The organism is Micromonospora sp. NPDC049662 (assembly GCF_040675055.1).
Taxonomy (GTDB): Bacteria; Actinomycetota; Actinomycetes; order Mycobacteriales; family Micromonosporaceae; genus Micromonospora.
The window spans coordinates 66,131-123,039 of the sequence record NZ_JBFAOC010000004.1 but is presented as its reverse complement, the minus strand read 5'-3'; the positions used below and the strand labels follow the sequence as shown (position 1 = coordinate 123,039).

General features: G+C 71.7%; 49 protein-coding genes, 1 tRNA gene and 1 riboswitch (1 of these 51 cut by a window edge). Of the genes, 32 read left to right on the top strand and 18 right to left on the bottom strand.

The window, feature by feature from the left end; all coding sequences use genetic code 11:
- On the top strand, positions 1-185 hold the 3' portion of the coding sequence (locus tag AB0J36_RS04910) for a sulfurtransferase (protein WP_357129366.1). The gene continues 718 nt to the left of window position 1, outside the view; the window shows 185 of its 903 coding nt (coding positions 719-903); its start codon lies off the left edge, out of view; its stop codon occupies positions 183-185.
- 94 nt (positions 186-279) lie between these two features.
- Here the strand turns inward: AB0J36_RS04910 and AB0J36_RS04905 are convergent, their stop codons facing one another.
- The 3 genes from AB0J36_RS04905 to AB0J36_RS04895 are packed head-to-tail and all read right to left on the bottom strand — an operon-like array spanning position 280 to position 3,264.
- On the bottom strand, positions 280-1,458 hold the full coding sequence (locus AB0J36_RS04905) for a hypothetical protein (protein ID WP_357129369.1): 1,179 nt from the start codon (positions 1,456-1,458) through the stop codon (positions 280-282).
- Positions 1,455-1,991 (bottom strand): SigE family RNA polymerase sigma factor, encoded by a 537-nt coding sequence (locus AB0J36_RS04900; RefSeq protein ID WP_357129372.1) that lies wholly within the window; start codon positions 1,989-1,991, stop codon positions 1,455-1,457. The genes AB0J36_RS04905 and AB0J36_RS04900 overlap by 4 nt, the downstream gene beginning before the upstream one ends.
- A gap of 31 nt (positions 1,992-2,022) precedes the next feature.
- Positions 2,023-3,264 carry an MFS transporter gene (locus AB0J36_RS04895; protein WP_357392206.1) on the bottom strand — a complete coding sequence of 414 codons (1,242 nt, stop codon included), beginning with the start codon at positions 3,262-3,264 and terminating at the stop codon, positions 2,023-2,025.
- Positions 3,265-3,385: 121 nt separating this feature from the next.
- Between AB0J36_RS04895 and AB0J36_RS04890 the strand changes: the two genes are divergently transcribed.
- The 5 genes from AB0J36_RS04890 to AB0J36_RS04870 all read left to right on the top strand — a co-directional run bounded on the left by AB0J36_RS04890 (position 3,386) and on the right by AB0J36_RS04870 (position 11,661).
- Positions 3,386-5,179, top strand: coding sequence for an HSP90 family protein (locus tag AB0J36_RS04890; protein ID WP_363660132.1), 1,794 nt, complete (start codon positions 3,386-3,388; stop codon positions 5,177-5,179).
- Positions 5,176-8,043: a hypothetical protein gene (locus AB0J36_RS04885; protein WP_363660116.1), complete on the top strand. Its 2,868-nt coding sequence runs from the start codon at positions 5,176-5,178 to the stop codon at positions 8,041-8,043. Before AB0J36_RS04890 ends, AB0J36_RS04885 begins: the two co-directional genes overlap by 4 nt.
- Before the next feature lie 66 nt (positions 8,044-8,109).
- Positions 8,110-8,709, top strand: coding sequence for a TetR/AcrR family transcriptional regulator (locus AB0J36_RS04880; protein ID WP_355048539.1), 600 nt, complete (start codon positions 8,110-8,112; stop codon positions 8,707-8,709).
- 71 nt (positions 8,710-8,780) lie between these two features.
- Positions 8,781-10,118: a biotin carboxylase N-terminal domain-containing protein gene (locus AB0J36_RS04875; RefSeq protein WP_363660115.1), complete on the top strand. Its 1,338-nt coding sequence runs from the start codon at positions 8,781-8,783 to the stop codon at positions 10,116-10,118.
- A 622-nt stretch (positions 10,119-10,740) separates the two neighbouring features.
- Complete coding sequence (locus AB0J36_RS04870) at positions 10,741-11,661, top strand: hydroxymethylglutaryl-CoA lyase (protein WP_363660114.1); 921 nt, start codon at positions 10,741-10,743, stop codon at positions 11,659-11,661.
- Between the two features lie 54 nt (positions 11,662-11,715).
- Here AB0J36_RS04870 and AB0J36_RS04865 read toward each other — a convergent pair whose 3' ends face one another.
- Positions 11,716-12,276 (bottom strand): snapalysin family zinc-dependent metalloprotease, encoded by a 561-nt coding sequence (locus tag AB0J36_RS04865; protein WP_357129387.1) that lies wholly within the window; start codon positions 12,274-12,276, stop codon positions 11,716-11,718.
- 163 nt (positions 12,277-12,439) lie between these two features.
- On the opposite strand from AB0J36_RS04865, the gene AB0J36_RS04860 reads away from it, so the two are divergent.
- The 3 genes from AB0J36_RS04860 to AB0J36_RS04850 all read left to right on the top strand — a co-directional run bounded on the left by AB0J36_RS04860 (position 12,440) and on the right by AB0J36_RS04850 (position 18,049).
- The gene (locus AB0J36_RS04860) at positions 12,440-13,972 is read left to right on the top strand and encodes an acyl-CoA carboxylase subunit beta (protein WP_357129390.1); all 1,533 of its coding nucleotides are present in this window, start codon (positions 12,440-12,442) and stop codon (positions 13,970-13,972) included.
- Between the two features lie 114 nt (positions 13,973-14,086).
- Positions 14,087-15,235 carry an acyl-CoA dehydrogenase family protein gene (locus tag AB0J36_RS04855; RefSeq protein ID WP_363660113.1) on the top strand — a complete coding sequence of 383 codons (1,149 nt, stop codon included), beginning with the start codon at positions 14,087-14,089 and terminating at the stop codon, positions 15,233-15,235.
- A 141-nt stretch (positions 15,236-15,376) separates the two neighbouring features.
- Entirely contained in the window at positions 15,377-18,049 is a 2,673-nt protein-coding gene (locus AB0J36_RS04850) for a helix-turn-helix domain-containing protein (RefSeq protein WP_357129398.1), read from the top strand.
- A 241-nt stretch (positions 18,050-18,290) separates the two neighbouring features.
- Here the strand turns inward: AB0J36_RS04850 and AB0J36_RS04845 are convergent, their stop codons facing one another.
- Positions 18,291-18,791, bottom strand: coding sequence for a MarR family transcriptional regulator (locus tag AB0J36_RS04845; protein WP_355048531.1), 501 nt, complete (start codon positions 18,789-18,791; stop codon positions 18,291-18,293).
- Between the two features lie 100 nt (positions 18,792-18,891).
- Here AB0J36_RS04845 and AB0J36_RS04840 point away from each other — a divergent pair, with 100 nt between their 5' ends.
- A complete protein-coding gene (locus AB0J36_RS04840; RefSeq protein ID WP_357129402.1) occupies positions 18,892-19,473 on the top strand; it encodes a YceI family protein in 582 nt (193 codons plus the stop codon).
- A 282-nt stretch (positions 19,474-19,755) separates the two neighbouring features.
- Positions 19,756-21,234: a glutamate--cysteine ligase gene (locus AB0J36_RS04835; protein WP_357129405.1), complete on the top strand. Its 1,479-nt coding sequence runs from the start codon at positions 19,756-19,758 to the stop codon at positions 21,232-21,234.
- 102 nt (positions 21,235-21,336) lie between these two features.
- On the opposite strand, the gene AB0J36_RS04830 is transcribed toward AB0J36_RS04835, so the two are convergent.
- Positions 21,337-22,881: a hypothetical protein gene (locus AB0J36_RS04830; protein ID WP_363660112.1), complete on the bottom strand. Its 1,545-nt coding sequence runs from the start codon at positions 22,879-22,881 to the stop codon at positions 21,337-21,339.
- A 122-nt stretch (positions 22,882-23,003) separates the two neighbouring features.
- On the opposite strand from AB0J36_RS04830, the gene AB0J36_RS04825 reads away from it, so the two are divergent.
- Together AB0J36_RS04825 and AB0J36_RS04820 are read left to right on the top strand one after the other, a co-directional pair.
- Positions 23,004-23,705 (top strand): PASTA domain-containing protein, encoded by a 702-nt coding sequence (locus tag AB0J36_RS04825; RefSeq protein WP_357129411.1) that lies wholly within the window; start codon positions 23,004-23,006, stop codon positions 23,703-23,705.
- Positions 23,706-23,829: 124 nt separating this feature from the next.
- Positions 23,830-24,636 (top strand): PASTA domain-containing protein, encoded by an 807-nt coding sequence (locus AB0J36_RS04820; RefSeq protein ID WP_357171721.1) that lies wholly within the window; start codon positions 23,830-23,832, stop codon positions 24,634-24,636.
- A gap of 7 nt (positions 24,637-24,643) precedes the next feature.
- Here the strand turns inward: AB0J36_RS04820 and AB0J36_RS04815 are convergent, their stop codons facing one another.
- The gene (locus AB0J36_RS04815) at positions 24,644-25,087 is read right to left on the bottom strand and encodes a hypothetical protein (RefSeq protein ID WP_357171719.1); all 444 of its coding nucleotides are present in this window, start codon (positions 25,085-25,087) and stop codon (positions 24,644-24,646) included.
- 98 nt (positions 25,088-25,185) lie between these two features.
- The gene (locus AB0J36_RS04810) at positions 25,186-25,470 is read right to left on the bottom strand and encodes a hypothetical protein (RefSeq protein ID WP_355048524.1); all 285 of its coding nucleotides are present in this window, start codon (positions 25,468-25,470) and stop codon (positions 25,186-25,188) included.
- A 623-nt stretch (positions 25,471-26,093) separates the two neighbouring features.
- On the opposite strand from AB0J36_RS04810, the gene AB0J36_RS04805 reads away from it, so the two are divergent.
- The 3 genes from AB0J36_RS04805 (at position 26,094) to AB0J36_RS04795 (ending at position 27,758) form a co-directional block, all read left to right on the top strand.
- Entirely contained in the window at positions 26,094-26,969 is an 876-nt protein-coding gene (locus AB0J36_RS04805) for a helix-turn-helix transcriptional regulator (protein ID WP_234584497.1), read from the top strand.
- Complete coding sequence (locus AB0J36_RS04800) at positions 26,939-27,160, top strand: DUF397 domain-containing protein (RefSeq protein ID WP_355048523.1); 222 nt, start codon at positions 26,939-26,941, stop codon at positions 27,158-27,160. Before AB0J36_RS04805 ends, AB0J36_RS04800 begins: the two co-directional genes overlap by 31 nt.
- A 199-nt stretch (positions 27,161-27,359) precedes the next feature.
- Complete coding sequence (locus AB0J36_RS04795; protein WP_357129423.1) at positions 27,360-27,758, top strand: hypothetical protein; 399 nt, start codon at positions 27,360-27,362, stop codon at positions 27,756-27,758.
- Here AB0J36_RS04795 and AB0J36_RS04790 read toward each other — a convergent pair.
- Complete coding sequence (locus tag AB0J36_RS04790; RefSeq protein WP_357171717.1) at positions 27,726-28,331, bottom strand: hypothetical protein; 606 nt, start codon at positions 28,329-28,331, stop codon at positions 27,726-27,728. The two genes, AB0J36_RS04795 and AB0J36_RS04790, sit on opposite strands and share 33 nt — an antisense overlap.
- Positions 28,332-28,545: 214 nt before the next feature.
- Here AB0J36_RS04790 and AB0J36_RS04785 point away from each other — a divergent pair, with 214 nt between their 5' ends.
- Positions 28,546-30,102, top strand: coding sequence for a S8 family serine peptidase (locus tag AB0J36_RS04785; protein ID WP_357129429.1), 1,557 nt, complete (start codon positions 28,546-28,548; stop codon positions 30,100-30,102).
- A 57-nt stretch (positions 30,103-30,159) separates the two neighbouring features.
- Here the strand turns inward: AB0J36_RS04785 and AB0J36_RS04780 are convergent, their stop codons facing one another.
- The 3 genes from AB0J36_RS04780 to AB0J36_RS04770 form a co-directional block, all read right to left on the bottom strand.
- Positions 30,160-30,966, bottom strand: a complete 807-nt coding sequence (locus AB0J36_RS04780; protein WP_357171714.1) for a WecB/TagA/CpsF family glycosyltransferase — start codon at positions 30,964-30,966, stop codon at positions 30,160-30,162.
- Entirely contained in the window at positions 30,963-32,078 is a 1,116-nt protein-coding gene (locus AB0J36_RS04775) for an NAD-dependent epimerase/dehydratase family protein (protein WP_357129432.1), read from the bottom strand. The genes AB0J36_RS04780 and AB0J36_RS04775 overlap by 4 nt, the downstream gene beginning before the upstream one ends.
- 65 nt (positions 32,079-32,143) lie before the next feature.
- Positions 32,144-32,229, bottom strand: a tRNA-Leu gene (locus tag AB0J36_RS04770).
- Positions 32,230-32,436: 207 nt separating this feature from the next.
- On the opposite strand from AB0J36_RS04770, the gene AB0J36_RS04765 reads away from it, so the two are divergent.
- The 8 genes from AB0J36_RS04765 to AB0J36_RS04730 all read left to right on the top strand — a co-directional run bounded on the left by AB0J36_RS04765 (position 32,437) and on the right by AB0J36_RS04730 (position 42,147).
- Complete coding sequence (locus AB0J36_RS04765) at positions 32,437-33,225, top strand: DUF3662 and FHA domain-containing protein (RefSeq protein WP_007454122.1); 789 nt, start codon at positions 32,437-32,439, stop codon at positions 33,223-33,225.
- Between the two features lie 6 nt (positions 33,226-33,231).
- Positions 33,232-33,717: an FHA domain-containing protein gene (locus AB0J36_RS04760; RefSeq protein WP_355048517.1), complete on the top strand. Its 486-nt coding sequence runs from the start codon at positions 33,232-33,234 to the stop codon at positions 33,715-33,717.
- Positions 33,714-35,174, top strand: coding sequence for a PP2C family serine/threonine-protein phosphatase (locus AB0J36_RS04755; protein ID WP_357129436.1), 1,461 nt, complete (start codon positions 33,714-33,716; stop codon positions 35,172-35,174). The genes AB0J36_RS04760 and AB0J36_RS04755 overlap by 4 nt, the downstream gene beginning before the upstream one ends.
- Before the next feature lie 30 nt (positions 35,175-35,204).
- Positions 35,205-36,695, top strand: a complete 1,491-nt coding sequence (locus AB0J36_RS04750) for an FtsW/RodA/SpoVE family cell cycle protein (RefSeq protein WP_355048515.1) — start codon at positions 35,205-35,207, stop codon at positions 36,693-36,695.
- Positions 36,692-38,197, top strand: a complete 1,506-nt coding sequence (locus AB0J36_RS04745; protein ID WP_357392193.1) for a penicillin-binding transpeptidase domain-containing protein — start codon at positions 36,692-36,694, stop codon at positions 38,195-38,197. Before AB0J36_RS04750 ends, AB0J36_RS04745 begins: the two co-directional genes overlap by 4 nt.
- Position 38,198: 1 nt before the next feature.
- The gene (locus AB0J36_RS04740) at positions 38,199-39,605 is read left to right on the top strand and encodes a protein kinase (RefSeq protein ID WP_357129442.1); all 1,407 of its coding nucleotides are present in this window, start codon (positions 38,199-38,201) and stop codon (positions 39,603-39,605) included.
- Positions 39,602-41,425 (top strand): Stk1 family PASTA domain-containing Ser/Thr kinase, encoded by a 1,824-nt coding sequence (pknB, locus tag AB0J36_RS04735; RefSeq protein WP_363660111.1) that lies wholly within the window; start codon positions 39,602-39,604, stop codon positions 41,423-41,425. Before AB0J36_RS04740 ends, pknB begins: the two co-directional genes overlap by 4 nt.
- A gap of 86 nt (positions 41,426-41,511) precedes the next feature.
- On the top strand, positions 41,512-42,147 hold the full coding sequence (locus AB0J36_RS04730) for an ElyC/SanA/YdcF family protein (protein ID WP_363660110.1): 636 nt from the start codon (positions 41,512-41,514) through the stop codon (positions 42,145-42,147).
- 5 nt (positions 42,148-42,152) lie between these two features.
- Here the strand turns inward: AB0J36_RS04730 and AB0J36_RS04725 are convergent, their stop codons facing one another.
- From AB0J36_RS04725 to AB0J36_RS04710, 4 genes are read right to left on the bottom strand one after another with little or no spacing between them, the layout of a single operon-like run.
- Complete coding sequence (locus tag AB0J36_RS04725) at positions 42,153-42,803, bottom strand: aminodeoxychorismate/anthranilate synthase component II (RefSeq protein ID WP_357129451.1); 651 nt, start codon at positions 42,801-42,803, stop codon at positions 42,153-42,155.
- A gap of 2 nt (positions 42,804-42,805) precedes the next feature.
- Entirely contained in the window at positions 42,806-43,090 is a 285-nt protein-coding gene (locus AB0J36_RS04720; RefSeq protein ID WP_357129454.1) for a hypothetical protein, read from the bottom strand.
- Positions 43,091-43,094: 4 nt separating this feature from the next.
- The gene (locus AB0J36_RS04715) at positions 43,095-44,696 is read right to left on the bottom strand and encodes a class E sortase (protein ID WP_357392189.1); all 1,602 of its coding nucleotides are present in this window, start codon (positions 44,694-44,696) and stop codon (positions 43,095-43,097) included.
- Positions 44,693-45,496: a DUF881 domain-containing protein gene (locus tag AB0J36_RS04710; RefSeq protein ID WP_355048507.1), complete on the bottom strand. Its 804-nt coding sequence runs from the start codon at positions 45,494-45,496 to the stop codon at positions 44,693-44,695. The genes AB0J36_RS04715 and AB0J36_RS04710 overlap by 4 nt, the downstream gene beginning before the upstream one ends.
- 221 nt (positions 45,497-45,717) lie before the next feature.
- Between AB0J36_RS04710 and AB0J36_RS04705 the strand changes: the two genes are divergently transcribed.
- From AB0J36_RS04705 to AB0J36_RS04685, 5 genes are all read left to right on the top strand, one after another.
- Positions 45,718-45,981, top strand: a complete 264-nt coding sequence (locus tag AB0J36_RS04705; RefSeq protein ID WP_007454145.1) for a cell division protein CrgA — start codon at positions 45,718-45,720, stop codon at positions 45,979-45,981.
- Between the two features lie 309 nt (positions 45,982-46,290).
- On the top strand, positions 46,291-48,492 hold the full coding sequence (locus AB0J36_RS04700) for a (Fe-S)-binding protein (RefSeq protein ID WP_357129461.1): 2,202 nt from the start codon (positions 46,291-46,293) through the stop codon (positions 48,490-48,492).
- 104 nt (positions 48,493-48,596) lie between these two features.
- The gene (locus AB0J36_RS04695) at positions 48,597-49,919 is read left to right on the top strand and encodes a hemolysin family protein (protein ID WP_357129464.1); all 1,323 of its coding nucleotides are present in this window, start codon (positions 48,597-48,599) and stop codon (positions 49,917-49,919) included.
- Positions 49,912-50,913, top strand: coding sequence for a hemolysin family protein (locus AB0J36_RS04690; RefSeq protein WP_357129467.1), 1,002 nt, complete (start codon positions 49,912-49,914; stop codon positions 50,911-50,913). Before AB0J36_RS04695 ends, AB0J36_RS04690 begins: the two co-directional genes overlap by 8 nt.
- 167 nt (positions 50,914-51,080) lie before the next feature.
- A complete protein-coding gene (locus AB0J36_RS04685; RefSeq protein WP_355048503.1) occupies positions 51,081-52,094 on the top strand; it encodes an NlpC/P60 family protein in 1,014 nt (337 codons plus the stop codon).
- Positions 52,095-52,152: 58 nt separating this feature from the next.
- Here the strand turns inward: AB0J36_RS04685 and AB0J36_RS04680 are convergent, their stop codons facing one another.
- Positions 52,153-54,108, bottom strand: coding sequence for an N-acetylmuramoyl-L-alanine amidase (locus AB0J36_RS04680; RefSeq protein ID WP_357171711.1), 1,956 nt, complete (start codon positions 54,106-54,108; stop codon positions 52,153-52,155).
- Between the two features lie 235 nt (positions 54,109-54,343).
- A riboswitch (cyclic di-AMP (ydaO/yuaA leader) is annotated at positions 54,344-54,479 on the top strand.
- 12 nt (positions 54,480-54,491) lie between these two features.
- Between AB0J36_RS04680 and AB0J36_RS04675 the strand changes: the two genes are divergently transcribed.
- Complete coding sequence (locus AB0J36_RS04675) at positions 54,492-55,532, top strand: NlpC/P60 family protein (protein WP_357171710.1); 1,041 nt, start codon at positions 54,492-54,494, stop codon at positions 55,530-55,532.
- Positions 55,533-55,603: 71 nt separating this feature from the next.
- On the opposite strand, the gene dcd is transcribed toward AB0J36_RS04675, so the two are convergent.
- Positions 55,604-56,182 carry a dCTP deaminase gene (gene dcd / locus AB0J36_RS04670; RefSeq protein WP_266247661.1) on the bottom strand — a complete coding sequence of 193 codons (579 nt, stop codon included), beginning with the start codon at positions 56,180-56,182 and terminating at the stop codon, positions 55,604-55,606.
- Positions 56,183-56,259: 77 nt separating this feature from the next.
- Here dcd and AB0J36_RS04665 point away from each other — a divergent pair, with 77 nt between their 5' ends.
- Complete coding sequence (locus AB0J36_RS04665) at positions 56,260-56,808, top strand: pyridoxamine 5'-phosphate oxidase family protein (protein ID WP_357129478.1); 549 nt, start codon at positions 56,260-56,262, stop codon at positions 56,806-56,808.
- Positions 56,809-56,909 lie beyond the last annotated feature (101 nt).

The window sequence follows — 56,909 nt, the reverse complement described above, 5'->3', positions numbered from 1 at the left end:
GCCCGGACGACGACGTGATCGCGTACTGCCGGATCGGCGAGCGGTCCAGCCACACCTGGTTCGTGCTGCGGCACCTGCTCGGCTACCCGCAGGTGCGCAACTACGACGGCTCGTGGACGGAGTGGGGCAACCTGGTCCGGGCGCCGGTGGTGAAGGGCGACCAGCCCGGCGGCATCGCCGCCTGAGACGCAAGCTCGGCCGGCTGAGCACGCCACGCTGCTCAGCCGGCCAGTACCAGCACGCCCGCTCTTCCGCCGGCCAGCGCCAGCACTCCGCTGCTCAGCCGGCCAGCGCCAGCACGCCGCGCAGCTCGGCGATGATCCCGGTGATCTCGCCGGTCTCCGGGTCCCAGCGCGCCAGGGCGGCCGGTTCCAGGCGCAGCAGCACCGCGCCCTTGTTGTCCCAGCCCAACACAGGGCAGCAGCCCTTGGCGCGGTCCCGCCCGAGGTCGAGCAGGTGGGTCACCGAGCCGGTGCGCGAGTCCAGCACGGCCACCCCCTCCGCGCCGCTGATGTGGGCGTTGACGATCCACGCGGCGCTGGCCAACCGGCCCCCGTGCAGCCAACCCCGGCCGTAGAACTCGTTCACCTGATAGGGCGGCGGAAGCGAGTCCACGGTGATCGGCTGTTCGGAGCGGACCGGGCCGTCGAGGGCCGTCCGGCTCTGCAGCTTCAGGCCACCGCGCTCGCCGACCAGCTCGAGCAGAGCCGCCCCGCGACCGGCCTCCGGATCGGGCGTGACCACATGCCAGGCCGACAGGTCGGTGGTGCTGGCCGCCTCGGTGTCCCGCTGCACCACGTACGTCCGGTCGTCGCCGCCGACCAGCACCCGGTCGTGCGCCCACACCACCAACTCCAGGTAGCCCTCGAGGGGGATGCGACGTACGCCCGCCGTGGTGAGGTCGACCATGATCAGCTCGTTGGTCTGCGCGAAAGCTGCCCACCGACCGTCCGGCGACAGGACTCCCGGCTTGACCGCTGTCGCCTCGTTGCCGCTCTCATCCCAGGTGGGTGCCGGCGTCACCACGTCCAGACTGCGGACCACGCCGTCGTCGCCGAGGATCCGGATCACACCGTCCGGTTGACCCTCCTCGCTCAGCGGCTGGAACAGCGCCAGCGCCCGCTGGACCGGTCGGGCGGACAGCGCCACGGTCGGCGGGCCGCTGATCCGGCTCAGCGGATCGGGTGGGTACGTCAGCTTGGCGGGCGGGCGCTGCACGGGATCGGCGTGGGTGGGCGCGACGGTCGGCGCCACCGGATGGGCCAGGCGTGGATCGGGGGACGGTCGCAGGGCGACCGCCGCGCCGCCGGCCAACGCCACGGCCACGACGACCGCGCCGACGGCCCGTCGGGTACGTCGGGTACGTCGCGCCCGATCCCAGCCGTCCGACGCCGGTGCGCTGGGCAGCACGTCCTGCACGGTGACGGTGAACAGGTCGCGCAGGTCTTGCTCGTTCACTGGTTCACCTCCACACCGTTGGCGCCCCGACCCGGTCGGTCGTCCCCGGTGAGGGCGGGAGCAACCTCCCGGAGCCGCCGCAGCGCCAGGTGGCACTGGCTCTTCACGGTGCCGACGGTCACCCCGAGCGCCTCGGCCGTGGCGACCTCGGTCAGGTCCTCGTAGTAACGCAGCACCAGCACGGCCCGCTGCCGCGGCGGCAGCGTCCCCAGCGCGTCGTGCAGGGTCAGCCGCAGCGCGCCGTCCCGGTCCGGCGCGGCCCGCTCCGGCGGCGTGGCGCTGAGCCACTCCCGGCGACGACGTCGCCACCAGGACACCGCGTCGCGGTAGAGGATGGCCCGCACGTACGCGGCGGGATCGCCGTCGCGGACCGAGGTCCAGCGCAGCGCCAGCTTCAGCAGGGCGTCCTGGAGAAGGTCCTCGGCCTGGTGCCGGTTGCCACAGATCAGGAAGGCCGCGCGCAGGAGCCGGTGCTGGTTGCCTTCCACGAACGCGAGGTAGCCGTCGCGGCCGTCGTCCGCCGTCGATCCCATCCGCACCCCTTCCGGCCGCCCGCGGTGCGCGTCACCCGACAGACGCACGGGAGGGCGGAAAAGGTTGGACCGATTTTCCGGCCGGTCGCAGGATCCGCCACGCCACCACCGTCACCAGCGCGAAGACGCCCGCCGCCGCGCCCACCACCGGGACCGTCCCATGGGCGGCGGCGACCAGCCCGGCCAGCCCCGCGCCGACCGGCGCGGTGAGCAGACCGATCATCCGCTGGGCGGCGCCGACCCGACCGAGCAGCCTCGACGGCACCTCCCGCTGACCGTACGACGCCCACAGGCTGTTCCACACCACCGTCCCGGCGGCGAAGACGGCAAGCGCGAACCCGCCCGGCACCGGATGCCGGGCCAGCGCGAAACCGGTCAGCGCCACGGTCTGCGTGGCGAGAACCGCACCCAGCGCGGGTACGGTGCCGAGCCGGGCGGCGAGCCGGTCCGATGCCAGCGCCCCGGCGACCCCGCCGAGGATCACCGACGCGGCGAACAGCCCGTACCCGGCCGGCGGTATCCGCAACACGTCCAGCGCGTAGAGCACCAGCACCGCCATCAGGCCGGAGATCGCCAGGTTGCTCGCCGCGGCGAGCAGGGTGACCCGCCACATGGTCCGGTGCGCGCGCAGCCACCGCACTCCCTCGACGACGTCGCCCCACACCGACGCGCGCCCGGTCGCCGGCGTGGCGGGTACGGCGGCCGGAGCGGTGAGGGCGATCACGAGCAGGGCGGCCACCGCGAAGGTGACGGCGTCGAGAGCGAACGGGAGGGCGGGAGCGGCGGCGAACAGGACACCGGCGGCGGGAGCGCCGAGGAAACCCCCGGCCACCGCCGAGCCGGCCTGGAGGCGACCGTTCGCCCGGGGCAGCGCGGTCGGCGGCACCAGGGCCGGGAGCATCGCGAAGGAGGCGGCGTCGAAGAGCGTTCCCAGCGCGGCGAGCAGGAACGCCGCCACCAGCAGGAGCCCGATGCCGGCCCGGTCGACGGCCACCGCCACGGCCACCGCCGCCACCACTGCGGCGCGTGCCCCGTCGATGCCGGCCATCGTCCGGCGGCGGTCCCAGCGGTCCGCGTACACCCCGCCGAGCAGGCCGAAGAGCAGCGGCGGTATCTGCGCGGCCACGGTGACCGCGGCGATGACCCGGGGGTCGCGGGTCAGCGTGGCCGCCAGCAGCGCCAGCGCCGGCGTCCGCAGCGCGTCCCCGAAGCGGGACGCCACGGCGGCGGACCAGAGCAGCCGGAAGTCCCGGCCCAGAACGGAGGAGGTCATGCCGCCGACCGTGCCGGTTCGACCGGGTCGAGGGTCAAGCCGCCGGGCGAAAGGGGGACGCGGGCCGCCGGTGATCTTGGGTACGGTGAGCGCCGGCATCGGGACCGGGGAGAACACAGGCGTGGACCACACCTTCCAGGTCGACCTGCGTGGCGTGGTCGACCTGCTCAGCCATCACCTCTACGGCAGCCCTCGGGTCTACGTCCGAGAGCTGCTCCAGAACGCCGTGGACGCGATCACCGCCCGGCGTGCCACCGAGCCGGACGCGCCGGCGCTGGTCCGGATCGAACCCCCGGAGATCACCGGAGACGGCACCCTCCGGGTGCACGACACCGGCGTGGGCCTGACCGAGGCGCAGGTACACGAGCTGCTGGCGACCATCGGCCGCAGCTCCAAGCGTGACGAGTTGGGCTTCTCCCGGCACGAGTTCCTCGGCCAGTTCGGCATCGGCCTGCTCTCCTGCTTCCTGGTGGCCGACGAGATCCAGGTGCTCACCCGCCACGGCGACGATCCCACCGTCCGGTGGACCGGATACGCCGACGGCCGGTACGCGGTGACGGTCGCGCCGCCGGAGGAGGCCCGCGCCGACGTGGGCACCACCGTGACGCTGGTGCCCCGCCGTGATGCCGACCAGTGGTTCAGCACCCCGACCGTCGTCGACCTGGCGCGGCTCTTCGGCGCGTTGCTGCCGGTCACCGTCCGGGTCGGCGACGTGGTCACCACCGTCGGTGAACCGCCCTGGCCGACGACGCCGGGCACGCCGGTCGACCGGGCGGCGCTGATCGCGTACGCCCGCGACACGCTCGGGGTGGACCCGTTCGACGTGCTGCCGCTGAGCGTCCCCGAGGCCGGGCTGACCGGTGTCGCCGTCATCCTGCCGACCCCGGTGAACCCGGTGGCCCGTGCCGGGCACCGCGTCTACCTCAAGCGGATGCTGCTCACCGAGAACGCCGACGGCCTGCTGCCGGACTGGGCGTTCTTCGCGCACTGCGTCGTCGACGCGACCGAGTTGCGTCCGACGGCCAGCCGGGAGGCCCTGTACGAGGACACCCTGCTGACCGCGACCCGGGAGGCGCTCGGCGACCAGGTACGTGGCTGGCTGGTCCGGCTGTCGCGACACGACCCGCACCGGTTGGCCCAGTTCCTCCAGGTGCACCACCTCGGCGTGAAGGCGCTGGCCCTGCACGACGACGACATGCTCCGGCTGGTCGACAGGTGGTGGCCGATGGACACCAACGTCGGCACGCTCACCCTCGCCGAGTTCCGGGAACGCCACGGGGTGGTCCGCTACGCGGCCAGCCTCGACGAGTTCCGCCAGCTCGCCGCGGTGGCCGCCGCGCAGGACCTGGCCGTCGTCAACGCCGGTTACACGTACGACACCGAGCTGATCGAGCGGCTGCCGGCGGTGGACCGCTCGGTGCTGATCGAACGGCTCGAGCCGAGTGACCTCACCACCCGGTTCGAGGCCCTCGACCCGTCCGTGGAACTGGCGCTGCGGCCGTTCCTCACCGCCGCGCAGCGGGCCGTCGAGCGTTCCGGCTGCGAGGTGGTCATCCGGGCGTACGACCCGGTCTCGCTGCCCGCGCTCTACCTGGTGAGCCGGTCGGCGGCATTCAACGACCAGCTCGCCGCCAGCCGCGACCGGGCCGACGAGCTGTGGGGTGGGGTGCTCGACGCGCTCGCCGCCACCGCCCCACCGGACCGCCCGCAACTGGTGCTCAACCACCGCAACCCGCTGGTGCGACGGGTCACGATGCTGGGCGACCCGGAGCTGGTCGGGCTCGCCGTCGAGGCGCTGTACGGGCAGGCGCTGCTGCTCGGGCACCACCCGGTCCGCGCGGCCGACGCCGCGCTGCTGAACGACGCCTTCCTCGGCCTGCTCGGCCGGGCCGTACCGGGACGGGAGCAGGCATGAGCGACGAGGACCTGTGGCGGGTGCTGCGCGGCATCGCCGACATGCCGTACGGGGCGGGGCAGATCGCCGCGTTGGAGCAGTTGCTGCGCCGGGTGGACGCCACCGACGACCGGCACCTCGCCTATGTGACCCGGATGCAGGCGACGACCGGGTACGTCTACGGAGGCGAGCCGGCGAAGTCGTTCGTCACGTTCTCCTGGTGCCTGTCCGAGTTCGACCGAGACCCGCAGCCCTACCACCAGCAGCACCTGCACCAGATGCTGTGGCACTTCAAGTACATGGTGTCGGGTCTGCTGGAGTTCCCCGAGGTGCCACTGGACCGCACGTACGCCGTGCTCGACGACATGGAGCGGCACTACCGGGCCGGCGGGCACAGCCTGCAGACCGTCCACAAGCACCGGTTCCGGGTCGCCGACCACGTGGGTGACGCCGAGGCGGCCGCGCACTGGTACCGGCTGTGGCAGACGGCGCCCCGTGACGAACTGTCCGACTGTGCGGGTTGTGACCCGACGAGCCAGGTGGGCTACCTCGCCGCCACCGGTCGGGACGCCGAGGCGGTGGCCCTCGCCGAGCCGGTGCTCGCCGGTCGGCTCACGTGCACCGAGCAGCCGCAGGCGATCCTCACGGCGCTTCTGCTGCCGTACCTGCGCACCGGTCGGGGTGAGTCGGCGCGCGACGCGCACCGTGAGGCGTACCGCAAGCTGCGCGGCAGCCTCGCGGACCTGTGGGACATCGGCGACCACGTCGAGTTCTGCACGCTCACCGGCAACGAGGCGCGGGCGGTCGAGCTGGTCGAGCGGCACCTGGACTGGCTGGACCGACCGCCGTCGCCGGCCGCCGCCATGCACTTCGCGGCGACCGCCGCCGCCGCGCTGCGCCAGGCCGGTCTCGCCACCGTGTACCGTCGGGCCGCCGCGGGGCGGCCGGCGGCCGAGGTGCCGGCGTCGGCGCTGGCCGCCGAGCTGGCCGACAGGGCGACCGAGCTGGCCGCCCGCTTCGACGCCCGCAACGGCACCACCCACCAGTCGGAGTGGATCGCCCGTCGGCTCGCCGTACGACCCGGTGGTGAGCACCTGCCGCTGTCCGCGAGCGTTCGTCGCCGTTCGGCCCGAACCGGTGGGGACGCGCTGGCCGGCGGTGCGACGCCCGCGTCCGAACGGCCCGGCCGGGCACCCGTCGAGGTGTCCACCGTGGCTCTACCCGCCGACGCCGACGAGCTGCTGACCGTCGCCGAGAAGAGCTGGGGCCAGCACGACCGGGCCACCTTCCGGGCGGCGCTGGCCGCGTACGACGACCGGTTCGACGCCGCCGACCTGCCACCGCGTACGGTCGCGCACCGACTGGCGCTGCGGGCGGCCGAGCGGGGCGACGAGGACGACGTCGAGGGTGCGGTCGAGCTGAACCGGGCGGCGTTGGACCTGTACCGCTCGGCGGGTGAGGAGCTGCCCGCCCAGGTGGTCGCGGGGCGGCTGGGTGTGCTGCTGACCCGCGCCGACGAGCACGCCGAGGAGGGGCTGACGCTGGCCCGGGAGGCCGCCGAGGCGCTGGATCGACTCGGTGACCCCCGGCAGCGCGCCGCCGGTTACGACCGGCTGGCGTTGGCGCTGCTGCACCGGCAACGCTGGGCGGACGCCCTGGCGGCCCTTTCCCGGATACCTGCCGACGCCGGTGGCGATGAGCACCTGGCGGCCCGGATCGCGCTGCACCGGGCACATCTGCTGGAGGGGTCCGACCGCGTCGACGAGGCCCTTGCCGCCGCCGTCCAGGCCCGCCGGATGGCCCGTGAGCTGGGCGTCGACGAGCTGATCACGGCCGCCTGCCTGGCCTGCGCCCGGACCGTCGACGATCCGGCGGAGGCGGTGGCCGCCTGCGACGAGGCGCTGCGGGTGGCGCCGGGGGACGCGGAGCTGCCCGTCCGGGTCGCCCGCGCGCGGGCACTGCTCTCCGCCGGCCGGGCCGCCGACGCGGTGGACGACTTCGTCGAGGCGGTGACGCTCTGCGTGGAGCGTGACGCCGAGGGGGACGCGTTCCTGCGCTGGGAGCTGGCGAACGCGTACCGGGTGGTGGGTCGGCTCGCCGAGGCGGCCGAGGTCGCCGAGGAGGCCGTGCTCGGCCTGGACCGCCTGGGCGCCCAGGCGGAGGCCGACCGCTGCCGGCACCTGCTGGCCGGGGTGTACGGCGGGCTCGGCGAGATCGACCCCGCGTTGGCTCTGCTGGAGCAGTTGTCCGTCAACCTGGACGGCCCGGACAACCTGCCCATCCGGGCCCAGGTGCTGGAGGAGGCCGGCGGGATCCTGTACGACGCCGACCGGGACGCCGCGGCCGCCGAGCGGTTCACCGCCGCCGCCACGGCGTACCGGCTCGCCGATCTGCCGTTGGACGAGCTGCGCGCCCGTCGCCGGGAGGCGTACGCCTGGTTCTGGTCCGACAACCTGCCGGAGGCGGTCCGGGTCGTCGAACTGGCGGACGGGTTGGCGGCGGTGTTGGCCGGGCAGCCGGAGCCGCCGCCACCGGTGACGTACGAGCTGGCGATGATGGCCGAGACGGGCGCGCGGGTGCTGACCGGGGAGGGCCGGGCGGACGAGGCGCTGGCACGGCTCGCCGGGGTGCCCGACCGACTGCGGTCGATCGAGGCGTTCGGTGAGGCGGCCCAGGTGGAGGTCCTCGTGGGTGAGCTGCTGCTCCGACTGGACCGGCCGGTCGAGGCGGAGCCGCTGTTGCGGCGCGTACTCGGTGGGTTGCCGGCCGGATCGCGGCCGGTCCGCCAGACCGCGTGGTTGCTGGCCCGCGCGTTGGACCTGCTCGACCGGCCCGCCGAGGCGGCCGCCCTGCGACAGGAGCACGACCTCGACCCGGACGACTGACCGCTGCGGGCCGCCGACCGGTATCCGTCGCCCCACGGTGTCCGGCTCGCGGTCTACGCTTGCCCGGTGACGGTGGAGCAGCAGGCACGGGGGGCGGCGGGTACGGGCCGGCGCCGGTCCCGCAAGGACGAGATCCTGGAGATCGCGGTCGGTCTGTTCGCCGCCCGCGGCTACCACGGCGTGTCGATGGACGACATCGGCGCGGCAGCCGGGGTGACCGGTCCGGCGCTCTATCACCACTTCGCCGGCAAGGAGGCGATGCTGGCCGCGGCGCTGATTCCGGTCAGCGAGGGGCTGCTGGCCGGCGGGCGGGAACGCGCCGCCGGGCACCCGGACGACCCGCGCGGCGTGCTGGAGTCCCTGATCGACTTCCACGTCGAGTTCGCGCTGGCCAACCCGGCCGTGATCGCGCTGCACCTGCACGAGTTGGACCGCCTGCCGGAGGAGCCGCGGCGACGGATCCGCCGGCTGCAACGGATGTACGTCGAGGAGTGGGTGACGGTGCTCACGGCGCTGCACCCGGGCATGCCCGACGGCGAGGCTCGGGTGCTCGCGCACGCGGCGTTCGGCCTGATGAACTCGACTCCGTTCCTCGGCGGCGAGGTGGACCGCCGACGTCGGGCCGAGCTGTTGCGTGGAGCGACCCTGGCCGCGCTGCTCGCCTGAGCCGACTCGTCAGAAGTACGCCGGTCATGATTCCCTGACATCGTCCCAACATCCGGACGCCGGGAGGAAACATGATCGAGTCACTGCTGGTCGCCAATCGGGGCGAGATCGCCCGCCGGGTCATCCGGACCGCCAAGCGGCTCGGCATCCGCGCGATCGCGGTGTACTCGGAGGCGGACGCCGACCTGCCGTTCGTCACCGAGGCGGACGAGGCGGTCCTCATCGGCCCGCCGAATCCGGCGCAGAGCTACCGCAACGTCGAGGCGATCCTCGCCGCCGCCAAGTCGACCGGCGCGCAGGCCATCCACCCCGGCTACGGCTTCCTGTCGGAGAACGCGGAGTTCGCTCGTACCGTCGAGGCCAGCGGGCTGGTCTGGGTCGGACCCGGCGCGGACGCGATCAGCGCGATGGGCGACAAGATCAATGCGCGGAACCTGATGGCGGCGGCCGGCGTGCCGGTCGCGCCCGGCACCACCGATCCGGCCGCTGACCTGGACGCGGCCGTGACGGCCGCCGCCGAGATCGGCTACCCGGTGATGGTCAAGGCCGCCGCCGGTGGCGGCGGCATGGGCATGGGCGTGGCCGTCGACGAGGCCGCGTTGCGCACCGAGTACGACAAGGTGCGCGCCTTCGCCGAGCGGATGTTCGGTGACGGATCGGTGCTGATCGAGCGGTACTTCCCCCGGGTGCGGCACGTCGAGGTGCAGATCCTCGGCCTGGCCGACGGTCGGGTGGTGGCGCTCGGCGAGCGGGAGTGCTCGGTGCAGCGACGCAACCAGAAGCTCGTCGAGGAATCCCCGTCGCCGGCGGTCTCGCCGGAACTGCGAGCGCGCCTCCTGGCGGCGGCCGTCCGGGCCGGCGAGGCCGTGGGTTACCGCAACGCGGGCACGGTGGAATGCCTGTTGGACCCCACTTCCGGGGATTTTTTCTTCCTCGAGATGAACACGCGCCTTCAGGTGGAACACCCGGTGACCGAGTACGTCTACGGGATCGACCTGGTCGAGGAGCAGTTGCGGGTGGCGTCCGGGCTGGCGCCGACGTTCGACCCGGACGCGCTCGCGCCGAGCGGGCACGCCATCGAGATGCGGATCAACGCCGAGGACCCGAAGCGGTTCCTGCCCGGCCCCGGCGTGATCCGGACGTGGGTGGAACCGACCGGCGAGGGTGTCCGGGTGGACTCCGGCTACACCGGGGGCAACACGGTCACGCCGTTCTACGACAGCCTGCTGGCCAAGCTGATCGTCACCGGCGCGACCCGCGACGAGGTGCTAGAACGCGCGCAGGAAGCGGTGGCCGCCTTCCAGATCGAGGGCCCGAAGAACAACGTCCCGTTCTTCGCCGAGCTGCTGGGCAACGAGGAGTTCCGCTCCGGCGCCTACGACACAGGAATCGTCCCCCGCATGCGCTGACCTGTTCCGATCCCCTACCTGCAGTTGATCAAGAGGTTTGCGTCATCCGTGGCCGGAATTTTGACGCAAACCTCTTGATCGACGCGGCTGGCGAGGGCCTGTCAGCGGCACCTGAGGAGGTTGTCGGGGTTGTCGGTCTTGTGCCAGGGTTGGTTGGTCAGGCGGGGTGGCTCGCCTCGGCTCTGGCCGGGGAGGCCGGGACCGCCGGTGTCCAGCCTCGGTGCACGGTGGCTGCCCGGTACCGGGCCGCTGGCCCGGAAGTGCCGGGCGCGCGTGCGCCGGCGCCCTCTCGACCGCACTCCGATGCGCTGCGGAGCTCTTGGAAGGACCGTCGCAGCGCTGACCACCGGAGGCGTCCAGACGGTGGGGTCGAGCCGATGGCTGGCCCCGCCGTCCCGCCGGCACCAACGTAGCCACCCGACCGCCCGCAGTTCCATGCCGCCGCCGGTGATGGCATCCTTCTGGCCTGATTCATCCGCCGAAGGGTGGTCCGGTGCTGGCTGGACGGCCCACCTCGGCGGAGAGCCATCGCACACCGTGTCCGTACCGTTCTCGGCGCTGGCGGTTATCCGGGCCGATGCCGCTACCGTTGCCCCACCAGGGCAGACAGTGAGGTGACCCCATGGCGGAACTGCCAAACTCCGTGTCGATCCGTGAGGTTGGGCCGCGGGACGGATTGCAGAACGAAGAGCCCATCCCCGCCGACGCCAAGGTGCGACTGCTCGACGCGCTCTCCGCCACCGGCGTACGCCGGATCGAGGCGGTGTCGTTCGTGCACCCCAGGGCGATTCCGCAGATGGCCGACGCCGACGAGGTGTGGCGGCGGGCGGCGAAGGTCGACGGGGTGCGGTATTCGGCGCTGGTGCCGAACACCCGGGGCGCTCAGCGGGCCCTGGCCGCCGGCTTCACCGAGATCGAGGTGGTGGTGTCGGCCAGCGACACGCACAACCGCCGCAACGTCAACCGCTCGACCGACGAGTCGCTGGACGACATCGCCGAGCTGATCGACCTTCTGCACGGGGCCTCCGCGCGGGTCGAGGTGATCGTGGCGACCAGCTTCGGGTGCCCGTACGAGGGGGACGTCGACCCGCGCCGTGTCGCCGGCATCGTCGACCGGGTCGTCCGCGACGGCGCGGACCGGGTGGCCTTCGGCGACACGACCGGCATGGGCACGCCGCGTCGGGTCCGTGAGCTGCTGACCGCGGTACGCGGCCGCAACGCGCACGTGCCGGTGCTGCTGCACTTCCACAACACCCGGGGTACGGCGCTGGCCAACCTGCTGACCGCGCTGGAGCTGGGGGTGACCGAGTTCGACGCGAGCGTCGGCGGTCTCGGTGGCTGCCCGTATGCGCCGGGTGCGAGTGGCAACCTGGCGACGGAGGAGGCGGTGCACATGCTGCACGACATGGGCATCGACACCGGCATCGACCTGGACGCCCTGATCGAGGTGGCCGAGTTGGCCGAGGAACTGCTCGGCAAGACGCTGCCGTCCGGTGTGCTGCGGGCCGGCCCGCGTACGCGACTGACGCCGATGCCGAGCTGAGAACGCGCGGAAGGGGCCGGCGCACTGCCGGCCCCTTCGTGGTGCGCGGTTCGGTCAGCCCACCGTGGTGAGCGCCGACGGCCAGCTGTCGCGGAAGATGTCCGCGCTGCGGTCGGTCGCGCTGAACGTACCGGCGAACAGGTTGCTCACCCGGTTCGCCTCGGCGCTGCTCGGGTACGGGTTGGTGCAGCTGGTGCCGGCGCTGCCGCCGGACATCAGGATCGCGCAGTTGCCGTTGTAGTTGTCCGGCAGACCGAGGATGTGCCCGATCTCGTGGGTCATGATCCGCAGCGGGCTGTACTGCGCCGCCTGCTGGGTGTCGATGTAGACCCGGCCGTTGCCGAGGCTGGTCCGCACGGCGTACGAGCCGCCGCCGGTGATCTGGTAGATCCGCAGGTTGGAGCCGCAGTTCGCGGAGAGCGTCAGGTTGACGGTGGCGTTGTTCCAGATCGAGGCGGCCTGGTTGGCGGTGCCCGCGTAGGCGCCTGCCTGGCTGGTGTTGTAGCAGATGGTCATCGCGGCGGACGCGGGCGCGGGGTTGGCGACCGTGACGCCGAGCGTGGCACCTGCCGTCGCGACCAACGCGACGGCGAGCCGACTGAGTCGTGAGGTCATCGCTGACTCCTTATCCGGGAGGGGGTGCCAGGAGCCTATCCACAGAGATTAATAGATTTCAATGTTTCGTTCGAAGGAGCGTCGGTGCGGCATGGGTCGCCGGAGGGTGCGCGGATGCGATAGCCTAACGATCGTTCAGGTCAGCACGGGCGAGGGAGTCGGCGTGACGCTCGACGGTGAGGCGCTGGAACAACTGCGCAAGCGGGCCCGGTCCGGCGGCGCGGACAAGTACCACGCGGCCAACGAGGCCAAGGGCAAGCTCTTCGCCCGCGAACGCGTCGCGCTCCTCGTCGACGAGGGCTCCTTCGTCGAGGACGGCCTCTACGCCAACGCGCTCGCCGACGGCCTGCCGGCCGACGGCGTGGTCACCGGCACCGCCACGATCGACGGCCGGCAGGTCTGCCTGATGGCCAACGACTCCACCGTGAAGGCCGGCAGTTGGGGCGCCCGTACCGTCGAGAAGATCATCCGGATCATCGAGCGGGCCTACGGGGCCGGCGTCCCGATGGTCTACCTGGTCGACTCGGCCGGCGCCCGGATCACCGACCAGGTCGACCTCTTCCCCGGCCGCCGTGGGGCCGGCAAGATCTTCTGGAACCAGGTCCGCGCCTCCGGCTCGATCCCGCAGGTCTGCGCGCTGTTCGGCCCGAGCGCCGCCGGAGGGGCGTACATCCCGGCGTTCTGCGACGTGGTGGCGATGGTCGACGGCAACGCCAGCATGTATCTCGGGTCCGACCGGATGGTCGAGATGGTCACCGGGGAGAAGACCACCCTGGAGGCGATGGGCGGGGCCAAGGTGCACACCGCCGAGTCCGGCGTCGGGCACTTCCTCTGCAAGACCGAGGCCGACGCGCTCGACGTGGTGAAGACCTACCTGTCGTACCTGCCGGCGAACTGGACCCAGGCGCCGCCGGCCGCGCCGGCGGTCGCCGCGCCCGCGAAGGCCGACCTGGCCGCGCTGGTGCCGGCCAGCGAGCGGCAGGCGTTCGACATGCGACGGTACGTCAAGGGCCTGCTCGACGAGGGTTCCTTCTTCGAGATCCAGGCACTGTGGGCCAAGGAGCTGACCATCGGCTTCGGCCGCCTCGACGGCCAGGTCGTCGGCGTGCTCGGCAACAACTCGATGTTCAAGGGCGGCGTGCTCTTCGTCGACTCGGCCGACAAAGCCACCCGGTTCGTGCAGCTCTGCGACGCGTTCAACGTGCCGCTGCTGTTCCTCAGTGACGTGCCCGGCTTCATGGTCGGCAGCGCGGTGGAGAAGCAGGGCATCATCCGGCACGGCGCCAAGATGATCACCGCGATCTCCGAGGCGACCGTGCCGAAGATCTGCGTGGTCGTCCGCAAGGCGTACGGCGCGGGCCTGTACGCGATGGCCGGCCCCGGCTTCGAGCCGGACGCGACGATCGCGCTGCCCAGCGCCAAGATCGCGGTGATGGGCGCCGAGGCCGCCGTGAACGCCGTCTACGCCAACAAGATCGCGGCGATCGAGGACGCGGACGAGCGGGCCGCCTTCGTGGCCGCCAAACGGGCCGAGTACGAGCAGGACATCGACGTCGTCCGGCTCGCCAGCGAGCTGGTGGTGGACGCCATCGTCGAGCCGCACGACCTGCGCGACGAGCTGGTCCGCCGGTTCGCGGCGGCCCGCACCAAGGACCGCACCTTCTCCCGACGCCGCCACGGCGTCACCCCCGTCTGACCCGCAAGGAAGGGCCCCTACTTAACGCCTGGGGTATAGGAGGGGGCCCTTCCTAACGCTTCAGCCGCTTCCGCGTCACGAGCGCCGGGCGGCCCGCCCAGTAGGAGGATCGAGATGGACTTCCGGCTCACCGACGAACAAGCGGCGCTGCGGGAGAGCGTGCGGGACTTCGCCCGCGAGGTGGTTGCCCCGGTGATCGCCGAGCACTACGAGCGGCACACCTTCCCGTACGAGGTGATCCGGCAGATGGGCAAGATGGGCCTGTTCGGCCTGCCCTTCGACGAGGAGCACGGCGGGATGGGCGGCGACTACTTCGCGCTGTGCCTGGCCCTGGAGGAGTTGGCCCGGGTCGACTCCAGCGTGGCTATCACGTTGGAGGCGGCCGTCTCGCTCGGCGCGATGCCGATCTACCGCTTCGGCACCGAGGAGCAGAAGGCGACCTGGCTGCCCCGGCTGCTCAGCGGGGAGGCCCTGGCCGGCTTCGGCCTCACCGAGCCGGGCACCGGTTCCGACGCCGGCGGCACCCAGACGCGGGCCGTGCTGGACGGCGACGAGTGGGTGATCAACGGCGCGAAGGCGTTCATCACCAACTCGGGCACCGACATCACGGCCATGGTGACCGTCACGGCGGTGACCGGCACCAACCCGGACGGCTCCAAGGAGCTGTCGACGATCATCGTGCCCACCGGCACGCCCGGATTCACGGTGGCTCCGGGTTACTCCAAGGTCGGTTGGACCGCCTCGGACACCCACGAGCTGACCTTCGACGACTGCCGGGTGCCGGCGGCCAACCTGCTCGGTGCGCGCGGACGGGGCTTCGCACAGTTTCTGCGGATCCTCGACGAGGGCCGGATCGCGATCGCCGCGTTGGCTGTCGGCCTCGCCCAGGGCTGCGTCGACGAGTCCATCAAGTACGCCAAGGAGCGGCACGCCTTCGGCCGGCCGATCGGCGACAACCAGGCCATCCAGTTCAAGATCGCGGACATGGAGCTGAAGGCGCACACCGCGCGCCTGGCCTACTACGACGCCGCCGCCCGGATGCTTGCCGGCGAGCCGTTCAAGCGGCAGGCCGCCATCGCGAAGCTGCACGCGAGCACGATCGCGGTGGACAACGCCCGGGAGGCCACCCAGATCCACGGCGGCTACGGATTCATGAACGAGTACCCGGTCGCCCGGTTCTGGCGGGACTCCAAGATCCTGGAGATCGGCGAGGGCACCAGCGAGGTGCAACGCATGATCATCGCCCGCGATCTGGGCCTCTGATCCCACCCCTCGGGCGATCACGGGGGTTACCGACCACTCCCCGTCGATCGACCCCTCGGCTGTCGGATTATCGGCGAGCGGACGTCGGCAGGACGACGTTCGACTGCCGATGGTCGGAGGCGAACCGTACTCTTCGTGCCCATGACTCCGGATCATGGGTGGTCGCGGAGCCCGGCCGGTCGTACCGGGCTGCCGGAGCTGCTCCGTGCGCACCGGCGCGCCGCCGGTCTGACCCAGGCGGAACTGGCGTCCCGTGCCCGAGTCGGTGTGCGGACGGTGCGGGACCTGGAGCGTGGCCGGTCGGTCCGGCCACAGCGCACCACCGTCGATCTGCTCGCCACGGCGTTGGGGTTGACCGGTGCCGTCCGGGCGGCATTCCTGGCCACGGCCCGTGGCCCTGTCGGCGGCGAGCCGCCGTCGGATGTCGGCCCGGGCGCGGTCGGCGTCGCGTCGGCGCAAGCCACCCGAGTCGACGCGCCGGTCGCCCTTCCGCCGCCGGTCGCCCTGATCGGACGCGATCGCGATGTCACCGAGTTGGCCGCGATGCTGACCGCGGAACACGGACCACGGCTGATCAGCCTCGTCGGCCTGGCCGGGGTCGGCAAGACCGCGCTCGCGCTCGCCGTGGCCCACGCGGCGGCACGGGCGCATCCGGGCGGTGTGGCCGGCGTGCTGGTCGGCGAGGGTTCGGACGGGCCGGACGTCCTCGCGGCCTCGATGACCGTCCTCGGCGCCGCCCGGTTACCGGAACTGGTCGCCCGCCTCGCCGGCCGGCGGGCGCTGCTGGTCATGGACGCCGTCGAGCGCGCCCCCGGCCCGGTGGCCGAGACACTGCACCGGTTGGGCACCGTACTGCCGTCGCTGCGGGTGCTGGTCACCGGCCGGCATCCGGTCGGGCTACCCGGCGAACGGGTCTGGCCGGTCGCCCCGCTCGAGGTGCCACCGCCGGACGGCGAACAATCCGGTCCGGCCACGCTCGTCTCGTGGCCAGCGGTCGCGCTGTTCATCGCACGGCTCGCCCAGGTCCGTCGGGAACCGCCCGGCCCCGACGAGCTACCAGCACTGGCCGCCCTGGTCCGCCGGCTGGGTGGCCTGCCACTGGCCATCGAGCTGATGGCCGCCCGGGGGCGGCTGCTCGACCTCACCGAACTGCTCGACCGGTACGGCGACCGGGTCCTCGACCTGACCACCTCGACCGAGGAGACCCGTGCCCGGTGGGACGGGCCGGAGTCGGCCGCCCGCCGTCCGTACGCCACCGATGCCACCCGGGCGGCGGTGGCGGTGACCCTGCGGGACGCGGTGGCGACCAGCTACCGCCTGCTCGCGCCGCACGAGCGCGACGCGCTGCGGCGACTCGCCATGTTTGGCAACCGGTGGTCGGTGGAGATGGCCGAGGAGATGCTCGCCGACGAGGCCGACCGGGACGGAACCGTCGCCATCGATCCGGTCCCGGTGCTGGACCGCCTGGTCGAGCTGGGCCTGCTGAGCGTTCGCGGCACCGGGCCGTTCCGGTTCCGCCTGCTCGACGCGGTCCGTGACTTCGCCGTGGAGCAGGCGGTCGGCGGTGGTGAGCTGACCTGCGTACGGCGTCGGCACGCGGAGGTGACCGCCCGCCTCGTGGCGCGGACCGCCGCCGACCTGGCCGGCCCACGGATGCTCGACGCGGTGCACCGGCTCGACCAGCTGAGCAGCGATATCAGCTCCGCGCTCGCCCACGCGGCCACCGATGACCCCCTGACCGCGCTCCGGCTCGCCGCCTGCCTCCCCCGCTGGTGGCGGTTCCGGGGCCGGGACGTCGCCGGGCGGCAGTGGCTGCGACGTCTGCTGGCCGACCCGCGAACCGCCGACGCGGACCCGATCCTGCGCGGCTGGGCCAGCCTCGGGATGGCACGGCTCGCGGCCGAACACGGTGCCGAGGCAGAAGAGTTACCCACGGCACGCGCCGCGTTGGAGATCTTCCGACACTCGGGCGACGTGACCGGCGAGTTGGAGGCGCGCGGGGTGCTCGGTGCTCTGCTGACCACCGTCGGCGGGCACGACGAGGCGCGGGATCAGGCCGAGGCGGTGCTCCGGCTCGCCGCCCGCAACGGTCGTACGCGTGATCTGGCGGTGGCGCAGAACAGCCTTGCCTGGCACGAGATCCGCGTCGGCGACCTGGCGGCGGCACGCCGGCGGCTGGCCGCCGTGGACCGGCTCGCGGCCGAGGGGGGTGAGCAGCGGTTGCGCGTGCTGGCCTGGGCCAACCGGGCCGAGGTGTCCCGCCTCGAGGGCCGGTACGCCGACGCCGTCGACCAGGGGCGGCGTGCGGTGGCGGCGTTGTTCGAGCTGGGCGACCCGGGACATCGCCGTCGGGTGCTCGGCACGGTCGGTCTGGCGCTGGCTCAGGACGGCCGTGCCGCCGAGGCGACCGAGGTGCTCACCGAGCTGCGCGCCGGCGGTGCCGAGGCGACCGTCGCCGTGCCGGGGCGGCAGTGGTTGGAGCGGGTCGGACTGCCGCGACCACGGTCGGACGACAGCGTGTTGTCGTGGAGCGGACCGGAGGCGGGCATCTGCGCGCTGATCGAGGGGAACCTGGCGCTGCACCGGGGTGATCGGGAGTTGGCGGCCGAGTGGTTCGCGGCCGCCGTCGAGGCCGGTCACGATCGCCGGGACGTCGTGGAGGCGCTGGTGGGCCTCGCCGCGAGCACCGGAGATCCGACGGTCCTCGATCGTCTGGACCAGGTCTGCGAGGAAACCGGGATCCGACTGCTGCCGCAGGAGTCCGGGCTGCTCTACGCGCTGATCGCCGCCCGGGGTGGAGCCACCGAACGGTGAGCGGTGGCCGGTCGGCGTCGATGGACCGCCGGATGGAGAGTGGCGCGGGCGAAGAGCCCCCTTGGTGCTACCCCTCGCTGTTCGCCCGCGCCGTCACCCCCCGGTGATTCCCCGGTGGGCGAAAGCCTGCCACCGTTGCCGGGGAAGAAGGTGTTTTTCAAGAGGTTTGTCCGGTCTTTGGGGTCAGTTCTGCCGGTCCTTCTGCCGGTACCGCCCGGAGGCCCATCTTGCGGGCCGACGGTCAGGTCGGGTCGCAGTCGTCGGCCGTCTCCTGCTCGGTACTGCCGGCGGTCGCGCCAGGATGGACCGCGTCCCGCACCCGCCGCAGGCCGTCGAGCAGTGCCGCCAGGGCCTCGGGTTCGAGTTGGCCGGTGAACCACTGTTCGATGATCCGCAGGTGCCCGGGCAGTGTCTCGTCGAGCCGCTGCATTCCGGACGCGGTGACCACCGCATACGAGCTACGGCGGTCGTTCGGGCATGCTCGACGGGTGAGCAGTCCGTCGCGTTCCATCCGGTCCACCACCCGGGTCACGCCGCTGGTGGACAGTGAGGTCTGTGCGGCGAGGTCGGTCATCCGTAGCTGGTTGCCGGGCGAGCGGGCCAGTCGGGTGATCACCTCGAACTCGACCTGGGAGAGGCCGTGCTCCTCGAGTTGGGCGGCGAACCGGGCTGAGAGCCCGGCGTGGGCCTCGTACAGGAGGCCAACCGCGGTGATCCGGGGGTCGTCGAACACGTTGGTCACTCGTTAATCCTACCAGTCCTTGACACGGGGAATGTTGTTGCGGTTATATTTGCTGAAGCAGTCGTTGGGCTACTAAACAATCCTCTGGAGGACACCAGTCATGACCAGCAGCATCGACGCGGTTACCCGCGACTGGGACGGTCTCACCATCCCGGCGGCCGGCACCTACGTGCTGGACGCGGCGCACAAGCGGGTCGGCTTCGTCGCCCGGCACATGATGGTGAGCAAGGTCCGCGGTGAGTTCAACGAGGCGACCGCCACCATCACCGTCAGCGAGGACCCGCTGCAGTCCTCGGTCGTCGCGACCATCCAGGCCGCCAGCATCGACACCACCCAGGACGACCGGGACGCGCACCTGCGCAGCCCCGAGTTCCTCGACGCGGAGCAGTACCCGACCCTGGAGTTCCGCAGCACCGGCGTCAAGTCCCGCAAGGGCAACGAGTTCGTGCTCGACGGTGAGCTGACCGTCAAGGGCGTCACCCGTCCGGTCGAGCTGGAGGTCGAGTTCGAGGGCGTGGGTCGCAGCCCGTTCGGCCAGGACATCTTTGGCTTCTCCGCGAGCACCGAGATCGACCGCGAGGAGTTCGGTCTGACCTGGAACGTCGCCCTGGAGACCGGCGGCGTGCTGGTCGGCAAGAAGATCAAGATCGAGATCGAGGGCGAGGCCGTCCGCCAGGCCTGATCCACGGATCACCCGTACACCGGGCCCGCGCCGCACGTCGGCGCGGGCCCGGTGTCGTCCGTGCCGAGCGCGTGTGAATTGTCACGACTTGTTCTTGCCCCCGCGAGGTCCGGCATGCTGGCGACGGGGTAGAGATGGCGCCACGAGCGAATCCACTCGGCCGTCGTCGGATCACCGTCGTCGGCCTCTGGCCCCGGCCAGGCGAGCGCTCTTACCGTTGATGGTTCACAATGCGCTTCCGGGACGGCAGAATCCCGACCGCGCGGGTTGTCGGGAGGACACATGGGCAGGGACGTCTCGCAGGGCGCCTTCACCCGGGAGGACCGCGTCCGCTACCGGCAGAAGGTCCGGCGGTGCCTCGACGTCTTCGCCCTGATGCTCGACGACTTCGGGTTCGACGCCGACCGGCCGATGACCGGCCTCGAGATCGAGCTGAACCTGGTCGACTCGGCGGCCGAGCCGGCGATGCGCAACGAGGAGATCCTCGCCGAGATCGCCGATCCGCTCTTCCAGACCGAGCTGGGGCAGTTCAACCTGGAGTTGAACGCCGAGCCCCGGCTGATCGAGGGCGCCGGTTTCGCCGACTACGAGCACGACCTGCGTAGCAGCCTCTCCCGGGCCGACGAGCGCGCCGCCAGGTCCGACGCGAAGATCGTCCTGGTCGGCATCCTGCCCACCCTCACCGAGGGGCACCTGGTCGAGGACAACCTCTCCACCAACGAGCGCTACCGGGTCCTCAACGACCAGATCGTCGGCGCCCGAGGCGAGGCCATCGAACTCGACATCCGTGGCGTCGAGCAGTTGCGGACGCACACCGACTCGATCGCCCCCGAGGCGGCCTGCACGAGTCTCCAGTTCCACCTCCAGGTCGCGCCGGACAGCTTCGCCGACTACTGGAACGCGTCCCAGGCCATCGCCGGAGTGCAGGTGGCGGTCGGGGCGAACTCGCCCTTCCTCTACGGCCGCCAACTCTGGGCCGAGACCCGGATCGCCCTGTTCAAGCAGGCCACCGACACTCGTCCGGAGGAACTCAAGGCCCAGGGCGTACGCCCCCGGGTCTGGTTCGGCGAGCGGTGGATCACCTCGATCTTCGACTTGTTCGAGGAGAACGTCCGGTACTTCCCACCACTGCTGCCGATCTGCGAGGACGAGGACCCCGTGGAGGTGCTGCACGCCGGCGGGGTGCCCCAACTCAGCGAGCTGCGGCTGCACAACGGCACGGTCTACCGCTGGAACCGCCCGGTCTACGACATCATGAACGGCCGCCCGCACCTGCGGGTGGAGAACCGGGTGCTGCCCGCCGGTCCCACCGTGGTGGACATGCTGGCCAACGCGGCCTTCTACTTCGGACTGGTCCGCGGTCTGGCCGAGGCCGACCGGCCGATCTGGAGTCAGCTCACCTTCTCCTCGGCCGAGGAGAACTTCCACTCGGCGGCCCGCCGTGGTCTGGACGCCGTGCTGCACTGGCCCGGGGTCGGTGACGTGCCGGTCACCAAGCTCGTACTCGATCAGTTGCTGCCCGTCGCCGCGACCGGACTGGACGGCTTCGGCGTCGCGCCGGCGCAACGGGACCGGCTGCTCGGCATCATCGAGCAGCGCTGCCGTACCGGTCGCAACGGCTCCGTCTGGCAGACCGAGGCGGTCTGGGCGGCGGAGCACCACCACGGCATGGACCGCCCGGCAGCCCTGCACCACATGGTCAAGCGCTACGCGGAACTCCAACGCACCAACGAACCAGTCCACACCTGGCCCGTCCAGTAACCACCCCACCCCACCCCGGGCCTGGTTGATCAAGAGGTTCGCGTCAGAAATCGCGCCGCTGATGACGAAAACCTCTTGATCAACAGGTGGATGGCGGTGGGGTCAGGCGGTGGGGCGGCGGGGTGGGCGGGCTCGGGGCGCGGTTGGGGCGTTGGTTGGGGCGTCGGTTGGGGCGTCGGTTGGGGGCGCGGCGTCGGGGTCGGGGCGTGGGGCCGGGACGCGGGGTGCGGTGGTGGTCGCGTCGGCGGGCTGGTCCCCGCGCGGGCTTGTCGGTGCCGACGGCGTCCTGCCGCGTCGGGTTGCCGTGCCGGCTGCGGCGTCGGTCACCGAGCGGGCGCGGCGTCCGGGTCGCCCGGCGTCCGCCACGCCCTCTCTCGTGGGCGTCGTCCGATCGGTCGGGAGCCCTCCGGCCCGGGTGAAGTCCGCCGGAGGGGCCGACGTCGAGCCGGGTGAGCCGGCCGGAGGGGCCGACGCCGGTTCGCGTTGGCCGGTCGGAGCGGTCGACGTCGGGTCGGACACGTCGCCCGATGTCAGCTTGGGGTTCGCCGACCCACCCGTCGAGGCGGCGTCCGGACCGGCGGCCGGGGCGGTCGGACGGCGGTCGGCGGCCCGTCGGTGGCCGGCCCTCTCGGCGAGCCGGGCGACCAGTATCGAGCCGCCGACCCCGGCGATCACCGCGTACGGGGCGATGAGCTGGGTCGAGAACTGTGCCGGGCCGGGGGTCGCCCACCTCGGCACGGTGGTCAGGTAGGCGAGCGCGACGAGCAGCGGGCCGGCCGCACCGGAGGCCGCCGCGCCCACCCGGTGTCCGCCCGGACGCGCGGCGCCGCGGGCGGCGAGGGCACCGATCAGAAGCGCGGGTACGAGTGCCAGCAGCGCGCCCGGCCAGTAGATCTGGCCCCCGATCCAGTACCGCCCGTGGTCCGGGTCGAGCTGCCAGGTGCCGAGTTGGGCGCCGGTCAGCCCGCGTCCGACGCGTACACCGTCGATGACCGAGACCACGGCGAGCAGCCACAGCCAGGCGGCCGTCGCGGTGATGTTCACCGCGACCGTGCGGGAGCGCAGCGCCCAGAGCGCGACGAGGACGCCGATCAGGATTCCCAGCGCCGCGTGCAGGGCCGCGACCCGCTGCGGCGCGCCGGTGTCGGCGCCCGCGGCGACCCGCGCCGGTACGGCGACCAGCAGTACGGTGACCAGTCCACCGAGCCCGGCACCGAGCGCCAGGGACAGCCGGCGGAGCAGACCGGGGTGCTCGACGGCCACCGGTTCGGCCCGATCGATGACCGGCCGATCCTGCGGAACGTCGGCGCCCTCGGCCCGGGTCGGTTGGCCCGGCGTGAGCGCCGGCGACTGCGGCAGGTCAGCCTCGTCCGCCGCTGCGGCGCCGGTCGTCGGCGTGGGCGTGGGCGTGGGCGTCGCACGCTGGTGCAGTCGCTGCGCGCAGACAGCTCCCAGCACAGTGGAGCTGGCGGCGAGCCAGGTGGCCCAGGCGAGGCCGTCGGCCCAGGCCGTGCCGTTGGCCCCGGCCTCGGTGGGCGTCCAGGTGATGACGCCGAGCCCGTAGCCGAAGCCCAGTTGCGCGGCGCCCGCGCCGGCAGCGACCCCGACCGCCGTCGCGATCGATACTCCCCAGCCCCGTCTGGCCATGCCGGGCAGCGTAACGTCCCGTCGTCGGTGCGGCGAGTCGCGGCGACCCGCCGGTACGGACCGTCGGCACAACGTGGTGGGCGGCGAACGGTACGGTCGCCGGTGATGAGGCGGTGGACGGTATGACGGACGCGAACACGGGTCGGCAGGAATCCTCCGGTGGCCGGGACGGCGGTGACGGCCGCCGAGCTGGCGTGTTGCTCGGTGGCGGACTGGTCGCGGTGCTCCTCGCCGTGGTCGGCGCGACCGGCGGTTGGCTGCTGGCCGGCGAGGACGACGAGTCTCCGGGGACCCCGCAGGCGGTCGCCACCACGGCAGGTACACCGACCGAGGAGGCCACCTCGTCTCGACCGACCACCGGCCGGACCACCCCGTCCGCTCCCCGCACGACCGCCTCCGCGACGAAGGGGACCGGGCTGACCGTGCCCCCGGTGGTCGGGACCGACTTCCTCCAGGCGCGCGAGATGCTGCGCGAACAGCGGTTGGGTTGGCGGCTGGTCTTCGGCGTCGGCACCGGACGCAGGGTGGAGAGCGCCTCGCCGGCGGTGGGCACCCCGGTGACCCGGGGTACCACGGTTCAACTGCAGATCGCCGGGCCACCGCCGGCCGCCGAAGTGCCGGACGTGGTCGGCGACGACTGCGCCAAGGCAGCGGAAGAGTTGGTCGAGGAGGGGCTCTACCCGAGTTACCGCAGCGGGCGCAGTGGAAAGGTCAGTCGGCAGGAACCGGCCGAGGACGGTCCGGCACGCTGGAACGACGAGGTCAGCATCTGGTGCGGCGCGGCGGCCCCACCGAGCCAGCCGACCGCGAAGCCCACCCCCTGACCCGAGCGGCCCCGACCCGCCGGCGGCACGCGGTTCGTGCCACCGATACCGGCCGATGTCGACCTGGGCGGTTAGGTTGACGTCGAGGGCCAGGGCGCCCGCCCGGTTCGGGAAGGGACGTGCGATGAGCGACGACCGCCAGGAGCCCCCCGCCGGGACACCGGACGACGACCGCACGCGCCCTCTGCCGCCCATCGGCGGCGACCGCCCGCAACCGCCCGCGTCGACCGACGAGACGATGCCTATCGACCGGGCCGCGTCCGGCGGTGGTGCGTCGCCGGACGAGACGATGCCCATCGACCGGGCCGCGTCTGCGTCTTCGGCGGATCGGACGGCGCGGATGCCGGCCGAGCGGTCGACGCCACCGTCGTGGTCGGGGCGGGCCGAGGTACGGGCACCTCGACCGGCCGAGCCGTCCGCGGACTGGTACGTGGAGGAGCAGGGCGGCCGTCGGTGGTGGCTGCCGATCCTCTGGGGCGTACTCGCGTTGTTGTTCGCCGCCCTTCTCGGCGCGGCCCTGTGGGTGGTGTTGAGCGCGCGGGAGGACGACCCCGACGACCCGGCCACGCCGTCCGTCCCGCCGACCAGCGTCACCGCCGCGCCGACCAGCAGCGCCCCGACGTCGGCGGCGCCCACCAGCGCGACGCCGAGCAGCCCGGCGGCCACCACCGAGGGGGCGCAGCTACCGGTGCCGCCGCTGACCGGCCTCGGGCAGTCCACCGCCGAAGGACTGCTGGAGCGACTGGGCCTGAGCTACCGGGTGGTGTACCGCCCGTCCGAGCTGCCGCCGGGCACGGTGGTGCGGACCGATCCGGAGGCCGGCACCCTGGTGCCGACCGACCAGGAGGTGCTGGTGGTGATCTCCCAGGCCCGGCCGTCGCCGGGCGGCAGCTCGACCAGCCCGAGCCCGACGGCGACGGCCACGCCGTGACCGGTTCTCACCACCTACGGCGGCGGGTGCCGACGAGGCCGAGGCCGGCGAGCGAGATGGTGAGGCCGAAGATCCCGGACCAGAAGAGCGACCGGCGTACGTCGGTGCCGTGGTGGCCGCCCGACGTCGTCTCGGCGAGTGCCTGCTGACCGTCGGCCTGACCGCCGGCGCCGGAACCGGTGGCCGGGCCGGTCGCGTCGGCCGCCGCCCCGGCGTACCCGTCGGGGGTGTCGGCGCCGATCCAGCCGTACTCGTCCTCGGGAGGCTCGGAGCCGGCCACGGTGATCTCCGGCGCCGGTACCGGAACGGCCAGCCGGGTGGACGACGACGCCGGATCGTGGACCAGGACCACGACGGTGGTCAGGGCCCCGAGGAGGGCGAGCAGTCCGAGAGCGTAGGTGATACTCCAGCGGTGGTGCCGCCGCACGGCGGGCTGATTGACCATGACCATCCCAGGCTCAGGGTCCTGGACGTGCGGGTGGAACGGTGCCGGGGTGGGCGTACCGATTCTATGGCGACGGCACGCCTACCCGCGGCGGATCGCGCTGGTCAGCCGACTCTGACCGGCGTACGGGTAACCGGTCGCCGGGTCCGTACGGTGTGCGGGCGGGGCACCGGCGCGGCCTGCACCTGTTGCAGCCCTTCCCGCTGTACGAAGATCGACCGGCGGTTGACGGCGTCGCCGGCGGCGTTGAGCTCGTAGCCGTCGAGCCAGAGCCAACCGTCGTAGGTCGGCCAGTCGAGCACCCGGATCACCCGGAACATGATCGGCCTGAGGAACTGGACACTCGCCGCGCGAGTCACGTGCAGAACGTCACCGGAGCGGGGAAGCACATGGGCTCCTGGGGAGGGTAAGCCGGCGGCATGCCGGCGGTGACTGGTCTGGGATGTCTCGGCCCGGTTGCGGGATCGCGCCTCGTGGACCGTCTGGTGCTGGTGGTGGTCGGGCCGTACCCGCTGGTGGCGTGCCGCCACCCGACCATCACCTGACTGCTGCCGGGAACCGCGCCCACCGCCGCAGTCAGCTGGCTTGCAGCGGTGGGGTCATTACCCCGGCGCAGGTCCGGGTGTCGCTGGCCGGGCCTGCGTTCGGTCCGGCTGCCCGGGGTCGGTGGGTTCACCACTCCCGGAGAGCGGACCGGAACGCTGAGTGATCCGAGCCATACGGACAGAGTGCATCAGCGACGTGCTTCATGCAAGTTGCACGTCGACTTTTGCCGATACGTGAGTTCGCCACGCAAAGCGGCGCTTGAAGCGATCCGCGTGTGGGCGGCACACTGAGGGCCGGTTTCGCCCGTCGCGGCCGGCCGATGACCGGCACCATCCCTCGTCGCGAACGCTCGCCGGGCGACGGTCGCGCCCCCGGCAGGCGACAACCAGTGGCGCGGCGACCGGAGGTAGCCCGAGAGTGGGGTCGAGCAACCAGCGGCAAGAAACAGAAGTGTCGAGGCCGCGCGATGAGTGAACGGCGCAGCCCGACGATCCGACGGCGACGGCTCGGCGCGGAGTTGCGCCGGCAGCGGGAGTCGGCCGGGATCACCATAGAGGTGGTGGCCGAGCAGTTGGAGTGCTCGGCGTCCAAGGTCTCCCGCATCGAGACGGGCCACACCACGGCCACCCCGCGCGACGTGCGGGACATGCTGCGGATCTACGGCGTCGTGGGCGCCGAGAGCGACGAGCTCGTGCAGATCGCCCGCGAGGCGCGGCAGAAGGGCTGGTGGCACCCGTACAGCACGGTGCTGGTCGGGGCGTACGTCGGCCTGGAGGCGGCAGCCAGCTCCATCCGGGCGTACGAACAGCAGGTCGTCCCCGGCCTGTTGGAGACCGAGGAGTACGCCGGGGCGATGATCCGCGCCGCCCGTCCGGACTTCACGGCCGATCAGGTACATCAAAGGGTGCGTGTCCGTCTGGGCCGTCAGTCGTTGTTGACCCAGGACGATCCGGTCGATCTGTGGGTGGTGCTCGATGAGGCGGTGGTAAGTCGGCCGGTGGGCGGGGACGAGGTGATGCGCGGCCAACTCAGGCGGTTGGTCGAGGTGGCCGAGTTGCCGAACGTGACGCTCCAGATCCTCCCCTTCGAGGTGGGTGCGCACGCCGGCATGGACGGCACCTTCACGATCCTCAGCTTCCCTGAGCCCGGTGATCCGGATGTTGTGTACGCGGAGAACGCCACGGGTGGGCTTTTCCTCGAGAAGAGCGACGAACTGCAGAAGTACAGCTTCATCTTCGATCACATCCGCGCTGCGGCCATTCGTCCGGAGGAGTCCGTCGCACACATCGCAAAACTGGCAGAGGAGCCGAAATGGCGACCAAGAGGTTCCCCGTGGACCTGACGCAGGCGACGTGGTTCAAGAGCTCGAAGAGTGGGCCCAACTGCGACAACTGCGTGGAAGTGGCGTACGTGACCGGTGCGGTCGGCGTCCGGGATTCGAAGGACAAGGCCGGTCCGGCCCTGGTCTTCGCTCCCGGCGACTGGCGTGCCTTCGTTGCCGGAGCCAGGGGTGGTGTGTTGGGCTCGGCCTGACCGAGTGGTCGATGGACGTCCCCGTCCGGTCCTCGACCGGGCGGGGACGTTCCGTGTCCGCGCTCCTCGCGGCCGGCACGGCGAGGTTCCGCCGGGATTCCCGTCGCCACAGCGGGCCCGCCTCGTTGAACCCGTCGGTACGGCGTTGGTCGATGGCCCCCGCCGTACCGACCGCAACCGAGCGAGGTAGGCGAGACGGATGACGATCGGTTCAGAGAACCTCACCAACGGTCCGGGCAAGCCGGAGCGGTTCGGTGGCAAGTACCGCGGGGCGCGTCGGGACACCGTACTGACCGAGGTGGTCTCGACCGACCAGGAGTTGAACGGGCGGGACGTGTCGGCCCCGGACGCCGGGGACGCGCCGCTCTCACTGCCGTCGCTGGACCCGAACCCGCTGGTCGAACCGTCGTTCCCGCCGACCGGCTGGCCGATGGAGCCCACCGGTTCGCTCGCGGACCACCCGCTGCTGCGGGGCCTGCTGCTGGAGCTGCCGCCGAAGGGCAGCGTGCCGCCGCCCGGCTGGCTGGACCGCTGGTTCGAGGCGACCCGGGCGATCCTGGAGCTTCTATACGTGCAGGGGATCGGCCGCTCGCGCTGACCGCGTGGCGGCGGCGGTGGGCTGCGCCCGCTCGATGAGCCGGCTGTGTCGCAGCGCGTGCCGGACCCCGATGGCCGCCACCGCCAGTGCGCCGACGGTGATCGCCGGGCCGGTGATCCCGGGCTCGGCGCCGAGGTCCGTGCCGGCCGCCGCGATCACCGCCGGAAGTGTCGCCAGGGCGGTGACCTGCAACGGCACGCCGACGAGCGGGTGGGCCGCGGCGGCCCGCAGCCCGTGCGGGGCGGGTGTGCCGGGTGCGCTGTCGAACGCTCCGGCCCCGGCCCGCAGCCGGCGGATTCGCCGTATCGAGCAGACGGCCACCACGAGCGCCGGGCCGGTGGCGAGGGTGAGCCCGGCGCCGGCACGATCGATCGGCGCGGCCCCGGCGCTCGTCAGGCCGCCGACGGCCACCGCCGCGATCAGCGCGAGGCCGACCAGCGCGAGCGCCAGCAACCATCCGGTACGCCGACGGAGCGCACGCGCGTCGCGCAGCCGGGGCAGTCGGTCGGCCAGGACCCCGGCGGCCAGCCAGACGGCGGCGACCGGCAACAGGATGGTGAGCTGACTCTCCATGTCGGAGAGTCTTTCCCGTTCTTCGGTGCGGTGAATCGGGGCCGGACCCCCGTTGGCCCCGGAGGTCGGGCCCGTAGGGGCATCCCATCCGGGTGATGGACGTTTCGACATGTTTATCTGTCGCACCGGCGGACCTACTCTCAGCGAGATCGGCAGTTGTCGATCGAAGGTGCCGGTGGTCGCGCTTCGCCGCCGGTCGGAGGGAGGTAGGGAGATGGGTCTTCCACGCAGGTTCGCACTGGTCGGGGTGGCCACCGCGACCGTGCTGGCCGTCGGTGCCCCGGCTCTGGCCGCCGAGCCGGTGGGCGTCGTACGGGAGGCTGGCGGAGCCACCGCCGTGCCGGACAGCTACATCGTCGTCCTCAAGGACGGCACCGTGGCGCCCCACCAGGTCGGCGACACCGCGCAACGGCTGACCGGCCGGCACGGCGGGAAGGTCGCCCGCACCTACGGCACCGCACTGCGGGGCTTCGAGGTCACCGTCAGCGCGGCGGCAGCGGCACGGATCGCCGCCGACCCGGCTGTCGCGTACGTCGAGCAGAACCACACCGTGTCCATCTCCGGAACGCAGGCCAACCCGCCGTCCTGGGGCCTCGACCGCATCGACCAGCGCAACCTGCCGCTGGACAGCTCCTACACGTACCCGAACACGGCGAGCAACGTGCACGCCTACATCATCGACACCGGCATCCGCTTCTCCCACAACGACTTCGGCGGCCGGGCCACCTCCGGCTACGACGCCGTGGACGGCGGGTCGGCCGACGACTGCAACGGGCACGGCACGCACGTCGCCGGCACTGTCGGCGGCTCGACGTACGGGGTCGCGAAGGGCGTCCAGTTGGTCGGCGTACGCGTGCTGAACTGCTCCGGCAGCGGCACCAACGCAGGTGTGATCGCCGGCGTCGACTGGGTCACCCAGAACGCGATCAAGCCGGCCGTGGCGAACATGAGCCTCGGCGGCGGGGCGAACAGCTCGCTGGACACCGCCGTCCGCAACTCGATCGCCTCCGGCGTGACGTACGGCCTCGCGGCCGGCAACGACAACGGCGCGAACGCCTGCAACACCTCGCCGGCGCGGACCACGGAGGCGATCACGGTCGGCTCGACGACCAGCTCGGACGCCCGCTCGTCGTTCTCCAACATCGGCACCTGCCTGGACATCTTCGCGCCCGGCTCGTCGATCACCTCGGCCTGGTACACCAGCAACACCGCGACCAACACGATCAGCGGCACCTCGATGGCCACGCCGCACGTGGTCGGGGCAGCGGCCCTGGTGGCCAGCGCCAACCCGAGCTGGACCCCGGCTCAGGTACGCGACCAGTTGGTGTCCAACGCCACCCCGAACGTGGTCAGCAATGCCGGCTCGGGCTCACCGAACCTGCTGCTCTATGTGGGCAGCGGCGGCACCACCCCGCCGCCCACCGGCTGCACCGGCACCAACGGCACCGACGTCTCGATCCCGGACGCGGGCGCGGCGGTGACCAGCTCGGTCACCATCTCCGGCTGTGGCCGCAACGCCTCCTCGGCCGCCACGGTGGCGGTGAACATCGTGCACACCTACCGCGGTGACCTGGTGATCGACCTGCTCGCCCCGGACGGCAGCTCGTACCGGCTGAAGAACAGCAGCACCTCGGACAGCGCCGACAACGTGAACGCCACGTACTCGGTCAACCTCTCCGGCGAGGCGGCGGACGGCACCTGGCGGCTCCAGGTGCGCGACACCTACTCGGCGGACACCGGCTACATCAACAGCTGGACCCTGACCGTCTGACCTGTTCCCCAGGGACGAGGCCCCATCCGGACGATCCCGGTGGGGCCTCGTGTCGTCCTAGACCGCGAAGGTGGCCGGCCGCTCGGTCGCCGGGGCCGGCGGGCGGGCCTTCCACAGGCCGGTCTTCTGGCCGGCGAGCCGAGCCAGGTAGGCCGGGTTGAGGATCACGTAGCGACGCCAGAGCCGCTTCGGCTCCAGCCCGAGCCGCCAGAACCACTCCAGGCCGGCGCGCTGCATCCACGGCGGAGGTTGGCGCAGCAGCCCGGCGTGGTAGTCGAACGCGGCGCCGACCGCCATCATCGGCATGTCCAGCAGCGGGCGCATGGCGTACGTGAAGACCTCCTGGCGCGGGCAGCCGAGCCCGACCAGGACGAGCCGGGCGCCGCTGGACCGGATCCGGTCGGCGATCTCGGCGTCCTCGCCCGGCTGGACCGCGCGGAACTTCGACGGCTCCACCCCGGCGATCTTCAGGGCCGGGAACATCCGCTCCAACGCCGGGATCAGCTTCGCCAGCGTCTCCTCGGTCGAGCCGTACAGGTAGACGGGCAGCCCCTCGTCGGCGAACCGGGAGAGCACGTGCAGCGTCAACGTCGGCCCGTAGACCCGGTCGGTGAGGCCGGCGCCGTGCAGCAGGTTGAGCGCCCAGCGCACCGGCTGCCCGTCGGGGGTGACCACGTCGAAGGAGTTCAACCGGGCGTTGTGCGCCGGATCGAGCACCCCGGTCATCACGCCGTGCACGGCCAACGCCGTCAGCGCCAGGGGCCGCCGCTCGTGCGCCGCGGTCACCACCGCGTCGGTCGCCGCGGCGTAGTCGGTGGCGTCCACGAGGACGCCGAGCACGTTGCGCTTGGTCTGCGGAGTCATGGCTGCGGCACCCACTTGTCCACGTTCGCCTCGTAGATCTCCCGGAGGATCATCGGCACGTCGTACGTGATCTTCCAGTCCGGGTACTGCGCCTCGAAGCGGGCCATGCTGCTCACGTACCACTGGTGGTCGCCGGTGCGGTTCTGCTCGACGTAGTTGATCCGCGCCTCACGGCCGGTGATCTCCTGGGCGATCGCGAACGCCTCGATGTGGGAGGTGTTGGAGTGCCGGCCGCCACCGAGGTTGTAGACCTCGGCCGAGCGGGGGGCCCGGAAGAACGCCTCGAACGCGGTCAGCACGTCGTGCGAGTGGATCGCGTCGCGGACCATCTTGCCCTTGTAGCCGAACAGGTTGTACGTCCGGCCCTCCATGACGCAGCGCATCAGGTACGCCAGGAATCCGTGCAGCTCGGCGGCCGAGTGGGCCGGGCCGGTCAGGGTGCCGCCCCGGAAACAGGCGGTCCTCATGTCGAAGTAGCGGCCGTACTCCTGCACCATCACGTCCGCGGCCACCTTCGAGGCGCCGAAGACCGAGTGCAACGAGTGGTCGATCGACATCTCCTCGGTGATGCCCTCGTACCAGCGGTGGTCCTCGGGCAGCTCGTACCGGGTTTCCAGCTCGACCAGCGGCAGGCTGTTGGGCCGGTCGCCGTAGACCTTGTTGGTCGAGCAGTGGATGAACGCCGCCTCGATCGCGTGCTGGCGGGTGTTCTCCAGCATGTTGAGCGTGCCACCGGCGTTCACGTCGAAGTCCGTGTACGGCTCCTTGGCCGCCCAGTCGTGGCTGGGCTGGGCAGCGCTGTGGATCACCACGGCGATGTCCGAGCCGTACTTCTTGAACACCTGCTCCAGGCCGTCCCGGTCCCGGATGTCCACGGGGTAGTGGGTGTAGGAGTTACCGAGGTCGCGGCCGAGCCGCTCCAGGCTCCACGAGGTGGAGCCGTCCTCTCCGAAGAAGTACCGGCGCATGTCGTTGTCGATGCCGACGACGTCCAGACCGAGGCCGGCGAAGTGCCGGACCGCCTCGGAGCCGATCAGACCGCCCGACCCGGTCACCAACGCGACACTCACACGCCACTCCTGGTCCATCGGAGGCAGAAACCATCGGAGCATAGCGTGACGCCCGGCACGCCCCGATATGACGGAAGGGCCCCGCATCAAGCGGAGCCCTCGCCTTTTGGTGGGGATGGGGGGAGTTGAACCCCCACGCCCTTTCGGGCACACGGACCTGAACCGTGCGCGTCTGCCATTCCGCCACATCCCCGTGGCACGACCCGGGACACTATAGCCGCCCCGAACCCGCTGTCTCCAACAGGCCCCGGGAATACTACGCTGTCCCAGACGCTCGCCACGAGCGGTTACCGTTCGTGGCGGACGAAAGATTAGCACGGTGGTCCCGGTCCTTCCGAACGGGTCGGGAGCAGGCGGCCGAGCGGCGTGTGAGCTGCGCGCGCGCCGGCCGGATACCATCATGTCCTCGGGACCCGAGGAGGAGCCGGTGAGCGTGCTGCAACGCTTCGAGAAGCGTCTGGAAGGCCTGGTCGAAGGGGCTTTCGCCAAGGTCTTCAAAGGGGTGGTCCACCCCGTGGAGATCCTCAACGCCATGCAGCGGGAGGCCGAGGCGCACAAGGCGATCCTGGCCGGTGGGCGCACGTTGGTGCCCAACCGCTACGTGATCGATCTCTCGCCGTTCGACCACAGTCGTCTGGCGCCGTACGCCGCCGCGCTGGCCCAGGAGTTGGCCCAGTCGCAGGCGGAGTTCATCGGCGAGCAGGCCTGGACGGTCTACGGCGACGTGATCGTGGAGATCGAGCGGGGCGAGGGCCTGGACACGGGCATGTTCCGCGTCACCGCCGAGGTCTACACCGGCGGCGAGGTCGCCCCGGTGTCGGCGCCCGGCTACGACGCCGGTCCGCCCGCCTACCCCGCGTACGACCAGGGTGGCGGCTACGGCCCGCCGCCTGGGCACGGTGGCGGTCGCAACGTGCGGCTGGTCTCCGGTGACGGACGCACCTACCCCCTCCAGATGGGGTCGACGGTGATCGGTCGCGGCGACCAGGCGAACCTGCGCCTGCCCGACGTCGGTATCTCCCGGCGACACGCCCGACTGGATTTCGACGGCGGCCAGGTTGTGCTGACCGATCTGGGTTCCACCAACGGCACCATGGTCAACGGGCAGCGGGTCTCCGCCGTCGCGCTGAACCCGGGTGACATGGTCCAGCTCGGCACCACGACGCTGACCTTCCGCGTGGACGGCTGAGCCGCCTTGCCGGCACTGGTCATCACCGTTGCCCGGTTCGGGTTCCTGATCCTGCTGTGGATCTTCGTGTTCACGGTGGTCGGCGTGATCCGCCGAGATCTCTTCGCGGGAGCCCGATCCGGTCGCCTGGTGGCGGCACCGCGCGCGGTTGGCGCCTCGACGGGGCAGGCGGCCAAACCGGCGAAGGCGAAGCGGGGTAGGGCGGCCCACCAGCTGGTGGTCACCGCCGGTCAGTTGGCCGGCACCCGCATCACTCTCGGTGAAGCGCAGATCACCATCGGTCGGGCCGAGGACTCCACCCTGGTCATCACCGACGACTACGCCTCCGCGCGGCACGCGAGACTCCTACCGCGCGAGGGTCAGTGGTTCGTCGAGGATCTCGGCTCGACTAACGGCACGTACCTGGATCGCGCTAAGGTCACCGGACCAACCCCCGTACCCCTCGGCGTGCCGATCCGGATCGGCCGCACTTCCCTCGAATTACGGCCATGACTCTGACCCTGCGCTATGCGGCCCACAGCGACCGCGGTCTGATCCGTGACGGCAATCAAGACTCCGTCTACGCCGGGCCGCGGCTACTCGCCGTTGCCGACGGCATGGGCGGCATGGCCGCCGGTGACGTCGCCAGCAACATCGTCATCGGTGCCATGGCGCCGCTCGACGAGGATGTCCCCGGGGACGCCCTCGTCGACGCGCTGCGTTCGGCCGTGGGCACCGCCAACCAACAGCTCCGCGACACGGTGGACGCCAACCCGCAGCTGGAGGGGATGGGCACCACACTGACGGCGACCCTCTTCTCCGGCAGCAAGCTGGGGATGGTCCACATCGGTGACTCGCGGGCCTATCTGCTGCGCAACGGTGAGTTCGCGCAGATCACCAAGGACGACACGTACGTCCAGATGCTCGTCGACGAGGGCCGGATCAGCGCCGAGGAGGCCAGCAGCCACCCACAGCGGTCGCTGCTGACCCGCGCGCTGGACGGCCGGGACATCGACCCGGAGTACTCGGTGCGCCAGGTGCTCCCCGGTGACCGCTACCTGATCTGCAGCGACGGCCTCTCCGGGGTGGTGAGCGCCGAGACCATCGGCGAGACCCTGCGCGAGTACACCGACCCGCAGCAGTGCGTCGAGCGGCTGGTGCAGCTCGCGCTTCGCGGCGGCGGCCCGGACAACATCACGGTGATCATCGCCGATGCCACCGACCACGACATCGTCGAGGCGACCCCGATCGTCGGCGGTGCCGCCGCCCGGGACCGGGGCATGGCCACCTCCGCCGACGACTCGACCCCGGCCGCCCGGGCCTCGGCGCTCTCCGCGCCGCGCCCCGCCGCGCCCGAGGAGCCCGCCGCCGCGGACGACGAGCCGGAACCGCGCAAGCGCCGGCCGGTACGCGCCACCGCCATGGCCGTGGCCCTTCTGGTGATCCTCGGCGGCGGACTCTTCGCCGGCTGGACGTACACCCAGCGCCAGTACTACGTGGGCGCCACCGACGAGGGCCAGGTCGCCGTCTTCCGCGGCATCCAGGGGCAGATCGCCGGGATGGACCTGTCCACCGTGCACCGCACCAGCGGCACCCGGTTGGACGACCTCACCGTCGCCGCCCAGGACACGGTCAAGGTGGGCATCCGCGCCAAGAGCGAGCCGGACGCCGAGCGGCAGCTCGCGGAGCTGACCAGCGACACGCCGACCAACCCGAACCTGAAGCCGCTCTGTCTGCCCGATACGGGCGCGGTGACCGGCTCGCCGACGCCCACTCCATCCCCGACCCCGCCCGCGACGTCCCCGACGCCGGCCACCAGCCCCAGCGCGTCGGTGAACGGGGTCCTCAGCGCGAGCCCGACCACGGCGGCCACCGCCGGCGGGACCGATCCGACCACCGCACCCGACGCCACGCCCTCCGACTCGGCACCGCCGGCGCTCGACCCGGCCGGCTGCCGGTCTCCTGAGTGAGCGTCGACTGAGATCCCAAGGACTCCACCCGTGACCGTAGCGGCCACACCGGCATCCTCGCCCGCCACCACGGGCGGGGAGTCCGGCGTACGCCTGGCCCGGTCCCGGCGCAACGCCGAGCTGTCCCTGTTGCTGCTGGCCATGGTGCTGGTGGCCGCGTACATGGCGACCGTCGAGGCGAACCTCCTGGACACGGTCACTCCGGACTTCTGGATGCCCGCCGCCGCGCTCGGGGCGGTCTTCCTCGGCCTGCACCTGGTCATCCGGTTCCTCGCCCCGTTCGCCGATCCGGCTCTGCTGCCGGCGGTGGCCCTGCTCAACGGTCTCGGCGTGGGCTTCCTGCGCCGGATCGACCTGGGTGAGGCCGCGCCGGTGGACCGGGAGGACCTGGCCACGTTCGCCGGCATCGGCGGCCGGCAGCTCGCCTGGACGCTCGCCTCGGTGATCCTCGCCGCGGGCCTGCTCGCGATCATGCGCGACCACCGTTCGGTGTCCCGGTACGCGTACACCCTGGGACTCGCCGGCATCGTGCTGGTGATGCTCCCGGCGGTGCTGCCGCGCAGCATGTCCGAGATCAACGGCGCCAAGCTGTGGATCCGCCTCGGCGGGTTCTCGATCCAGCCGGGTGAGTTCGCCAAGCTGGCGCTGCTGGTCTTCTTCGCGTACTACCTGGTGCGCAAACGCGAGGTGCTCTCGCTGGCGAGCCGGCGGTTCCTCGGTATCGACTTCCCGCGCGGTCGGGACCTCGGTCCGGTGGTCGTGGTCTGGTTGATCAGCCTCCTGGTGCTGGTCTTCGAGAAGGACCTCGGCACCTCCTTGCTGTACTTCGGCATGTTCGTGGTGACCCTCTACATCGCCACCGAACGGGTCAGTTGGCTGCTGATCGGTCTACTCCTCTTCTTCGGCGGGGCCTACCTCGCGTACGTCCTCGGTTCGACGGTCGGCGGGCCGTTCGCCAACTTCTACGTGCGCGCCGAGATCTGGCTGGACCCGTTCGCCGACCCGACCGACAAGGGCTATCAGCTCGTCCAGGGCCTGCTCGCCCTCGGCACGGGCGGGCTCTTCGGCGCGGGACCGGGCGGCGGTCAGCCGGACATCCTGCCCGAGGTGCAGAACGACTTCATCTTCGCCGGCATCGGTGAGGAGATCGGCCTCTTCGGTCTCTCCGCGCTGCTGGTGGTCTACCTGCTGATCGTGGAGCGGGGTCTGCGCGCCGCGCTGGCGGTCCGTGACTCGTTCGGCAAGCTGCTCGCCGGCGGTCTCGCCTTCACCCTGGGCCTCCAGGTCTTCGTGATCGTCGGCGGCATCAGCAAACTGATCCCGCTGACCGGCCAGACCACGCCGTTCCTGTCCGCCGGTGGCTCGTCGTTGATGGCGAACTGGCTGCTCATCGCGGTCCTGCTGCGGGTCTCCGACGGGGCCCGGCGGCCGGTTACCGGTGGCGCCGGCAAGGCGGCCCGACCGGCGGGTGGTCCGCCCGAGCAGTTGCACGGTGCTCCCACGGAGGTGATCAAGCCGTGAACGCACCCCTGCGTCGTGTCGGTGTCGTCGTCATGGTCCTGTTCGGTCTGCTCTTCGCGAACCTGAACTGGATCCAGGCGTACAAGGCCGACGAGTACCGCACCAGTGACTACAACGGTCGGGTCCAGGTCGCCGACTACAAGCGCAAGCGCGGCAACATCGAGGCCGGCGGCACCGCGTTGGCCACCAGCAAGGAGACCACCGGCAAGCTGAAGTTCCAGCGCACCTACCCGGGCGGCGCCAAGTACGCCCATGTGCTCGGCTACAAGCCGGTCAACCTGGCCGACACCGGCATCGAGCAGTTGGAGAACGACTTCCTGGCCGGCACCAGCGACCAGTTGATCGGCGACCGGTTCAAGGACATGTTCACCGGCGACGAGACCGCCGGCGGCAACGTGCTGCTGACGCTCTCGAAGCGGGCGCAGGACGTGGCGTACGACCAGATGCGCAACAACCAGGTGGAGGCGAAGAGGGGCGCGGCGATCGCCATCGACCCGCGCACCGGCGCGGTGCAGGCCCTGGTGTCGATGCCCAGCTTCGACCCGAACCCGCTCGTCAGCCACGACACGACCGCGGCGGCTGCGGAGATCAACAAGCTGGAGCAGAACCCGGACGGTCCGCTGAAGAACCGCGCCCTCTCCGAGACGCTGCCCCCGGGCTCCACCTTCAAGATCGTGGTTGCCGCGGCGGCGTTGGAGAACGGCGTCACCAAGTCGACCCCGATCCCGGCCGGGTCCAGCTACACACCGCCCACCTCGGGCAGCCCGATCCGTAACGCCGCAGCGTCGATCTGCCCCGAGCCGCAGGTCACCCTCCAGGAGGCGGTCACCGAATCCTGCAACACGGGCTTCGCGCAGCTCGGCGTGCGGCTCGGCGCGGACAAGGTCAAGGAGAAGGCCCGTCAGTTCGGCTTCGAGCAGGAGGACCTCACCGTCGGCCAGCTCGGCGAGGGCGGCCTGCGGACGGCGGCCAGCCGGACCGGCGACATGCAGAACCCGGACGGCAGCACCGACCCGGCCGCGCTGGCCCAGTCCTCGATCGGTCAGAACAACGTCCGGATGACCCCGTTGCAGGGCGCGATGATCGCCGGGGCGGTCGCCAACGGCGGCAGCCAGATGCGGCCGTACCTGGTCCGGCAGCTCCTCGCCCCGGACCGGACCACCAGCTACTACACCGCGAAGGCACGGGAGCTGCGCCAGCCCGTCGAGCCGCAGGTCGCCTCCGACCTGCGCGACATGATGGTCAGCGTGGTGCAGAAGGGCACCGGCCAGAAGGCGGCGATCAGCGGTTACACGGTTGGCGGCAAGACCGGTACGGCGCAGTCGGCGCCGGACCGCCCCGACCACGGCTGGTTCATCGGCTTCGCCCTGGACAAGAACGGCAACCCGGTCTCGGCCGTGTGTGTCGTACTGGAGCAGGCCGGCAGCGGTGGCAGCGCAGAGGCGGCCCGGATCGGTGGCCAGATCATGCGGGCCGCCATCGCCGACCCGGGGGGCCGCTGACATGCTCAGCCCCGGCGTCCAGCTCGGCAACCGCTACCGCCTCGACGAGCGGATCGCAAGCGGCGGCATGGGCGACGTCTGGCGCGGCACCGACCAGGTGCTCGGCCGGACGGTCGCGGTGAAGAGCTTGCTCCCGGCGTTGCTCGACGACCCGGACTTCGCCGAGCGGTTCCGGGGCGAGGCCCGGACGATGGCCACGATCAACCACCCCGGAGTCGTCGACGTCTACGACTTCGGCAACGATCAGCAGATCGCGTTCCTGGTCATGGAGTACGTCGAGGGCGACGCCCTGTCCTCCACGCTCAGCCGGGTCGGCCGGCTCACCCCGGCCCGCACCATGGCGCTCGTCGCGCAGGCCGCGGACGCCCTGCACGCCGCGCACGAGAAGGGCATCGTGCACCGCGACGTGAAGCCGGGCAACCTGCTGGTCCGGCCGAACGGCACGCTCGTGCTGACCGACTTCGGCATCGCCCGCTCGGACATCGTCGGCCAGCTCACCGCCGCCGGCTCGGTGCTCGGCACCGCCTCGTACATCTCGCCGGAGCAGGCCACCGGGCAGGTGGCCACCCCGGCGTCCGACGTGTACGCGCTCGGCGTGGTCGCCTACCAGTGCCTCGCCGGCCGGCGACCGTTCGAGGGGGACAACCCGCTCGACATCGCCATGCGGCACGTCCGGGAGACGCCCCGCCCACTGCCCAACGACATCCCGCCGCAGGTCCGGGCGGTCGTCGAGCGGGCGTTGGCCAAGGACCCGGCCGCCCGCTGGCCGAGTGCCGCCGCCCTCGCCTCGGTCGCCCGGCAGCTCAAGGCCGCGCTGTCCCAGCAGGCCCGGTCCGGTGGTCACTCCGCGCCGATCTCCGGGGCGCCGTCCTCGCCCGCCGCCCCCGGGCGGGCGCAGGTGCCGCAGGCGCAGCAGTTCCGCCCGCCGGGCGCGCCACACCGGCAGCCGTCCGTCGGGCAGCGACCGACCGCGGTCACGCCGGCCCAACAACCCCGTCCGACCGCGGTCGCGCCGGCCGTACCGCACGCCCGGCCGCCGGTCGCCCAGGCCGGCTATCCGCGCGGCGCCGCGGCGGTGCCGCCGGCACAGACCCGGCAGGAACACCCTCCGGCGTACGCCCGGCCGGCCGGTGCGGCGTCCGAGCCCAGCCGGTCCCGACCCGGGATGGTGCTCGTCGCCATCCTGCTGGCCTTACTGGTCCTGCTCTGCTCCGGCGTGATTTCCTACAAACTGCGGAAGGCGTCGCAGACGGGTACGTCCGGGGCGACGACTTCACAAACCGTGACGTCCGGCGCGCTGCGGCTCGACGGACGCGACGATGCGACCCGGACGTCGTACCGTCGTGAGGTACGACTCCGGCCGGGTGACGGCGGGACGACGACGAGCGAAGGACGACAGACGCGATGACAGCGCAGGCCCGCCTGCTCGGTGGCAGGTACCAGGTCGGCGAGCTGCTCGGCTACGGCGGCATGGCCGAGGTGCATCGCGGTCGCGACCTCCGGCTCGGTCGGGACGTCGCGATCAAGATGCTCCGTACCGACCTCGCCCGGGACGCGACGTTCCAGATGCGCTTCCGCCGGGAGGCGCAGAACGCGGCGTCGCTCAACCACCCGGCGATCGTGGCGGTCTACGACACCGGCGAGGAGACCGCCCCGACCGGCGAGACGTTGCCCTTCATCGTCATGGAGTTCGTCAACGGACGGACGTTGAAGGAGGTCCTCGGCGTCGAGGGCCGGTTGCAGCCCCGCCGTGCGCTGGAGATCTGCGCCGACATGTGCGCGGCCTTGGAGTTCAGCCACCGGCACGGGATCATCCACCGGGACATCAAGCCGGGCAACGTCATGCTCACCCAGACCGGCCAGGTCAAGGTGATGGACTTCGGTATCGCCCGGGCACTGGCCAGCGGCGCGACCACCATGACGCAGACCAGCGCGGTCATCGGCACGGCTCAGTACCTGTCGCCGGAGCAGGCGCGCGGTGAGGCCGTGGACGCCCGCTCCGACGTGTACGCGGCCGGCTGCGTCCTCTTCGAGCTGGTCTGTGGTCACCCGCCGTTCGTGGGTGACAGCCCGGTCAGCGTCGCGTACCAGCACGTCCGGGAGACTCCGCCGACCCCGAGCGACATCAACCCGGACGTCACTCCGGCGGTCGACGCGATCGTGCTCAAGGCGCTGTCGAAGAACCCGCTGAACCGCTACCAGAGTGCCGGTGAGATGCGCGCCGACCTGCTGCGTGCCGCCGCCGGGCGACCGGTGCTGGCCACTCCGGTGCTGCGCGAGGCGGAGACGGTGGCGATGGCCCCGGCCGGCGGCGGTGCCGCCGGCTACCCGCCGGCCGCCACCGGGCAGCAGACCCGGCAGATCCCGGCCCGGGTCGGCGACCCGCGTCAGCGTAAGGCGTCCTCCTGGCTGATCGCCCTGTTCAGCGCGGTCGGCGTGCTGGCGGTGATCGCCCTGGTCGCCGCGCTGCTGTGGAGTCAGCAGCAGGACAAGGACCTGAAGGCGGTGCCGACGCTCGCCGGCAAGACACGCGACGTGGCGGTCACCGAGATCCGCAACGCGGGCTTCAACCCGGTGGTCGGCGATCCTGTCCTGGCAAACGACTGCACGAAGGGCACCGTCGCCAAGCAGGACCCGGCGGCGGGCGCCCGGCTGAAGCAGGCGAGCACGGTGACCGTCCAGATCTGCGACGGCAAACCCGACGTCACGATTCCCCCGGGCCTGGTCAACTCGCAGTTCGAGAACGTGAAGCCCCAGCTCGAAAGGTTGGGCTTGGTCGTGGAGGAGAAGGCCGTCGACAATCCCGCGCAGAAGGGCATTGTCGTCAAGGTCAATCCGCCATCTGGGTCCACCGTCGCCCAGGACACCAAGGTGACCGTCGAGGTCTCACGCGGCAATGTGAGCAAGGTGCCGAACGTCGTCAACTCCACGAAGGACGACGCCGCCGCCGAGCTCCGCGCGGCGGGTTACGTGGTCAGCTTCCGCGAAGGCGACGAGGTGCCGGCCGCCGAGGCCGGCCGGGTTCAGAAGCAGAACCCGAAGGGCGGCACCGAGCTGGCCCAGGGCAAGACGGTGACCATCGAGGTCGGCATCCCGGAGCCGGTCGAGGAGACGCCCACGCCCCCGGGGTCGCCGACGCCGACGCCGAGCGGCACGCCGACGCCGCCCGGCGGCGGTGGCGGCACGGGCCAGCCGATCTTCCCGCCGTTCCGGGTGGACGGGGAGTAGCCGTCCGCATCCGGGTGCGGGGCCTGCGGGCACCCGTCGACGACCGCCCACCGGCGGCGGGTCGCTGGCGACGGCGGCTGCGACGCGTGGCGGTCCTGGGCGTGGTCGTGGTGGCGCTGAGCAGCGTCCCGTGGCTCTGGACAATGCTCGGCGCGCGCGGGCACACCCACGACGAGGCGGGGGCGCCCGCCGCCGACGTCGTGATCGTCCTCGGCACGGCGGCGGCAGCGGACGGACGGCAACCGGGTGACCGGCTCGCCGGACGTCTGGAGACCGCCGCCGAGCTGGTGCGTACCGGTCGGGCGCGGGCGGTGTTGGTGTCCGGGGACGGGGGCGGCACCTCCGGCGACGAGCCGACGGTGATGACCGCGTACCTGACCGAGCGGCTCGGCGTCGACCCGGCACGGGTGGTGGCGGACCCGTTCGGCCTGGACACGTACGACAGCTGCGTCCGCGCCCGGGACGTGTACGGCGTCGAGCGCGCGCTGATCGTGACGCAGTCCTACCACCTGTCCCGGGCGGTGACGCTCTGCCGGCACCTCGGCCTCGACGTCGACGGGGTGGCCGCCCGCTGCGACGGGTGTGGTTCCGTGCTGCTCGCCGGTAAGGCGGTCCGGGACTACCTGGCCAGCGGCAAGGCGGCCTGGGACGCGTTCCGGGAGCGGCCACCCGCCGTCCGGTCACCCGCGAGCCCGGCCGTGCGGGACGCCCTCCGGAGCTGACCGGGTCAGGTGGTGGCGAAGGCGGCGAGCCGCCGGGCGTCCACCTCGGCGGCCAGCGCCGGCGCGCGCTCCAGCGCCTCGGTGTGACCGCAGCTCGCGAGCCAGTTGGCGAGCATCAGGTGGCCGCCCTCGGTGAGCACCGACTCCGGGTGGAACTGCACACCCTCGATGGGCAGCGTCCGGTGCCGCATCGCCATCACCACTCCGGACCCGGTCCAGCCGGTGACCTCCAGCTCGTCCGGCAGCGTCTCGGGCAGGACGGCCAGCGAGTGGTAGCGGGTGGCGGTGAACGGGTCGGGCAGGCCGGCGAGTACGCCGACGGAGTGGTGGCGTACCTCGGAGGTCTTGCCGTGCAGCAGTTCGGGGGCCCGGGTGACGGTCGCTCCGAAGGCCTCTCCGATGGCCTGGTGACCGAGGCAGACGCCGAAGATCGGCAGCTTGCCCGCGTACTCCCGGATGACGTCCAGGCAGATGCCGGCGCGGTCCGGACTGCCCGGACCGGGTGAGAGCAGGACGCCCGCCGCGCCCAGCCGGCCGACGTCGGCGACGTCGATCTCGTCGTTGCGGCGCACGTCGCAGTCCACGCCGAGCTGGCCCAGGTACTGCACGAGGTTGAAGACGAACGAGTCGTAGTTGTCGATCACCAGGACGCGCATCGTCACCTGCTCGAAGGGGTCGGCTCGGGGTTGTTCCGTTCCGTGTCGTACGGCAGGTCGTGCTCGTCGTCGGTCGGCGTGTCGCCGGTCACCGCATCGCCGTCGCTCGGCTCGCCGGGAACGCCGGAGTCCTGGGTGACCTGGACGTCGTCGAAGGGCAGCAGGGGCTCGGCCCACGGGAAGGCCACATACCAGAGCAGGGCCACCGTGGCGGTCGCGAGCAGCACCGAACCGACGAGCTTGCCGGCCAGCCCGAACGGGAGCTTGCGCCAGATGAACGCGTACACCGGGTCAGCCTCCCAGCTCGGTCGGGCGACCCGCCGACTTGGGCTGGGTCCGGTCCAACTCCGCGTGGATGATCAGGCGCTGGTAGTTGTCCCACTTGGGGTTGCAGGTGGTCAGGGTGAGCATCCGCTTGGTCGGCTTCTTGTTCGGCTCGCCGGGCACGGGCGCCACCACCTCGACCTGCGTCGGCTTGACGATGCGGGTCTGTGCCACCCGGTAGACGTACCAGTCGGTCTTGCTCTCGACCACGATCGCGTCGCCGTCGTGCAACTCGTCCAGCCGCCAGAAGGTGGCCCGGTTCCGGTGGCCGGCGACGGAGAAGTTGCCGACCTGGCCGGGCAGCGCGCTGGTCGGGTAGTGGCCCGGCGCGTAGCGGATGTCGTCCTGGGTGACGCCCTCGACCACCACCCAGTTCTTGTCGAGCTTGGGGATGTAGAGGCCGGCGATCGGCTTGCCCCGCACCGGCGGGGACGGCTTGGCGCTCGGGGCCTTCGACGGGACGACCGTCGGGTCGTCGGTCGGGCCCCACTCTCGTGCGAGTTGGCTGCTGAGGTCGTTCTGGTGGGCGTCCACGACGGCGGACTTGCCCCACACCTCGTAGCCGGCGAAGAGGAGCACCACCAGGCCGAAGGTGATCAGGACTTCGCCGGTGGCCCGGATGCCGGTCCGGAGCCGGGAGGCGATGGACGGACGGGTCAGCTCCGAGTAGACGCTCTTGTAGCCCTCGCCGGTCTGGTGCGGCCGGAGTTGGACGACCCGCTCCCCCCGACGCGGCCGCGGCGGCTCGGCGGCGCTGTCGCCCTCGCCGGCCGACCCCTCCGGAGCCGGCGTACGGGGAACGGCACCCATCAGCGCCGTCGTGTCGATGGACGGGGGCCGGGGTGTCGGCCTGGCGGTCACGGTGGGGATGAGCGTGGTGGCGTTCGGGTCGGCGGTGCCGCCGGGGGCGGCCGGGGAAACCGGGGCGCCCGAGGCGCTTGCCGTACGCGTGGACCCGGGGGTGACCTTCGGAATGAACGCGGTCGGCGCATTGCCGCCTGCTGAAGGGACACCGGGGGGCGGGGAGGCGCTCGGTGGCGTGGGCGTGTTCGGGGGTGTGGAGACAGCCGGGGCGTTACCGGGCGCGGTCGGCGCGTGTGTGGGGTCGGTGCCCGGGGCTGTCGGCCGGACCGGCCCCGGTGGGGCCGCTGCGCTCGGTCGGCTGGGAGTGGCGACGAGGGGAGGCCCGGACTCGGCGCGCGGCGCCGCGTTACCCGGCCAGCGCGGCGGCGCGGTCGGCGTCGGGCGGTCGGGGCTGCCCTGCGGGTCAGGCCGTCCGGCGCTCGGTGCCTCGAAGGCGGCGGGCGGGCCCGTCGGCCGTGACCGGCTGGGCAGCACGGGATCGGGCCAGTTGCCGGTCGGCGTCCGCCCCGGAGTCGGGTCGGGCCGGGACGGCGACGACTCGGGTCGACCTCCGGTGGACTCGGCCTGGCCCGGGGAGGATTCCACCGGGCCCGCAGGCGGCTCGGCGCGACCCGGCTCGGGCCGGTTGACCTTCGGCAGGAAGGCCGTCGGCTCGTCGGCCTGGTCCCGGTGTCGGCCGTCGCGGCGCTCGTCGGGGCCGCTCACTTGGGCACCGTCGCCGAGCGCAGGGCGGTCGAGTCCTCGAAGGCCGGGACGGTCACGGTGGAGACGGACTCCTTGTAGCCGAGTTGGTAGTCGTCGACTGCGTCCTTGAACAACCGGACTCCCTCAGAGCTGGCGAGGGCCTGCTGGAGGGCAGCGGGATCGCCGATTGCTACGATCTTGAACGGTGGGGAGTACACCCGACCATGAAGCAGCAGGGTGTTACCGACGCAGCGTACCGCGCTGGTTGCGAGCACGCGGACGTTCATGATTGACATGGCCTCCGCACCACCCGCCCAGAGCGCGTTGACCACCGCCTGCACGTCGCCCTGGTGCACGACCAGGTCGTCGTTGGTGGCGTCGGAGTGGGCCTCGTCGTTGTGCTGGGGCGCGTCGTTCAGCTCGACCGTGACGGCCGTGCCCGTGACGGGAGTGAACCCGGCCGCCGCGAGGCTGCGTTGGGCTCGGTTCTGCTGGGCCTTGATCGGGGCGTCCGAGTCGGCCAGCGTGTTGGTGCGTTGCTCGACCTCGCCGCGCAGGGTGGCGGCGCGGCGCTCGCTCGCCGTGACCTGCTGCTGCCGCTCCTCGATGAGCTGGTTGAGCTGGGGCCGCCGGTCCTCCCGGAGGGCGGTGCCGCCGGCGGTGGTCGCGGTGGTGGTGAAGAGCAGTCCCGCCGCGGCGGCGATCAGGGGCACCCCGATCGACCAGCCCGGTCGCCGTTGGCGTGGCCGCCGGGGCAGCAGCCCGGCGACGGCCCGTCGGAGGACCTTCTGCCAGGAGGCGGCGCCGGATGTGTACTCCACCGAGCGTTCCTTCCGAGTGTCGGGGATCGGTTCGTGACGACTGGGCCGCGATACGAACAGTCCCGCCCTTTTCGGTCACTCCATGTACCTGCCTGACCCCATTCGTGGTCCAGGCGGCCGTTCGGGACTACGCTAGCTGTCGAACATTATTGGCCATGAACCGTCGCCTCCGCGTCCGGTTGTCAGGCCGGACGAGGTTGTCACCCCCTCTGGAGAGCGCCGTGCCCAAGTCTCAGGTCCGCAAGAAGAAGGTGTACACCCCGCCGACGGACGTCCGTCCGACGACGACGGCGGCGTCGCGCAAGCCTAGCCCGGTGTGGCTGCCGATCACCGCGGTCGCTCTGATCGTCGCGGGCATCGGCTGGCTTGTCGTCTACTACCTCTCCGAGCAGGAGTACCCGGTCGCCTCGTGGCAGTACTGGAACCTGGCGGTCGGCTTCGGCGCGATGGTCGCGTCGCTGGTGCTGCTCTCCCGCTGGCGCTGAGCCCGGTCGGGCCGCCGCCGCACCGCGCGATCCACCACCGGACCGCAGGATCTCCGTCACCCGCCATCCCCCTGCCCGGCACGACCGGGCCGGGCACCCTATGGTGTCCGCAGGCGGCGTGGCCTACTGCGAGATGACTCACGTTACTGCTGGGTAACCTTGCGCGTAGGCTGCACTGCATGACCGAGCGGAGCGAGGTCATCGACCGGTCCGGTCGCAGGTGCGGCGGCGGCGCGACGCTGTCCTACGCCTGTCCCGGCCCCGGTTGCTGAACCGCTCGACGAGCAGCAGACCGGGGAGGCCAACTCGATGGGCAGCGTCCAGATCGTCACCACGATCCTCGCGGCTGGCATCACCGCCGTGGCGGTGTGGCTGGCGGTGCGCGCGGTCATGAAGATGACGGCCGTGATCCGGCTGGGGCAACCCGCTCCGGAGCGGTTCGCCGACAAGGGCGCCCGCACCAGGAAGATGCTGGTGGAGACCGCCGGCCACACCCGGATGCTCAAGTGGGGTGTGGTGGGCGCCGCCCACTGGTTCGTGATGGTCGGCTTCATCGTGCTGTCGCTGCTGGTGCTCGAGGCGTACTTCGAGGTCGTCACGCCGACCGGTGGCCTGCCGATCGTCGGGCACTGGACCGTCTTCGGGCTGGCTACCGAGATCATCACCGTGCTGGGGTTGGTCGGCATCCTGGTGCTGATGGCGATCCGGCTGCGAAACCGGCCGAACCGGCCCGGCGGTCGCTCCCGCTTCACCGGCTCGACCATGTGGCAGGGCTACTTCGTCGAGTGGGTCGTGCTGCTGGTCCTGATCTTCGGCCTGGTGATCCGGGGCTTCAAGGTCGCCACCGACCACTTCGAGTACCCGGTCTGGGCGACCCCGGTCAGCCACGCGGTCGGCGCGATCCTCCCGGACTGGTCGGACGGGGCGAGCGTCGCCGCGCTCATCAAGATCGTCATCTCGATGACCTGGCTGATCGTCATCTCGCTGAACGTCACCATGGGCGTCGCCTGGCACCGCTTCCTGGCGTTCCCCAACATCTTCTTCAAGCGCGACCCGGAGAAGCCGGCCGGCTCCGGGCTGGGTCCGCTGCGTCCGATGACCAGTCAGGGCAAGCCGCTCGACTTCGAGGAGGCCGACCCGGAGAAGGACCAGTTCGGCGTCGCCCAGGTCGAGCAGTTCACCTGGAAGGGCCTGCTGGACTTCAGCACCTGCACGGAGTGCGGCCGCTGTCAGTCGCAGTGCCCCGCCTGGAACACCGGCAAGCCGCTGTCGCCGAAGCTGCTCGTGCTCAGCCTGCGCGACCACGCGTACGCGAAGGCGCCCTACCTGCTGGCCGGCGGCGGCAAGGACCTCACCGGCGAGGAGAAGGCCACCCAGGCGCAGCTCGCGCACCTGGACGTGCTGTCGCTCGCCGAGGGTGACAAGCCGCTGATCGGCACGGCCGAGGAGGGTGGGGTCATCGACCCGGACGTCCTCTGGTCCTGCACCACCTGTGGCGCCTGCGTCGAGCAGTGCCCGGTGGACATCGAGCACGTGGACCACATCGTCGACATGCGGCGCTACCAGGTGCTCATCGAGTCGAGCTTCCCCTCCGAGGCCGGCGTGATGCTGCGCAACCTGGAGAACAAGGGCAACCCGTGGGGTGCGCCGCAGAACACCCGCGAAGACTGGACCAAGGGCCTCGACTTCGAGGTGCCCCGGGTCGGCGAGGTGGACGACTTCGAGTACCTCTTCTGGGTCGGCTGCGCCGGCGCGTTCGAGGACCGGGCCAAGAAGACCACCCGCGCGGTCGCCACCCTGCTCAACGAGGCCGGCGTGAGCTTCGCGATCCTCGGCGAGGGCGAGACGTGCTCCGGCGACCCGGCCCGCCGGATCGGCAACGAGTTCGTCTTCCAGATGCTCGCCCAGCAGAACGTCGAGACGCTGAACGAGGCGTTCGAGGGCCGCGAGAAGACCAAGCGCAAGATCGTCGCCACCTGCCCGCACTGCTTCAACACGCTCGGCAACGAGTACGGCCAGCTCGGCGGCGAGTTCGAGGTGGTCCACCACACCCAACTGCTGGCCCACCTGGTCTCCACCGGCAAGCTGACCCCCGTACAGCCCGTCGACGGCGGTGTCACCTACCACGACCCCTGCTACCTGGGCCGGCACAACCGGGTCTTCGCCGCCCCGCGTGAGGTGCTGGGCGACTCGATCCAGGGCGAGCTGACCGAGATGCCGCGCAACAGCGAGCGCTCCTTCTGCTGCGGCGCCGGCGGCGCCCGGATGTGGATGGAAGAGAAGATCGGCAAGCGGATCAACGTGGACCGGGTCGAGGAGGCCATGGCCACCGGGGCGAAGACGGTAGCCGTCGGTTGCCCGTTCTGCTCGACCATGCTCAACGACGGCGTCAACGGCAAGGGTGCCGGCGAGCAGGTCGAGGTCATCGACGTGGCGAGCGTCCTGCTGCGCTCGGTCAAGCCCGAGCAGCCGCGCGGCGGCGACAAGGAGTCGACGCCGGTCGCCGGCTGAGGCGTACCCCTCGGTTCCGAACATCGGTGGCGGCGGCCCGCAGGGGCCGTCGCCGCCGTGCAAGAATCTCGCCGAGGTGAGGGGACATCGACGGCCTGCTCTTGATGACGCTGCTGCCGCTGGTCGGGTTCGTTGCGCTGACCGCCGGCAACGCGTTCTTCGTCGCGGCCGAGTTCGCCCTGGTCACGGTCGACCGCGCGGAGATCGACCGGCGGGCCGCCGCCGGCGACGAGGCCGCCCGGACGGTACGCACCGCGCTGCGCGAGCTGTCCTTCCAGCTCTCCGGGGCGCAGCTCGGGATCACCATCACCGCCCTGCTCACCGGCTACCTGGCCGAACCGGCGCTGGCCCGGATCTTCACCCCGCTGCTGCGTCCCGTGGCCGGGGAGAGCACCGAGCGCTTCACCCCGTTCCTGGCGCTGGCCCTGGCGACGCTCCTGTCCATGCTCTTCGGTGAGCTGGTGCCCAAGAACGCGGCGCTGGCCCGGCCGATGCCCGCCGCGCTGGCCACCGCCGGGCCGATGCACACCTTCTCCCGGACGTTCGGCTGGTTGATCCGGGGCTTGAACGGTTCGGCGAACCGGCTGGTCCGTGCGCTCGGCGTGGAGCCGCAGGAGGAGTTGGCCAGCGCCCGCTCGCCGGAGGAACTCGGGCTGCTGGCCGCCATCTCGGCCCGCGCGGGCGCGCTGCCGCCGGACACGGCGATGCTGCTGCGGCGCACCATCCGGTTCGGCGACAAGCGGGCGGCCGAGGCGATGACCCCGCGGGTCGACGTGGTCGCGCTACGGGCCACCGCGACGGTGGCCGAGCTGCTGGAGGAGTCCCGGCGGACGGGACGGACCCGCTTCCCCGTGTACGAGGAGACCCTCGACCTCGTCACCGGCGTGGCGGGCGTGCCGGACGCGCTGGGCGTGCCGCTGGCCGCGCGGGCGTCGACGGTGGTGGCAGCGGTGGCCCGTGAGCCGGTGTACGTGCCGGAGAGCCTGGACCTGGACGGCGTGCTGGCGGCGTTGAAGGCGGCCGGGGCCGACCTGGCGATCGTCGTCGACGAGTACGGCGGCACCGATGGCGTGGTGACGATCGAGGACCTGGTCGAGGAGTTGGTGGGCGAGATCGCCGACGAGTTCGACCCGGCCAGCGTGGACGATGTCGAGCCGTTCGAGCTGACCGTTCCGGGCGGCGAGCGCACGGTGCTGGTCGACGGGGTGCTGCGCTCCGACGAGTTGGTCGAGCAGACAGGCTTCCGGCTGCCCGAGGGGCCGTACGAGACGCTGGCCGGGTTCCTGCTGGCACGGCTCGGGCACATTCCGCTGCCCGGCGAGACGGTCGACGCCGACGGCTGGGAGTTCACCGTGGTGGAGGTGGAGCGGCACCGGATCGAGCAGGTCCGCGTGCTGCGACCGGCGGAGCCGGACGCCGATGACTGAGCTGCTGGTGGCCGTGCTGCTCCTGCTCGGCAACGGCTTCTTCGTGGGTAGCGAGTTCGCGCTGATCGCGTCCCGTCGGACGGTGATCGAGCCGTTGGCAGCCGGTTCGAAGCGGGCCCGCTGGGCGTTGTCGGCGATGAACCAGATCCCGCTGATGATCGCCGGCGCGCAGCTCGGCATCACGGTCTGTTCGCTGGGCCTCGGCGCGATCGCCGAGCCGGCGTTGGCCCATCTGCTCGAGTCGCCGTTCCACGCCGTCGGTCTGCCCGAGCGCGCGGTGCATCCGGTGGCGTTCGTGCTCGCGCTCGGTGTCGTCGTCTTCCTGCACACGGTGGTCGGCGAGATGGTGCCCAAGAACATCACGCTGGCCGGTCCGGAGGTCTCCGCGCTCTGGCTGGGCCCGGCCATGCTGGCGTTCTGCGTGGCCACCAAGCCGCTGCTGCTGGCGATGAAGTGGGCGGCCCGCCGGGTGCTGGCCCTCTGGCGGATCGAGGCGACGGAGGCCGTGAAGACGGTGTTCACGGCCGAGGAGTTGGCGGGCCTGGTGTCGCAGGCGCGTACGGAGGGGCTGCTCGACGCCGAGGAGCACGCCCGCATCACCGGCGCGCTGGCCCTGCACACCCGTACCGCGGCGGACGCCCTGCAACCGTGGTCGACGGTGACGACGGTCGCCGAGGACGTCTCACCGGCGTCGCTGGAGGTGCTGGCGACCCGTACCGGCCGGTCCCGGTTTCCGGTGGTGCAGCGGTCCACCCGGCGGGTGCTGGGCTTCGTGCACGTCAAGGACGTGCTCGGGTACGCCGGGCAGGGCCGCCGCGCCCCCGTGCCGGAGGCGGTGTACCGGCCGTTGGCGGTGGTCCCGCCGGACCGTACGCTCGCCGATCTGCTGCTGGCCATGCGCAGGGAACGGCGGCACATGGTGCTGGTCAGTGACGGGCGCCGACCTCTCGGTGTGGTGACGCTCGATGATGTATTGACCGCAATCGTTGGTTAATTGACCAACACCCTTGGTGTGCAAGTGGTTGCGCGACAGTGACGGTGACTCGGCTCGCCTTGAATTCGGTCCGGCGCTTCCCTAATGTGGTGCACCGACCGCTGTGGGTCGTCTGCCTCGGCCCTTCCCTCACGCGAGGCGCCCGGCGGTCGGTTGCAAAGGAGTCGGTGCCGGTGGCAACCATGCCCCCTCATCGTCACGCACCAGGGTCGCCCGTTCGACCGCGTGGTCTGCGCCGGGTCGCACGTCGCCTGATCGTGCTGGTCGCCGCCGCCGCGGTCGGTGCCGGCATGATCGCCGTGCCGGCGCAGGCCGAGCCGACGGTCGACGAGATCGAGGCGCAGATCGACAAGAAGTGGGAGGAGTTGGAGCCCACGATCGAGAAGTACAACAAGGTGCGGGCGCAACTCGCCGTCAACCGCAAGAAGTCGTCCGAGCTTCAGAAGAAGATCGAGCCGCTGGCCCTGCAGAGCGAGCTGGCACTCAACCGGGTCGGCGACCTCGCTTCCCGTTACTACATGTCGGGCCCCTCGCAGGAGATCGGCGCGCTGCTGGTCAGCGCCAAGCCGGACACGCTCACCGAGCAGCTCACCCTCCTCGACCGGCTCGCCTCCCAGGAGCGCAAGCAGGTTGAGGGTGTGCTCGCCGTCCGGGCCAAGTACGACGGCGAGAAGCAGAAGCTGGACGCGCTGATCGCCACCCAGACCAAGCAGCAGAGCGAGCTGGCGGCCAAGAAGAAGCAGATCGACGCCGAGATCAAGAAGCTCGAAGCGTCGATGCCCAAGACCACGGTCAAGACCGCCGGCTGCCCGACCATCAACGGCGTGGTCTCTGTGGCGGCGCAGAAGGCGATCAAGACCGCCTGCCAGCAGGTCGGCGACCCGTACGTCTGGGGCGCCACCGGCCCGAACTCGTTCGACTGCTCGGGCCTGACCCAGTACGCCTACAAGTCGGCCGGGATCTACCTCACCCACCACACGGGTGATCAGTGGAACGAGGGCAAGGCCGTCTCGCGCGCCGACGCCCGTGCCGGTGACCTGGTCTTCTTCTACTCGGGCCTGAGTCATGTCGGGCTGTATCTGGGCAACAACCAGATGGTGCACGCGCCACGCGCCGGTAAACCGGTGCAGGTGTCCAGCATCAACACCATGCCGGTCGCCGGGTTCCGCCGACCTGGCTGATCCCCAGCACGCACGACGACGGCCCCCGGTCACCTCGACCGGGGGCCGTCGTGGTTCCTCAGCGGGGTGCGCCCACCGGGGACGGCAGCAACTGCACGTCGGCGAGGTCGACGTACATGACGCGGTGGCCGAACTGGATCTGCGCGTACCGGTTCTGGCCCCGGATCACCGTCCAGTCGCCGGGCGAGGAGCCGTCGAACGTGCTGGCCCGGTAGTACTCGCCGGGCAGCACCGCGCCGACGGCGTACCGCTGGCCGGCGGCGAGGGTGTACTGCAACGGTGAGATCGCCTGGTACGGCACGCCGGCCGGGTAGGCCGCCTGCTCCGGGTACGCCCGCCCGTAGACGGGGACCGTGGCCCGGCCGGGCTTCGGGGTGACCACCATGCCGACCGTCCAGGTGGCCGTCGGCGCGGACGCGGGGTTGTGGAACCACGCCCGCTGCCCGAGGTACCAGATGGCCGTCCAGTCGCCCTGTCGACCGGCCAGCGCGTACGTCTGGCCGGCGGACGCGCGGGCACCGTGGTCCGACACGTCCATCGTGTTCGGGGTGCCGTCGGGGCGCAGCGCGATGTCGTTGACCAGTGGCGCGTCCGGAGCCGGCGCGGTGCGTAGCACCACCGACGAGGAGCCGCGGGGCGCGCACGGCGTCCCGGGGGTGACGCATCCGGTGAACGCCGGCTGGTTTGTCGCGTAGTCGGGGTCGATCCGGACCAGCCCGGTGGCCGGGCTGCCGGTGTCCAGCCGTGGGGCGTGCAGCAGGTCGAAGTAGTGCGTCCAGTCCCAGTACGGCCCGGGGTCCCAGTGCATCCCGCGGACCGTCGCCGCCGTGGTGCCGGGCACGTTGTCGTGGCCGATGATGTGCTGGCGGTCCAGCGGGATGCCCAGCCGCAGCGCGAGGTGCCGCACCAGCTTCGCCGACGTGCGGTACATCGCCTCCGTGTACCAGGTGCCCTGCGCGGCGAAGCCCTCGTGTTCCAGCCCGATCGACTTGGCGTTGACGTACCAGTTGCCGGCGTGCCAGGCGACGTCCTTGGTGCGGACGTGCTGGGCGATGTGCCCGTCCACCGAGCGCAGCGAGTAGTGCCAGCTCACGTAGGTTGGGTCCTGGACGAGTTGCAGGGTGGTCGCCCAACTCGCCTCGGTGTCGTGGATGACGATGTACTCGATCTTCTGCCGGGCGGGCCGGTCGGACAGGTCGTGGTTGCCGTAGTCGCCGTCGCCGAACGCCGCGTAGGGTGCCGGGATCCACTCACAGGACACGGTGCTCGGGCACTCCAACCCGTCCGGGCGGGCGAGTCGCCGCAGCCCCAGTCGGTCCAGCCAGGACCGCTCGGGTCGTACCGCCCGGGCCGGCAGCGTGACCCGCTGGCCGTCGTCGGTCACCCGCGTCTCGCCCGCGCCGATCGTGGTGAAGACCTCGTCGGCGAAGGCCGCCGCGGCATCGGCGCTGTCCGCGCCGGCATAGCGGGCCACCGCGCCGTACCAGGTGCCCGGGTCGGTGCCGACTCCGACCGGGGCGCCGACCTCCCGTTGGTACGCGGCCAGCAGCGCCGCCCCACCCCGGAGGTTCGTCGTCGGGTCGGTGCGCAGCGCCTCGGCGGTGGCGCCGGTGAGCGCGGCGGCGGCGTCCACGGTCTGCAGCGCGGCGCTGGGCGGCGCGTTGCCGGGGGCGGGCGCCGGTGCGAGAGGACGACGGGACTCGTCGCCGCGCGGATCCTCTCCCGGGGCGTCGTGGTGACCGCCCCGGGGCAGGGCGGTCACGTGCCGGGCGTCGGTCAGGTGCATCGGGCCGTAGCCGCCGCTGGTGCTCGGCGTGCCGGCATTGCTGTCCCAGCGGGACTCCAGGTAGGAGACGCCGAGTAGTACGTCGATGGGTACGCCGTACTCGGTCGCCGCGGCGGCGTACTGCTGCTGGCGGTCGGCGGCGGGGGCCGCGGTGGCCGGGCCGGCGGACAGCGGCACGGCCGCCGTGGCGGTGACGAGCGCGACGGCGAGCAGGGTCGGACGTTTCATCGAACCCCCTACATGTGAACTGGTGTCGGTGCCGTCACCTTCGTCCTGCTCGGGAGCCCGCGTCAATACCTTTCCATGTTTCGAAACGTACGGAAGGAAATCTTCACGTCCGCTCGATGGCCCGCCGCAATCGGTACGGAGTGTCACGGCCGCACGGGTTGCGGATCGGTAACGGCCGTCTCTACTCTGGTCATTCGTCGGCCCGGTAGCAGGTCTGCCCACCCCGGGCGGTAACGGACCGACACCGCCGAGTCGCTCGCGAGCGAGCCGGGGACCCAGGTTCCTCGGGGTGAATCCGCAGTTCCTGCGGTAGGGCGCCCACTTCCCGCCCGAACCCGTCAGCTAACCCGGTAGGCGGTCAGGAAGAAGGAGTACGGAACCCGGTGGCCCTCCAAGCCCCGCGGCCGTCGTCCGGACGGTCGGCCTCGGCCGACCCGACGTCGATCGTGCCGCGTCCACGCTGGTCCCGCTTCACCACCGCCCTCGCCGCCCTGGTCGGCGTCGCCGTCGTCCTGACCGGTAGCGCCACGGTGGCCCACGCCGACCCGTCCGTCGCCGAGATCGAACGGCAGATCGACGACGACTGGAACAAGCTCGAACCGATCATCGAGCGGCACAACGCCACCCGAGCCGACCTGGCCCTCAAGCGCAAGCAGGCCGACACGCTCGCCGCCCGCATCGCGCCGCTGGAGCGCCAGGTCGACGCCGCGATGGACAAGGTCAGCGCGCTGGCCGTCCGCGCGTACATGGGTGAAAACCTGTCGACCGTCAACACGATGCTCGGCAGCCGGTCGCCCAGTGAGATGGTCGGTCAGCTCGAAATGCTCGACCGCTTCGCCCACAACCAGCAGGAGGACGTCCGCCAGGTCGCCGACCTGCGCAACGAGCTGGCCCGGCAGAAGGCGCCGCTGGACGAGATGGTGGTCCAGCTGACCCGCACCGAGGCCCAGTTGGCGGCGAAGAAGAAGCAGATCAACGAGGAGATCGACCGGCTACAGAAGCTGCGCCTCAAGGTGTACGGCAACGGCGGCGGCGGTTCGCTGCGTCCCGCGCCCTGCCCGGCCAGCTACCCGGGTGGCGGTGCCGGCATCGCGGTCAAGTTCGCCTGCGCCCAGATCGGCAAGCCGTACGTGTGGGGCGCCGAGGGTCCGAACTCGTACGACTGCTCCGGGCTGATGCTGGCCGCCTGGGCGAAGGCCGGTGTGTCGCTGCCGCACAACGCCGCCGCGCAGAGCCGGGTGACCAAGAACGTCAGCAAGGGCGACCTGCGCCCCGGTGACCTGGTCTTCTACTACAGCGACATCCACCACGTCGGCATGTACGTCGGCGACGGCTGGGTGGTGCACGCCTCCCAGGCCGGCGTGCCCGTCAAGATGAAGAAGGTCGACGACGGGCCCATCCACAGCTACGGCCGCCCCGGCTGAGATGTAAGGAAGGGCCCCCTTCTAACGCCTCAGGTATAGAAGGGGGCCCTTCCTTACATCGCAAGGGCGGATCAGCGCGTCGGCCAGGCACGCCAGTTCTGCCAGGAGCGACTGGGCGTCGGGCCTCGCTGACCCTGGTAACGCGAGCCGTAGACCACCGAGCCGTACGGGTGTTCGGCGGGCGACGAGAGTCGGAAGATGCAGAGCTGACCAATCTTCATGCCCGGCCAGAGGGTGATCGGCAGGTTCGCCACGTTGGACAGCTCCAGCGTGACGTGCCCGGAGAAGCCCGGGTCGATGAACCCGGCGGTTGAGTGGGTGAGCAGGCCGAGGCGGCCCAGCGAGCTCTTCCCCTCCAGTCGGCCGGCGAGCTGGTCGCCGAGCGAGATCACCTCCAGCGTCGAGGCGAGCACGAACTCTCCCGGGTGCAGCACGAACGGCTCGCCGTCGGGCACCTCGACCACCGAGGTCAGGTCGTCCTGCTGCATGGCCGGGTCGATGTGGGTGTAGAGATGGTTGTTGAAGACCCGGAACAGCCGGTCGAGTCGTACGTCGATGCTGGAGGGTTGGACCAGGGTGGGCTCGAACGGCTCCAGGCCCAGCGTGCCGGCCTTGATCTCGGAGACCAGGTCACGGTCGGAGAGCAGCATCGGACCACCATAGCGAGGTGGGCGGTGACCAGCGTGTCGAGGTCGCTCCTCGTACATTTGTTCGATAGAATGCTCGCATGGCTTCCTGGTCCGATTTCGCCGTCGACGAGCCCCGCCTCGCCGACGGCATCCGCGTTCTCCTGCAGCAGTACGGGCCGGGCTTCGGCTATCTGGCCACGGTCCGTGCCGACGGTGGGCCCCGGGTCCATCCGGTCTCCCCGGTCATCACCGACGAGGGTCTGTTCTGCTTCATCATCGACTCGCCGAAGCGCCGGGACCTCGAACGGGACGGCCGATACGCGCTGCATTCGTTCCCTCCGGAGGAGAGCGACGACGAGGCGTACGTGGCGGGTCACGCCTGGCCGGTCACCGATCCGGTCCGGGTGGCCCGGCTGGCGCAGAGCGCTCGGGCCGAGCCGCGGGCCGACTGGCGGCTGTTCGAGTTCACCGTCGACGTGGCGATGCTGACCCGTCGTGACCAGCACGGCCTGGGCATCGCCGTGGGGCGTCCGGCCGTCCAGGTCTGGCTCGATCCGCAGACCCCGCCCGCGGCGGCCGCGCCCGCGGCCGTACCGCAGACGCGCCCGACCCGCCGCAGCCGCGACGTCCAGTGCACGGCCGCCTGACCACGGCCCTGGGGGCAGATACGCCGGTGCCGGCTCCGTCGTGACGGAGCCGGCGACAGGAGTTCGCGTGTTGGGTGGGAGCGCGGGCAGCGTTACACGCG

What these genes read in the sequence shown, in the direction of transcription:
- AB0J36_RS04900 (WP_357129372.1), bottom strand. Translation starts at nt 1,991, where the DNA reads ATGGGATCGACGGCGGACGACGGCCGCGACGGCTACCTCGCGTTCGTG.
- AB0J36_RS04855 (WP_363660113.1), top strand. Translation starts at nt 14,087, where the DNA reads ATGGACTTCCGGCTCACCGACGAACAAGCGGCGCTGCGGGAGAGCGTG.
- AB0J36_RS04700 (WP_357129461.1), top strand. Translation starts at nt 46,291, where the DNA reads ATGGGCAGCGTCCAGATCGTCACCACGATCCTCGCGGCTGGCATCACC.
- AB0J36_RS04835 (WP_357129405.1), top strand. Translation starts at nt 19,756, where the DNA reads ATGGGCAGGGACGTCTCGCAGGGCGCCTTCACCCGGGAGGACCGCGTC.
- AB0J36_RS04865 (WP_357129387.1), bottom strand. Translation starts at nt 12,276, where the DNA reads ATGACCTCACGACTCAGTCGGCTCGCCGTCGCGTTGGTCGCGACGGCA.
- AB0J36_RS04790 (WP_357171717.1), bottom strand. Translation starts at nt 28,331, where the DNA reads ATGGAGAGTCAGCTCACCATCCTGTTGCCGGTCGCCGCCGTCTGGCTG.
- AB0J36_RS04680 (WP_357171711.1), bottom strand. Translation starts at nt 54,108, where the DNA reads ATGAAACGTCCGACCCTGCTCGCCGTCGCGCTCGTCACCGCCACGGCG.
- AB0J36_RS04870 (WP_363660114.1), top strand. Translation starts at nt 10,741, where the DNA reads ATGGCGGAACTGCCAAACTCCGTGTCGATCCGTGAGGTTGGGCCGCGG.
- AB0J36_RS04780 (WP_357171714.1), bottom strand. Translation starts at nt 30,966, where the DNA reads ATGACTCCGCAGACCAAGCGCAACGTGCTCGGCGTCCTCGTGGACGCC.
- AB0J36_RS04740 (WP_357129442.1), top strand. Translation starts at nt 38,199, where the DNA reads ATGCTCAGCCCCGGCGTCCAGCTCGGCAACCGCTACCGCCTCGACGAG.
- AB0J36_RS04850 (WP_357129398.1), top strand. Translation starts at nt 15,377, where the DNA reads ATGACTCCGGATCATGGGTGGTCGCGGAGCCCGGCCGGTCGTACCGGG.
- AB0J36_RS04815 (WP_357171719.1), bottom strand. Translation starts at nt 25,087, where the DNA reads ATGGTCATGGTCAATCAGCCCGCCGTGCGGCGGCACCACCGCTGGAGT.
- dcd (WP_266247661.1), bottom strand. Translation starts at nt 56,182, where the DNA reads ATGCTGCTCTCCGACCGTGACCTGGTCTCCGAGATCAAGGCCGGCACG.
- AB0J36_RS04695 (WP_357129464.1), top strand. Translation starts at nt 48,597, where the DNA reads ATGACGCTGCTGCCGCTGGTCGGGTTCGTTGCGCTGACCGCCGGCAAC.
- AB0J36_RS04820 (WP_357171721.1), top strand. Translation starts at nt 23,830, where the DNA reads ATGAGCGACGACCGCCAGGAGCCCCCCGCCGGGACACCGGACGACGAC.
- AB0J36_RS04895 (WP_357392206.1), bottom strand. Translation starts at nt 3,264, where the DNA reads ATGACCTCCTCCGTTCTGGGCCGGGACTTCCGGCTGCTCTGGTCCGCC.
- AB0J36_RS04805 (WP_234584497.1), top strand. Translation starts at nt 26,094, where the DNA reads ATGAGTGAACGGCGCAGCCCGACGATCCGACGGCGACGGCTCGGCGCG.
- AB0J36_RS04830 (WP_363660112.1), bottom strand. Translation starts at nt 22,881, where the DNA reads ATGGCCAGACGGGGCTGGGGAGTATCGATCGCGACGGCGGTCGGGGTC.
- AB0J36_RS04665 (WP_357129478.1), top strand. Translation starts at nt 56,260, where the DNA reads ATGGCTTCCTGGTCCGATTTCGCCGTCGACGAGCCCCGCCTCGCCGAC.
- AB0J36_RS04785 (WP_357129429.1), top strand. Translation starts at nt 28,546, where the DNA reads ATGGGTCTTCCACGCAGGTTCGCACTGGTCGGGGTGGCCACCGCGACC.
- AB0J36_RS04765 (WP_007454122.1), top strand. Translation starts at nt 32,437, where the DNA reads ATGTCCTCGGGACCCGAGGAGGAGCCGGTGAGCGTGCTGCAACGCTTC.
- AB0J36_RS04795 (WP_357129423.1), top strand. Translation starts at nt 27,360, where the DNA reads ATGACGATCGGTTCAGAGAACCTCACCAACGGTCCGGGCAAGCCGGAG.
- AB0J36_RS04875 (WP_363660115.1), top strand. Translation starts at nt 8,781, where the DNA reads ATGATCGAGTCACTGCTGGTCGCCAATCGGGGCGAGATCGCCCGCCGG.
- AB0J36_RS04825 (WP_357129411.1), top strand. Translation starts at nt 23,004, where the DNA reads ATGACGGACGCGAACACGGGTCGGCAGGAATCCTCCGGTGGCCGGGAC.
- AB0J36_RS04800 (WP_355048523.1), top strand. Translation starts at nt 26,939, where the DNA reads ATGGCGACCAAGAGGTTCCCCGTGGACCTGACGCAGGCGACGTGGTTC.
- pknB (WP_363660111.1), top strand. Translation starts at nt 39,602, where the DNA reads ATGACAGCGCAGGCCCGCCTGCTCGGTGGCAGGTACCAGGTCGGCGAG.
- AB0J36_RS04690 (WP_357129467.1), top strand. Translation starts at nt 49,912, where the DNA reads ATGACTGAGCTGCTGGTGGCCGTGCTGCTCCTGCTCGGCAACGGCTTC.
- AB0J36_RS04885 (WP_363660116.1), top strand. Translation starts at nt 5,176, where the DNA reads ATGAGCGACGAGGACCTGTGGCGGGTGCTGCGCGGCATCGCCGACATG.
- AB0J36_RS04725 (WP_357129451.1), bottom strand. Translation starts at nt 42,803, where the DNA reads ATGCGCGTCCTGGTGATCGACAACTACGACTCGTTCGTCTTCAACCTC.
- AB0J36_RS04840 (WP_357129402.1), top strand. Translation starts at nt 18,892, where the DNA reads ATGACCAGCAGCATCGACGCGGTTACCCGCGACTGGGACGGTCTCACC.
- AB0J36_RS04755 (WP_357129436.1), top strand. Translation starts at nt 33,714, where the DNA reads ATGACTCTGACCCTGCGCTATGCGGCCCACAGCGACCGCGGTCTGATC.
- AB0J36_RS04775 (WP_357129432.1), bottom strand. Translation starts at nt 32,078, where the DNA reads ATGCTCCGATGGTTTCTGCCTCCGATGGACCAGGAGTGGCGTGTGAGT.